Annotated in this window: 58 protein-coding genes and 1 pseudogene (2 of these 59 cut by a window edge); 29 read left to right on the forward strand and 30 right to left on the reverse strand. The window is 68.3% G+C overall.

Features of this window, described 5'->3' with window-relative positions; all coding sequences use genetic code 11:
* On the reverse strand, positions 1-1,070 hold the 5' portion of the coding sequence (locus tag AC07OA_RS11920; RefSeq protein WP_494664020.1) for a tetratricopeptide repeat protein. Its footprint begins 439 nt before the window's first position; only the first 1,070 of its 1,509 coding nucleotides appear in the window; it begins with the start codon at positions 1,068-1,070; its stop codon lies beyond the left edge, outside the window.
* 220 nt (positions 1,071-1,290) lie between these two features.
* On the opposite strand from AC07OA_RS11920, the gene AC07OA_RS11925 reads away from it, so the two are divergent.
* The gene (locus tag AC07OA_RS11925) at positions 1,291-3,060 is read left to right on the forward strand and encodes a vWA domain-containing protein (RefSeq protein WP_494664021.1); all 1,770 of its coding nucleotides are present in this window, start codon (positions 1,291-1,293) and stop codon (positions 3,058-3,060) included.
* Positions 3,061-3,063: 3 nt separating this feature from the next.
* Here the strand turns inward: AC07OA_RS11925 and AC07OA_RS11930 are convergent, their stop codons facing one another.
* The 3 genes from AC07OA_RS11930 to AC07OA_RS11940 form a co-directional block, all read right to left on the reverse strand.
* The gene (locus tag AC07OA_RS11930) at positions 3,064-4,773 is read right to left on the reverse strand and encodes a phospholipase D-like domain-containing protein (protein ID WP_494664022.1); all 1,710 of its coding nucleotides are present in this window, start codon (positions 4,771-4,773) and stop codon (positions 3,064-3,066) included.
* A gap of 80 nt (positions 4,774-4,853) precedes the next feature.
* Positions 4,854-6,077: an acyl-CoA dehydrogenase family protein gene (locus tag AC07OA_RS11935; RefSeq protein WP_494664023.1), complete on the reverse strand. Its 1,224-nt coding sequence runs from the start codon at positions 6,075-6,077 to the stop codon at positions 4,854-4,856.
* 21 nt (positions 6,078-6,098) lie between these two features.
* On the reverse strand, positions 6,099-7,232 hold the full coding sequence (locus AC07OA_RS11940; protein ID WP_494664024.1) for an acyl-CoA dehydrogenase family protein: 1,134 nt from the start codon (positions 7,230-7,232) through the stop codon (positions 6,099-6,101).
* Positions 7,233-7,368: 136 nt separating this feature from the next.
* On the opposite strand from AC07OA_RS11940, the gene AC07OA_RS11945 reads away from it, so the two are divergent.
* Positions 7,369-7,935 carry a hypothetical protein gene (locus AC07OA_RS11945; protein ID WP_494664025.1) on the forward strand — a complete coding sequence of 189 codons (567 nt, stop codon included), beginning with the start codon at positions 7,369-7,371 and terminating at the stop codon, positions 7,933-7,935.
* Here the strand turns inward: AC07OA_RS11945 and AC07OA_RS11950 are convergent.
* The 3 genes from AC07OA_RS11950 to AC07OA_RS11960 form a co-directional block, all read right to left on the reverse strand.
* Complete coding sequence (locus AC07OA_RS11950) at positions 7,932-8,861, reverse strand: CPBP family intramembrane glutamic endopeptidase (RefSeq protein WP_494664026.1); 930 nt, start codon at positions 8,859-8,861, stop codon at positions 7,932-7,934. The two genes, AC07OA_RS11945 and AC07OA_RS11950, sit on opposite strands and share 4 nt — an antisense overlap.
* Before the next feature lie 69 nt (positions 8,862-8,930).
* Positions 8,931-9,446: a YkgJ family cysteine cluster protein gene (locus tag AC07OA_RS11955; RefSeq protein ID WP_494664027.1), complete on the reverse strand. Its 516-nt coding sequence runs from the start codon at positions 9,444-9,446 to the stop codon at positions 8,931-8,933.
* A gap of 51 nt (positions 9,447-9,497) precedes the next feature.
* The gene (locus AC07OA_RS11960; protein WP_494664028.1) at positions 9,498-10,148 is read right to left on the reverse strand and encodes an OmpW/AlkL family protein; all 651 of its coding nucleotides are present in this window, start codon (positions 10,146-10,148) and stop codon (positions 9,498-9,500) included.
* A gap of 180 nt (positions 10,149-10,328) precedes the next feature.
* On the opposite strand from AC07OA_RS11960, the gene pepN reads away from it, so the two are divergent.
* The 3 genes from pepN to AC07OA_RS11975 all read left to right on the forward strand — a co-directional run bounded on the left by pepN (position 10,329) and on the right by AC07OA_RS11975 (position 15,969).
* Positions 10,329-12,932, forward strand: a complete 2,604-nt coding sequence (pepN, locus tag AC07OA_RS11965) for an aminopeptidase N (protein WP_494664029.1) — start codon at positions 10,329-10,331, stop codon at positions 12,930-12,932.
* 173 nt (positions 12,933-13,105) lie between these two features.
* On the forward strand, positions 13,106-15,640 hold the full coding sequence (gene pleC / locus AC07OA_RS11970; RefSeq protein WP_494664030.1) for a cell cycle histidine kinase PleC: 2,535 nt from the start codon (positions 13,106-13,108) through the stop codon (positions 15,638-15,640).
* 8 nt (positions 15,641-15,648) lie between these two features.
* Complete coding sequence (locus AC07OA_RS11975) at positions 15,649-15,969, forward strand: low molecular weight protein tyrosine phosphatase family protein (RefSeq protein ID WP_494664031.1); 321 nt, start codon at positions 15,649-15,651, stop codon at positions 15,967-15,969.
* 9 nt (positions 15,970-15,978) lie between these two features.
* Here the strand turns inward: AC07OA_RS11975 and AC07OA_RS11980 are convergent, their stop codons facing one another.
* A complete protein-coding gene (locus tag AC07OA_RS11980; RefSeq protein ID WP_494664032.1) occupies positions 15,979-16,494 on the reverse strand; it encodes a hypothetical protein in 516 nt (171 codons plus the stop codon).
* 135 nt (positions 16,495-16,629) lie between these two features.
* Between AC07OA_RS11980 and pelA the strand changes: the two genes are divergently transcribed.
* The gene (gene pelA, locus AC07OA_RS11985; RefSeq protein ID WP_494664033.1) at positions 16,630-17,940 is read left to right on the forward strand and encodes a pectate lyase; all 1,311 of its coding nucleotides are present in this window, start codon (positions 16,630-16,632) and stop codon (positions 17,938-17,940) included.
* Positions 17,941-17,986: 46 nt separating this feature from the next.
* Positions 17,987-18,640 (forward strand): glutathione S-transferase family protein, encoded by a 654-nt coding sequence (locus AC07OA_RS11990; RefSeq protein ID WP_494664034.1) that lies wholly within the window; start codon positions 17,987-17,989, stop codon positions 18,638-18,640.
* Here AC07OA_RS11990 and AC07OA_RS11995 read toward each other — a convergent pair.
* On the reverse strand, positions 18,637-20,040 hold the full coding sequence (locus AC07OA_RS11995) for a methyl-accepting chemotaxis protein (RefSeq protein WP_494664035.1): 1,404 nt from the start codon (positions 20,038-20,040) through the stop codon (positions 18,637-18,639). The genes AC07OA_RS11990 and AC07OA_RS11995 overlap by 4 nt on opposite strands.
* 231 nt (positions 20,041-20,271) lie before the next feature.
* Between AC07OA_RS11995 and AC07OA_RS12000 the strand changes: the two genes are divergently transcribed.
* The gene (locus AC07OA_RS12000) at positions 20,272-20,691 is read left to right on the forward strand and encodes a PAS domain-containing protein (protein ID WP_494664036.1); all 420 of its coding nucleotides are present in this window, start codon (positions 20,272-20,274) and stop codon (positions 20,689-20,691) included.
* 2 nt (positions 20,692-20,693) lie between these two features.
* Here the strand turns inward: AC07OA_RS12000 and AC07OA_RS12005 are convergent, their stop codons facing one another.
* Positions 20,694-21,314, reverse strand: a complete 621-nt coding sequence (locus AC07OA_RS12005) for a glutathione S-transferase family protein (RefSeq protein WP_494664037.1) — start codon at positions 21,312-21,314, stop codon at positions 20,694-20,696.
* A 72-nt stretch (positions 21,315-21,386) separates the two neighbouring features.
* A complete protein-coding gene (locus AC07OA_RS12010) occupies positions 21,387-21,572 on the reverse strand; it encodes a hypothetical protein (protein WP_494664038.1) in 186 nt (61 codons plus the stop codon).
* A 217-nt stretch (positions 21,573-21,789) separates the two neighbouring features.
* On the opposite strand from AC07OA_RS12010, the gene AC07OA_RS12015 reads away from it, so the two are divergent.
* Positions 21,790-23,295, forward strand: coding sequence for a spinster family MFS transporter (locus tag AC07OA_RS12015; RefSeq protein WP_494664039.1), 1,506 nt, complete (start codon positions 21,790-21,792; stop codon positions 23,293-23,295).
* Between the two features lie 715 nt (positions 23,296-24,010).
* On the opposite strand, the gene AC07OA_RS12020 is transcribed toward AC07OA_RS12015, so the two are convergent.
* Positions 24,011-24,481, reverse strand: a complete 471-nt coding sequence (locus AC07OA_RS12020; RefSeq protein WP_494664040.1) for a VOC family protein — start codon at positions 24,479-24,481, stop codon at positions 24,011-24,013.
* A 157-nt stretch (positions 24,482-24,638) separates the two neighbouring features.
* On the opposite strand from AC07OA_RS12020, the gene purB reads away from it, so the two are divergent.
* The 3 genes from purB (at position 24,639) to AC07OA_RS12035 (ending at position 28,551) form a co-directional block, all read left to right on the forward strand.
* Complete coding sequence (gene purB / locus AC07OA_RS12025; RefSeq protein WP_494664041.1) at positions 24,639-25,949, forward strand: adenylosuccinate lyase; 1,311 nt, start codon at positions 24,639-24,641, stop codon at positions 25,947-25,949.
* 4 nt (positions 25,950-25,953) lie between these two features.
* The gene (locus AC07OA_RS12030) at positions 25,954-26,439 is read left to right on the forward strand and encodes a DNA-deoxyinosine glycosylase (protein WP_494664042.1); all 486 of its coding nucleotides are present in this window, start codon (positions 25,954-25,956) and stop codon (positions 26,437-26,439) included.
* 108 nt (positions 26,440-26,547) lie between these two features.
* Positions 26,548-28,551, forward strand: a complete 2,004-nt coding sequence (locus AC07OA_RS12035; protein WP_494664043.1) for a M13 family metallopeptidase — start codon at positions 26,548-26,550, stop codon at positions 28,549-28,551.
* A gap of 82 nt (positions 28,552-28,633) precedes the next feature.
* Here AC07OA_RS12035 and AC07OA_RS12040 read toward each other — a convergent pair whose 3' ends face one another.
* Positions 28,634-28,951: a DUF1476 domain-containing protein gene (locus AC07OA_RS12040; protein WP_494664044.1), complete on the reverse strand. Its 318-nt coding sequence runs from the start codon at positions 28,949-28,951 to the stop codon at positions 28,634-28,636.
* Between the two features lie 294 nt (positions 28,952-29,245).
* On the opposite strand from AC07OA_RS12040, the gene purC reads away from it, so the two are divergent.
* The 6 genes from purC (at position 29,246) to AC07OA_RS12070 (ending at position 35,022) form a co-directional block, all read left to right on the forward strand.
* Positions 29,246-30,004: a phosphoribosylaminoimidazolesuccinocarboxamide synthase gene (purC, locus tag AC07OA_RS12045; protein ID WP_494664045.1), complete on the forward strand. Its 759-nt coding sequence runs from the start codon at positions 29,246-29,248 to the stop codon at positions 30,002-30,004.
* Between the two features lie 11 nt (positions 30,005-30,015).
* Positions 30,016-30,255, forward strand: coding sequence for a phosphoribosylformylglycinamidine synthase subunit PurS (gene purS, locus AC07OA_RS12050; protein ID WP_494664046.1), 240 nt, complete (start codon positions 30,016-30,018; stop codon positions 30,253-30,255).
* A gap of 143 nt (positions 30,256-30,398) precedes the next feature.
* On the forward strand, positions 30,399-30,884 hold the full coding sequence (locus AC07OA_RS12055; RefSeq protein ID WP_494664047.1) for a DUF3291 domain-containing protein: 486 nt from the start codon (positions 30,399-30,401) through the stop codon (positions 30,882-30,884).
* A gap of 59 nt (positions 30,885-30,943) precedes the next feature.
* Positions 30,944-32,278: an aminotransferase class V-fold PLP-dependent enzyme gene (locus AC07OA_RS12060; protein WP_494664048.1), complete on the forward strand. Its 1,335-nt coding sequence runs from the start codon at positions 30,944-30,946 to the stop codon at positions 32,276-32,278.
* Positions 32,279-32,345: 67 nt separating this feature from the next.
* Positions 32,346-33,008 carry a phosphoribosylformylglycinamidine synthase subunit PurQ gene (gene purQ / locus AC07OA_RS12065; protein WP_494664049.1) on the forward strand — a complete coding sequence of 221 codons (663 nt, stop codon included), beginning with the start codon at positions 32,346-32,348 and terminating at the stop codon, positions 33,006-33,008.
* 100 nt (positions 33,009-33,108) lie between these two features.
* On the forward strand, positions 33,109-35,022 hold the full coding sequence (locus tag AC07OA_RS12070; protein ID WP_494664050.1) for a CocE/NonD family hydrolase: 1,914 nt from the start codon (positions 33,109-33,111) through the stop codon (positions 35,020-35,022).
* Positions 35,023-35,153: 131 nt separating this feature from the next.
* On the opposite strand, the gene AC07OA_RS12075 is transcribed toward AC07OA_RS12070, so the two are convergent.
* The 5 genes from AC07OA_RS12075 to AC07OA_RS12095 form a co-directional block, all read right to left on the reverse strand.
* Entirely contained in the window at positions 35,154-35,750 is a 597-nt protein-coding gene (locus tag AC07OA_RS12075; protein ID WP_494664051.1) for a histidine phosphatase family protein, read from the reverse strand.
* Between the two features lie 109 nt (positions 35,751-35,859).
* Positions 35,860-36,024: a hypothetical protein gene (locus AC07OA_RS12080; protein ID WP_494664052.1), complete on the reverse strand. Its 165-nt coding sequence runs from the start codon at positions 36,022-36,024 to the stop codon at positions 35,860-35,862.
* 85 nt (positions 36,025-36,109) lie between these two features.
* Positions 36,110-36,706 carry a peptidylprolyl isomerase gene (locus AC07OA_RS12085; RefSeq protein ID WP_494664053.1) on the reverse strand — a complete coding sequence of 199 codons (597 nt, stop codon included), beginning with the start codon at positions 36,704-36,706 and terminating at the stop codon, positions 36,110-36,112.
* The gene (locus tag AC07OA_RS12090; protein WP_494664054.1) at positions 36,703-37,098 is read right to left on the reverse strand and encodes a type II toxin-antitoxin system VapC family toxin; all 396 of its coding nucleotides are present in this window, start codon (positions 37,096-37,098) and stop codon (positions 36,703-36,705) included. The genes AC07OA_RS12085 and AC07OA_RS12090 overlap by 4 nt, the downstream gene beginning before the upstream one ends.
* Complete coding sequence (locus AC07OA_RS12095) at positions 37,095-37,460, reverse strand: type II toxin-antitoxin system VapB family antitoxin (RefSeq protein WP_494664055.1); 366 nt, start codon at positions 37,458-37,460, stop codon at positions 37,095-37,097. Before AC07OA_RS12095 ends, AC07OA_RS12090 begins: the two co-directional genes overlap by 4 nt.
* On the opposite strand from AC07OA_RS12095, the gene purL reads away from it, so the two are divergent.
* Entirely contained in the window at positions 37,429-39,639 is a 2,211-nt protein-coding gene (gene purL, locus AC07OA_RS12100; protein WP_494664056.1) for a phosphoribosylformylglycinamidine synthase subunit PurL, read from the forward strand. The two genes, AC07OA_RS12095 and purL, sit on opposite strands and share 32 nt — an antisense overlap.
* Before the next feature lie 93 nt (positions 39,640-39,732).
* Entirely contained in the window at positions 39,733-40,089 is a 357-nt protein-coding gene (locus AC07OA_RS12105) for a hypothetical protein (protein ID WP_494664057.1), read from the forward strand.
* On the opposite strand, the gene AC07OA_RS12110 is transcribed toward AC07OA_RS12105, so the two are convergent.
* Positions 40,086-40,970: an AraC family transcriptional regulator gene (locus tag AC07OA_RS12110; RefSeq protein ID WP_494664058.1), complete on the reverse strand. Its 885-nt coding sequence runs from the start codon at positions 40,968-40,970 to the stop codon at positions 40,086-40,088. The two genes, AC07OA_RS12105 and AC07OA_RS12110, sit on opposite strands and share 4 nt — an antisense overlap.
* Before the next feature lie 142 nt (positions 40,971-41,112).
* On the opposite strand from AC07OA_RS12110, the gene AC07OA_RS12115 reads away from it, so the two are divergent.
* Positions 41,113-41,988, forward strand: coding sequence for an oxidoreductase (locus tag AC07OA_RS12115; protein WP_494664059.1), 876 nt, complete (start codon positions 41,113-41,115; stop codon positions 41,986-41,988).
* Between the two features lie 271 nt (positions 41,989-42,259).
* Here the strand turns inward: AC07OA_RS12115 and AC07OA_RS12120 are convergent, their stop codons facing one another.
* Positions 42,260-42,757, reverse strand: coding sequence for a winged helix-turn-helix transcriptional regulator (locus AC07OA_RS12120; RefSeq protein WP_494664060.1), 498 nt, complete (start codon positions 42,755-42,757; stop codon positions 42,260-42,262).
* 118 nt (positions 42,758-42,875) lie between these two features.
* Between AC07OA_RS12120 and AC07OA_RS12125 the strand changes: the two genes are divergently transcribed.
* From AC07OA_RS12125 to AC07OA_RS12135, 3 genes and pseudogenes are all read left to right on the forward strand, one after another.
* Positions 42,876-43,685: an SDR family NAD(P)-dependent oxidoreductase gene (locus tag AC07OA_RS12125; RefSeq protein WP_494664061.1), complete on the forward strand. Its 810-nt coding sequence runs from the start codon at positions 42,876-42,878 to the stop codon at positions 43,683-43,685.
* Positions 43,686-43,815: 130 nt separating this feature from the next.
* A complete protein-coding gene (locus AC07OA_RS12130; RefSeq protein ID WP_494664062.1) occupies positions 43,816-44,010 on the forward strand; it encodes a hypothetical protein in 195 nt (64 codons plus the stop codon).
* Positions 44,007-44,087 (forward strand): annotated as a pseudogene (locus AC07OA_RS12135) (hypothetical protein); the annotation flags it as partial. The gene AC07OA_RS12130 and the pseudogene AC07OA_RS12135, both read left to right, overlap by 4 nt.
* Before the next feature lie 76 nt (positions 44,088-44,163).
* Here AC07OA_RS12135 and AC07OA_RS12140 read toward each other — a convergent pair.
* Positions 44,164-45,105 (reverse strand): M20/M25/M40 family metallo-hydrolase, encoded by a 942-nt coding sequence (locus tag AC07OA_RS12140; protein WP_494664063.1) that lies wholly within the window; start codon positions 45,103-45,105, stop codon positions 44,164-44,166.
* 125 nt (positions 45,106-45,230) lie between these two features.
* Between AC07OA_RS12140 and AC07OA_RS12145 the strand changes: the two genes are divergently transcribed.
* From AC07OA_RS12145 to AC07OA_RS12160, 4 genes are all read left to right on the forward strand, one after another.
* Positions 45,231-45,467, forward strand: coding sequence for a BolA/IbaG family iron-sulfur metabolism protein (locus AC07OA_RS12145; protein WP_477034703.1), 237 nt, complete (start codon positions 45,231-45,233; stop codon positions 45,465-45,467).
* Between the two features lie 4 nt (positions 45,468-45,471).
* Positions 45,472-46,371, forward strand: a complete 900-nt coding sequence (locus tag AC07OA_RS12150) for an aldo/keto reductase (RefSeq protein WP_494664064.1) — start codon at positions 45,472-45,474, stop codon at positions 46,369-46,371.
* Between the two features lie 70 nt (positions 46,372-46,441).
* Positions 46,442-46,783: a Grx4 family monothiol glutaredoxin gene (gene grxD / locus AC07OA_RS12155; RefSeq protein WP_494664065.1), complete on the forward strand. Its 342-nt coding sequence runs from the start codon at positions 46,442-46,444 to the stop codon at positions 46,781-46,783.
* On the forward strand, positions 46,780-47,199 hold the full coding sequence (locus AC07OA_RS12160; protein WP_494664066.1) for an acyl-CoA thioesterase: 420 nt from the start codon (positions 46,780-46,782) through the stop codon (positions 47,197-47,199). The genes grxD and AC07OA_RS12160 overlap by 4 nt, the downstream gene beginning before the upstream one ends.
* A gap of 4 nt (positions 47,200-47,203) precedes the next feature.
* Here the strand turns inward: AC07OA_RS12160 and AC07OA_RS12165 are convergent, their stop codons facing one another.
* Positions 47,204-47,560, reverse strand: a complete 357-nt coding sequence (locus AC07OA_RS12165) for a hypothetical protein (protein ID WP_494664067.1) — start codon at positions 47,558-47,560, stop codon at positions 47,204-47,206.
* A 98-nt stretch (positions 47,561-47,658) separates the two neighbouring features.
* On the opposite strand from AC07OA_RS12165, the gene AC07OA_RS12170 reads away from it, so the two are divergent.
* Positions 47,659-48,807, forward strand: coding sequence for a serine hydrolase domain-containing protein (locus tag AC07OA_RS12170; protein WP_494664068.1), 1,149 nt, complete (start codon positions 47,659-47,661; stop codon positions 48,805-48,807).
* Here the strand turns inward: AC07OA_RS12170 and AC07OA_RS12175 are convergent.
* The 8 genes from AC07OA_RS12175 to AC07OA_RS12210 form a co-directional block, all read right to left on the reverse strand.
* The gene (locus tag AC07OA_RS12175; RefSeq protein WP_494664069.1) at positions 48,804-49,142 is read right to left on the reverse strand and encodes a DUF8776 family protein; all 339 of its coding nucleotides are present in this window, start codon (positions 49,140-49,142) and stop codon (positions 48,804-48,806) included. The two genes, AC07OA_RS12170 and AC07OA_RS12175, sit on opposite strands and share 4 nt — an antisense overlap.
* 98 nt (positions 49,143-49,240) lie before the next feature.
* Entirely contained in the window at positions 49,241-50,170 is a 930-nt protein-coding gene (gene htpX / locus AC07OA_RS12180; protein WP_494664070.1) for a zinc metalloprotease HtpX, read from the reverse strand.
* Positions 50,171-50,190: 20 nt separating this feature from the next.
* On the reverse strand, positions 50,191-50,496 hold the full coding sequence (locus tag AC07OA_RS12185; RefSeq protein ID WP_494664071.1) for a TFIIB-type zinc ribbon-containing protein: 306 nt from the start codon (positions 50,494-50,496) through the stop codon (positions 50,191-50,193).
* Positions 50,497-50,764: 268 nt separating this feature from the next.
* Positions 50,765-51,382: a 30S ribosomal protein S4 gene (gene rpsD, locus AC07OA_RS12190; RefSeq protein ID WP_494664072.1), complete on the reverse strand. Its 618-nt coding sequence runs from the start codon at positions 51,380-51,382 to the stop codon at positions 50,765-50,767.
* Positions 51,383-51,530: 148 nt separating this feature from the next.
* On the reverse strand, positions 51,531-51,986 hold the full coding sequence (locus AC07OA_RS12195; RefSeq protein WP_494664073.1) for a hypothetical protein: 456 nt from the start codon (positions 51,984-51,986) through the stop codon (positions 51,531-51,533).
* Complete coding sequence (locus tag AC07OA_RS12200) at positions 51,979-52,212, reverse strand: hypothetical protein (RefSeq protein WP_494664074.1); 234 nt, start codon at positions 52,210-52,212, stop codon at positions 51,979-51,981. Before AC07OA_RS12200 ends, AC07OA_RS12195 begins: the two co-directional genes overlap by 8 nt.
* A 92-nt stretch (positions 52,213-52,304) precedes the next feature.
* A complete protein-coding gene (gene fghA / locus AC07OA_RS12205) occupies positions 52,305-53,138 on the reverse strand; it encodes an S-formylglutathione hydrolase (protein WP_494664075.1) in 834 nt (277 codons plus the stop codon).
* A 4-nt stretch (positions 53,139-53,142) separates the two neighbouring features.
* On the reverse strand, positions 53,143-53,754 hold the 3' portion of the coding sequence (locus AC07OA_RS12210) for an S-(hydroxymethyl)glutathione dehydrogenase/class III alcohol dehydrogenase (protein WP_494664076.1). Its footprint extends 498 nt past the window's final position; only the last 612 of its 1,110 coding nucleotides appear in the window; the start codon falls outside the window, past its right edge; it ends in the stop codon at positions 53,143-53,145.

A 53,754-nucleotide genomic window follows, 5' to 3' on the forward strand; every position in this document is an offset into this window, starting at 1 on the left:
AGCATCTTCTCGTCCAGCACCGGCGACGGGATCACCCGCAGATAGGCCAAGGCCTCGCCGATGTGCACGAAGGGCAGTTCGGGCAGGCGCGCCAGCGCCGCCTCCTTGGCGTCGCCCGACGGATCGCTCTCGTCGGAGTGCGGCACGCCGCTGTCCGGCGAATCGGGCGGATAGAACTCGTAGGGCGGGATCCAGCGCTTGGCCTTGGTCTCGACGAAGCCGCCATACGAGGCGCGCTGGGGCGAGGAGCGTTCGAAGTCCTTGAGCATGACGTAGGCCGACACGTCGCCGGTCTGCACCGCCAGATAGTTGTAGAGATAGGCGTCCACGTCGTTGCGACGGAACAGGTCCAGCGCCGCCGGGGCGCCGGAGCGCTTGGGCGTGCCGTAGGCCTCGATGGCCTGCAGGTTATCGGACGGCTCGCCGAACGGGCCGAAGAAGCCGTCGTGCATGCGCGCCAGCACCCGGTAGCCGTCGGCCCCCTGGGTGGACAGGATGTAGATCACGCGGTTGCGGACCTTTTCGCGCTCCTCGGTCGACATCCGCGACAGCAGGCGGTCCAGGGCGCCGTAGGCGGCGTGGCGCTCGAAGGCGCGGCAGTCGTCGAACCGCGACAGCGGCCCGCTGTCCTTGCCGCCCCGGCGCTCATAGGCCGCGATGGGCGAATAGCCGCCGGCGTTGGCCAGGGCCATGGCGTACCAGACGGCCGCCTCGACCGGATCCTCGAGGTTCTTGTCGACCGCGCGCTGGCCTTCATAGCGGCGCGCCAGTTCCAGTTGGGCGAAGAAGTCGCCGCGGAAGCCGCCCTGGCGCAGCTGACGGATTTCCTGCTGCTGTTGATTGAACTGGCCGGAGACCCCCTGGGCGCCTTGCGGACGCGGACAGGCGCTGGCGCGCTTCTGGAGCCAGAAGTTGGGACCCGTGTCGCAGCCGACGAGCGGAATCACCACCGCGGCGACCACCGCGGTGACGGGCAGCCGCCGAATCAGCGTGGCCCGATTATCGACGAGATACGCCAGCCCCCGTTTGAGGGCGTCGAGATGAGAAACAGCATCGCTGGTCTCGTGCATCGCTCCCCCTCAGCACGCCGTTAACCATATTCCAACAAGTCACTCATGTGCTCCGGGGCAAACGCTGTCAAGCTCGCGGAACGACGTTCGGGAGTGCATTGCGGATCTGCTCACAGAAGGATTCTCGCCTCAGGGGAATCCTTGAGTTTTCAAGCACGGCCCAGCTTTCGCCACAGGCCGCGCGCCAGCATCGTCCGCAACCTTGGGAGGTCTTACGGTGATGGCGTCACGCAATCTTCGCATCCTGTGTTCCACGGCCCTGTCGCTGCTGATCGCCGGTTCCGGCACGGCGCCCGCCTTGGCCCTTCCATCCCCTGGCGACGGGGTTGTGACACCGGAGGCCTGCGCTGCCCTGGGCTTCGCCGCGCCGTCCCGTGACGCCGAGGATCGCATCGTCGTCACGGCCACCAAACGCGGCGTCGCGCAGGAGAGCCGGGCCCGGCCGCCCGCCCTGGTCGCCCCGCCGCCGCCTCTCGCTCCGCCACCGCCACCGCCACCACCGCCGCCGCCGCCGCCGCCCGCGGTCATGTCGTACAGCATGGCGCCGCCGCCCCTGCCGATCCCGCCGGTGCGCGACACCGAGAAGTATCCCGGCGCGGCGGCCAATCCGGTCAAGCGCGTGGCCGACGATCCGGTCTCGACCTTCTCCATCGACGTCGACACGGCCGCCTACGCCAATGTCCGCCGCTTCCTGAACGAAGGCGCCGCCCCGCCCCGCGACACGGTGCGGGTGGAGGAGCTGGTCAACTATTTCGACTACGGTTACGACCGCCCCAGCAATCCCGAGCTGCCGTTCAAGTCGACGGTGACCGTGGTCCCCTCCCCCTGGTCCAAGGACCGCCAGCTGCTGCACATCGGCGTGCAGGGCTACGCCACGCCCAAGGCCGGCCAGCCGCCGCTGAACCTGGTGTTCCTGATCGATACTTCCGGCTCGATGTCCGGCCCCGACCGCCTGCCCCTGGCCCAGAAGGCGCTGAACGTGCTGATCGACCAGCTGCGGCCGCAGGACCGGGTGTCGATGGTGGCCTATGCCGGCTCGGCCGGGGCCGTGCTGGCCCCCACCGACGGTCGTTCCAAGCTGAAGATGCGCTGTGCGCTCGGGGCCTTGCATTCGGGCGGCTCGACGGCCGGCGGCAAGGGGCTGGAGCTGGCCTACGCCCTGGCCAAGCAGAACCTCGATCCCCAGGCGGTCAACCGCGTGATCCTGATGACCGACGGCGACTTCAACGTCGGCATCGCCGATCCCTCGCGCCTGAAGGACTTCGTCGCCGACCAGCGCAAGAGCGGCGTGTACCTGTCGGTCTACGGCTTTGGCCGAGGCAACTACAACGACACGATGATGCAGGCCCTGGCCCAGAACGGCAACGGGACGGCGGCCTATGTCGACAGCCTGCAGGAGGCCCGCAAGCTGCTGCGCGACGACTTCGACAGCGCCTTGTTCCCCATCGCCGACGACGTGAAGATCCAGGTCGAGTTCAATCCGGCCAAGGTCAGCGAGTACCGGCTGATCGGCTACGAGACGCGGCTGCTGAACCGCGAGGACTTCAACAACGACCAGGTCGACGCCGGCGAGGTGGGCTCGGGCGCGGCGGTGACGGCGATCTACGAGATCACCCCCGTCGGCGCGAAGCCGTCGTCCGACCCGCTGCGCTACGGCGCCGAGCCCAAACCGGCCAAGGGCGGCGACGAGCTGGCTTTCCTGAAGATCCGCTACAAGCCGCCGGGCGGTTCGGCCTCGCGGCTGATCGAACGGCCGATCGGTCCTGGCGACGTGCGCGCCAGCCTGGCCGCCGCGCCCGAGGCCACCCGCTTCGCCGTCGCCGTGGCCGCCTACGGCCAGAAGCTGCGCGGCGATCCGTGGGTCGACGCCGACTTCGACTGGAGCGCGGTCACGGCCCTGGCCCAGGGCGCGCGCGGCGACGACCCCTACGGCCTGCGCGCCGAGTTCGTGCAGTTGACCCGCGCGGCCAAGGACGTGAAGGGCAGCTAGCGCCTAGGTGATCAGCCCCAGGAACGCCAGGCGGTCGCGCTGGTCGCGCGTTCCTGGGGTGAAGTACTTTTCCGACCAGGCGTCGGTGTCCTTCAGGGCGAAGACCTGGTTGGCCTCGGCCTTCTCGTCCTTGCGCGAGCGGAACCAGTAGTGCTCGAACATCCGCATGAAGTCGGCGACATAGACGTCGGCCACGGCGGTGTCGCCCCGGAAGACCAGCACGTTGGAATCGTTGGCCACCGTCGAGTTGGTCGAGAAGTTGGCCGAGCCGGTGACAAGGATCGGGTCGGGCCCGAACGGGTCGGCCAGGATGATCTTGGAGTGGATGTGGATGCCGGCGTGGTGGAAGCTCTCGTCCACCATCAGCCGGTCACGGTCCAGCTTGCGCTTCTGGAAGTCGGCCAGCTTGGTGCCTTCATAGGGCTTGGCCACGGCGGCCATGTTGCCGAGGTCGGCGTTCAGCTTGTCGATATTGCCCTTCTCGCCGTACGAGCCCTCCTTGTCGGCCAGCAGGAAGCGCATGGCGCCGTCGGTGGGCGACTGCAGCACGTCGCGGATCTTCTGGTGCAGGGCGAAGGGCGCGCTGACCATCAGCACCTTGGCCGTCTTGCAGATGTCGGCATAGAGGTCGAGCATCGACAGGCCGTTCTGCGGCGAGAACAGCGGCGTCGCCCCGTGCTGGAGCGCCGCGCGGTTGGCCGGCACCGGAGTGATGACGTCGTTCTGGGCCTGGGTGTCGTCGATGCTCAGGTCCTGGGCCAGCACCTGGAAGCCGGCCTCGTAGCGCGCCGCCACGACTGGGTCGTAGACCGCGTGGCCGACGTTCAGCTGGCCGTAGATGCCGCCCTCGGTCCAGTTGGTGCCACCGGTCCACACCGCGATCGGCTGCAGGACGCCCGCCGCGTCCTTGCGCAGCAGCACCAGGTACTTGTTGTGCATGATCGCCGAACCCTTGGTCCGGGGCGTAGTCTGGAAAGTGACGCCTTCGCTGGCGATGGCGTGCTGGTTCTCCGCCGTCGTGTTGCCCCCCTTGCGGGCGTGATAGACGATGTGGACCTCGGCCCCGCGCGCCTGGGCCTGCTTCAACGCCTGGATCGGCGTGGGCTTCTCGAATTCGTAGATGCAGCCGTGCAGGGCGTAGTCGGAACTGTCGGCCCTGGCGATGAAGGCCACCAGCCCCTCCTCCAGGCCACGCGACAGCCAGTAGAGGGCCTCGGGAATGTCGTCGGGATCGTTGTCGCCGAACTTGTTGACATAGGCCTGGCTGGCGGCGGCCCCGCGATTGAAGAAGATCGAGGTGGCCTCGTTGCGGCAGTCCTCGGTGCGCAGCTCCAGCGTCACCCCGCCGGGGATGGTGTCGAAGCCGCCCGGCCGCTCGGCCAGCAGGCCCTGGGCGATGATCTCGGCCGGCGTGCCGTAGCGGGCGACGACCCGGTAGCGGTAGAGCCGCCCGGGCTCGGTGGTGTAGTCGCCCCAGCGGAACTTCTGCAGCGGCGCCCGGGCCGTGGTCACCTGCTCGCGTCGCGGGTCGCTGAGGAAGCGCAGCGAATTGGGCAGCCAGCGCCGGTCGCCGGTGCCGACATCCGTGCGCTCGATCGAAAAACCCAGGCACCCCGGGCGTTTCTCGTCCGCCAGGTCGAACGCCAGCAGCGCCGCGTGCGTGCCGGCGATCACCCGCACCGTCAGACCGTCCTTCGAAGCTCTCGCCCGCATGGTTCGCCCCTTCCCGTTTCTTTGAACGGGAGAATGAACGAGGCACACTTCAAAGGCGAGTCACGTTCGACGAACGCTGATCATCGTCCGGTGGGCATGTCCTTGAAGGCCACGTCCTTGTCGACCCGCACGTCGCCTGGCAGGCCCAGCACCCGTTCGGCGATGATGTTCTTGAGGATCTCGTCGGTGCCGCCGGCGATCCGCAGGCCCGGGGCCCACATCAGGCTGTTCTGGAACGCCGCCTCCATCGGGGCCAGGGACGGGTCGGTCAGGATCCCGTACTCGCCCTGCGCCTCGACCGCCGTATTGGCCAGGTCCTGCAGTTGGTTGGCCGAGATGATCTTGCCGATCGAGCTTTCCGGCCCCGGCGTCTGGCCCCGCGACAGGGCCGTCATGGTGCGGAAGCGGGTGAACTTCAGCCCCTGGGAATTGACGTACCAGTCGGCCAGTTTCTCGCGGAACGCCTGGTCCTTCAGGGCCGGGCCGTTGGCGCCCGACAGGCCGCGCGCCAGCTCCATCACCTGGCGATAGTCCGGACCGGCCGAGCCGCCGACGGCCAGGCGCTCGTTCATCAGGGTGACCAGGGCCACCTGCCAGCCCTGCCCCACCTCGCCCAGGCGCTGGCTGTCCTTGACCCGCAGGTCGGTGAAATAGACCTCGTTGAACTCTCGCCCGCCCGACATCTGGTGGATCGGTCGGCACTCGACGGCCGGATCGTGCATGTCGATCCAGAACATGGTCAGGCCCTTGTGCTTGGGCACGTCGGGATCGGTGCGGACCAGCAGGATGCCGTAGTCGCAATAGTGGGCGCCGGTGGTCCAGACCTTCTGGCCGTTGATGATCCAGTCGTCGCCGTCGCGCACCGCGCGGGTGCGTAGCGCCGCCACGTCGGAGCCGCCGGCGGGTTCGGAGAACAGCTGGCACCAGATCTCCTCGCCCTTCACGGCGGGCGAGACGAACCGCTTCTTGGTGTCGTCGTTGGCGAAGGCCATCACCGTGGGCACGCACATGCCGAGGCCAATGGTGAAATAGCCGTAGTAGACGCCGGCCTTGCCCTCTTCCTGGCCGAAGATCACCGACTGGATCGGCGTGCCGCCGCCCCCGCCGATGGCCGCGGGCCAGGTGATGCAGGCATAGCCGGCGGCGGCCTTGCGGGCCTGCCAGGCCTTGCCGGCCGCCATGTGCTCGGGCGTGGTCGGCTTGGGATCGCCATGCTCGGCGCGGTGCGCGGCGGCGGCCTCGACCAGCCAGGCGCGGGCCTTCTCGCGATAGGCGGCTTCCTCGGGGGAGTCGTTGAAATCCATGATCGTGTTCTCCCTGGGCCCTTACGCCGCGTTCTTCTTCTCGAGCTCGCTCACCAGCCGCTCCTTCCAGAGCTTGGGCGAACCGGCCACCAGGCTCAGTTGCCGCGAGCGGCGGTAGTAGAGGTGGCAGTCGACGTCCCAGGTGAAGCCCATGCCGCCGTGCACCTGGACGCTTTCCTTGCTGGCGAACCAGAAGGCGTCGGAGGCGGCGATGCGGGCGGCGGCGGCGGCGGTCGGCAGCTCCGGCGCCCCATTTTCTTTGAGGGTGGAGGCGTTCAGGGCCCAGGCGCCGTAATAGGCGTTGGAGCGGGCGACCTCGTTCTTGACGTACATGTCGGCCAGCTTGTGCTTGACCGCCTGGTAGCCGGCGATCACCCGGCCGAACGCATAGCGGCCCAGGGCGTATTCCTTGGCCATCTCCAGGCAGCGGTCCGCGCCGCCCAGCTGTTCGAAGGCCAGCAGCACGGCGGCGCGGTCCAGGATCGCCTGCACCAGTTCGAAGCCCTGCCCCGCCTCGCCCAGCCGGTCGGCGGCGACGCCGTCGAAGGTCAGACGGGCCACGCCGCGCGTCGGGTCCAGGCTCTCCAGGGTCTCGACCTTCACGCCGCCGCCGGTCAGGTCGACCAGGAACAGGCCGGGACGCCCACCCTCGTTGGCCAGCACCAGGGCCAGGCCGGCCGCGTCGCCGTCGGTGACCGGGATCTTCACGCCGGAAAGTTTTCCCCCTTCGACCTTGGCCTGCAAGGCTGAGGGGGTGATCACGCCGGGACCTTCCGAGGTCGCCAGGCAGCCGATCAGCTCTCCGGCGGCGATGCGGGGCAGGATGGCGGCCTTCTGGGCGTCGGAGCCGTGGGCCATGACGGCCTCGGCCAGGACATAGACGGTGGAGGCGAAGGGGATCGGCGCCACGGCCCGGCCCAGCTCCTCGGCGATGGCGCACAGCTCCACCCGGCCCAGGCCCAGCCCGCCGTGCTCCTCGGGAATGGCCGCGCCCAGCCAGCCCTGCTCGGCGACAGCGGCCCACAGGCCCGCGTCATAGCTCTTGGCCGGATCGTCCAGCACGCCACGCACGACCGTGGTCGGACAGCGGGCGGCCAGGAACTTGCGCGCCTCGTCCTTGAGGAACTTCTGGTCGTCGGAATAGTCGAAATCCACCTGGACTTCCTCCTTGGGTCGCTCTGGCGGCGACGTCGGAGGCACGATGAACGATCGTTCGTCCGCTGGAAAGATTGACCTCGCGTCAAGGATTTAAGGTTCTTATGGCGGTCTCTGAATCAACGAGAACGCGTGCGTGGCCAAGACCGTCTTCCAGCGGAACCAGAAGGTGTGGGTCGAAAGCGTCGGCGCCTGGGCGACGATCGAGAAGATCGTGCCGATCTGGGCCAAGGGCTTCGACGAGCCCGTGCGCGTCACCTACGACGTGGGCCTGGGCCGCGAATTCCAGGCCCATGAGCTGAAGCCCGAGGACCGCGTCGACGAGGACGGCGGCGCGGCGGTCGCCAACTGGCGCATCCTGCGGGCTCGCAACAAGTGGCAGCAGGAGAGCGACTGCCTGCACCACCCCTATCCCGGCACCTATCCGGTGGTGGTCACCGACCCCAACGACTGGGGCGGCTGGCGCACGCCTGGGGCCGAGTATGACCGCGACCCGCGCAAGATCGAATTCCAGGCCCGGCTGATCGCCGCCGCGCCGCAGCTGCACGCCTTGGCCCGCCAGTTGATCGAGCTGGCCGCCGACCATCCGGAAGACGCGCCGCCGGCCCTCGTGGCCCTGGCCCAGCGCGCCTCGGCCATCGAGCGCGCCCTGCACGAGGTGCCCGCCGCCGCCGAGGCGCCGGGCATCGTCGAGGCCGGCTAGGAGAACACCTCGGCGACCGGCGCCGGAGCGTCGCTCCGCGCCTTGAAGTTCCCCTTCTTCCAGGCCCAGTACAGCACCACGATCGCCACGCCGGTGCCGACGACCATGGCGGGAACCGAAGCCTCGGGACCAAAGGCTCCTCCGCTCAGCCAGTCCGGAGCGCCGGCCTTGGGGGCGCTGAGATAGAGGCTTTCCTTGACCTCGATGCCCGACACCCGCGCGCCCCAGATCCAGCCCTGGGCGAAGTTCCAGGCCGCGTGGACGCCCACCGACATCCAGAGACGCCCTGTCAGCATGTAGAAGGCCGCCAGCATCAGGCCGGCCTCGATGGCGATGGCGATGGCCGCCGTTGGGGTAGCGTTCGGGTTTGAAAGATGCAGGGCCCCGAACAGCGCCGCCGAAAGCGCCAGAGCCGGCCAGGCGCCGAACGCCCGCATCAGCAGGCGCAGGACGATGGCGCGGAAGATCAGTTCCTCCATGAAACCCGAGACGATGCCGATGCTGACCATGCTCCAGGGCGAGGACGCGCGCGGGCCGCTCACCTCGTAGAGACCCGACACCGCGAGCAGCGCCACCACCAGGCTCAACATGGCCGCCCCGATCACGAGACCGATCGTCAGTTCCACGACGGCCGGACGCAGCGCCAGTTCGGACGGCCATCGCGCTTCGGCCAGACGGACCAGCCCCGCGTAAAGCCCGAAGCCCGCAAGGCAGATGGCCAGGGTCGCCAAGGCGTTCAGCGCTCCCTGTCCCGCGAACAGCTTCTCCGGCAGGATCGAGCCGGCCGCGTCGACCAGGCCGAAGATGAAGAACAGCAGCACGGCCCATCCCAGGCAGCGCAGCCATCGCAACATGCCGGGATGAAGAAACCGGCGCGAACCGATGTCCAGGCCCGTGGCCGATGGCGAAACGTCAGTGGACGACATGGACTCAGATCCCCCGAAAGCTGGATCGAGCTTTGGCGGGATCGGGACGGCGTTCAAGTGAAGAACAGTTCAGGTAGGAGCGGCGTCCTCGCGAGGCGGCCAGTCGCGCCCCGAGCCCGGCCGGCGCAAGCGGCTGTGCGAGGCGAATTCGACCGGCGGACGCACCACGCCAAGGTCGATCTCGCCGCCGTTCGGCGCCAGGCGCCAGCAGCGGCGGCCGACCCAGATCAGCACCTCCAGCCCGTCGGCCGCCCCCGCGCTGGCCCAGCCGCGCAGGGTGGCCTCGAACGGCGCCCGTCGCCAGGCCGTGGGCTGGGTCGGGTCCAGCTCGACATTGATGATCCGACCGCCCTCGCCCGCGTGCAGCACGAAGCCGCTGCGGTCGGGCCGCCAAGCCTCGTCCAGCCGGTCGTCCAGCAGCCAGTCGCAGGCGAAGTCGGCGCAGCCCTGGGGGCGGACCTCGTAGATCCCGCAGCCCTTGTCGCGCTTGTAGTAGCGGCACCAGACGTGCGGAGCCTTCTCCAGCTCGCGCACGCCGATCAGCTTGCAGCACTGGCCGCACGCACCGCATTCCCGATTGGACATCGCCGCCCCGCCTCCGGTCCGGCCCTGTCTAGTCGTTGGCGGAGCGCTCGCCTAGAAGCGATAGCCCACGCCCGCCGACACCACCCACGGGTCCAGGTTCACCTTCGACTTCAGCGCCCCGTCGTTGATGCTGGCGTCGGTCTCGAACCACACCTTCTTGACGTCGACATTGAGGCTGTAGCGGCCGGTCAGGGCGTAGTCGGCGCCGGCCTGCAGGGCGTAGCCGAAGCCGTCGTCCAGCTTGACCTTGAAACCGTTCAAGTCCTTGTCGCCGTAGAAGATCATGTAGTTCACGCCCGCCCCGACATAGGGGCTGAACCGGGCGGCCGGAAAGGGGTGGTACTGTACCGAGACCACCGGCGGCAGCACCCAGGTCTTGTGGACGTCGACATCGGTTCCCGGCCCCACGGCGCTGACCGTGTGGCGGGTCGTGCCGGCGATCACCTCGACGGCGATCTTGTCGGTAAGGAAGTAGCTTAGGCCGATGGTCGGCATGACGTCATCCGACACCTTGGCCTCCAGGCCCGAGGCCGCGCCGGCGGCGGTCAGGATCGGGTCGCCGGCGTCGGGGCTGACGTCGGTGGCGCGCACGTTCAGCATCCAGGTTCCCTTGGCCTTGGGCACGAAGGCCTCCTGGGCCTGGGCGGCGGAAGCGGTCAGCAGGCCGGCGGCCACGATCAAGGCGCAGCGGGTGACGGTCATCGGATATCCCTCGTCTCGGGGCGCCGCGTCGGGCGGCGTCTTCGCGACAGGGGATGCGACCGGATCGACCGCGCCACTTTGATCCGGAACAAAGTCCATACCGAAAGCAGGGTCATTGCGGTCACTACTTATCTCGCGTGACCTCTCGCCGCCGGAGCGTCCTCCGCCTACATTGACCCCATGCGCACCGACACGCCCCAGCCCGTCCGGCTCTCGGACTATCGCCCGTTCCCGTTCGCCATCGAGACCACCGAACTGGACTTCCAGCTGGACCCCAGCGCCACGCGGGTGAAGGCGACGCTGACAATCAAACGGACCGGCGAGCCGGGCGAGCCGCTGTTCCTCAACGGCGAGCGGCTGAAGCTGATCTCGGCGGCGATCGACGGCCAGGCGTTGAGCGCCAACCAGTACAGCCTCGACGGCGAAGGCCTGACGATCCATCAGGTCCCGGACAGCTTCGTCCTGACCACCGAGGTCGAGATCGATCCGTCGTCCAACAAGGCGCTGATGGGCCTGTACATGTCAGGCGGCCGCTTCTGCACCCAGTGCGAGGCGGAAGGTTTCCGGACCATCACCTTCTTCCCAGACCGGCCCGACGTGCTGAGCCGCTACACCGTGCGGATCGAGGCCGACGCGGCGTTCCCCTGGCTGCTGAGCAACGGCAATCTGTGGGAAGGCGGCGAGGTCGACTCCACCCAGCCGGAGGGCCGCCACTACGCCGTCTGGAACGACCCCTTCCCCAAGCCGGCCTATCTGTTCGCCCTGGTGGCGGGCGAGCTGGACGTGCTGGAGGACAGCTTCGTCACCATGAGCGGCCGCACCGTGGCCCTGAAGGTGTTCGTCGATCCCGGCATGGCGTCCCGCGGCGCCTACGCCATGGACAGCCTCAAGCGCTCGATGAAGTGGGACGAGGAAGCGTTCGGCCGCGAATACGACCTGGACCTGTTCATGATCGTCGCCGTGCGCGACTTCAACTTCGGGGCCATGGAGAACAAGGGGCTGAACATCTTCAACAGCTCCCTGCTGCTGGCCGCGCCCGAGACGGCGACCGACCTCGACTATGAGCGCATCGAGAGCGTCGTCGCCCACGAATACTTCCACAACTGGACCGGCAACCGCATCACCTGCCGCGACTGGTTCCAGCTGTGCCTGAAGGAAGGCCTGACCGTCTTCCGCGACCAGAGCTTCAGCGCCGACATGCGCGGCGAGGCCGTCCAGCGGATCAAGGACGTGAAAGCCCTGCGCGCCCGTCAGTTCGCCGAGGACGCCGGTCCCCTGGCCCACCCGGTGCGCCCCAACAGCTATCTGAAGATCGACAACTTCTACACGGCCACGATCTACGAGAAGGGCTCCGAACTGATCCGGATGCTCAAGACGATCCTGGGCGCGGAAACCTTCCGCAAGAGCCTGGATCTCTACTTCGAGCGCCATGACGGCGAAGCCACCACGGTCGAGGCCTTCATCGCCTGCTTCGCCGACGCCTCGGGCCGAGACATGAGCGACTTCTTCGCCTGGTACGAACAGGCCGGCACCCCGGCGGTGTCGCTGACCCACGCCTATGACGAGGCCGCGGGGGCGCTGGAGATCACCCTGACCCAGGCCACCGCCCCCACCAACGGCCAGCCGATCAAGCATCCCCTGCCCGTGCCGGTGACCATCGGCCTGCTGGCCGGCGACGGCGAGGTGCTGCGGGACAGCGAGGTCGTGCTGCTTGATACGCCGACCAAGACCCTGCGCTGGGAAGGCGTCGACCAGGCCCCGGTGATCTCGGCCCTGCGCGGCTTCTCCGCGCCGGTGAACCTGACCACCGACACCCGGCCGGTCGACCGCTACGTTCAGTTCGCCGCCGACCCGGACCTCTTCAACCGCTGGGAAGCCGGCCAGACCCTGGCCCGCGAGCTGATCCTGGGCCGTGCGGCCGGACGGCCCGACGAGGTCGGCGAGGAGCGCTATGCCGACGCCCTGGGCCGCGCGCTGGTCGACGACGCCTCCGACCCGGCCTTCAAGGCCCTGCTGCTGGCCCTGCCCACCGAGGGCGACCTCAGCCTGGCCGTCGAGCCGGTCGATCCGGCCGCGATCCACGCCGCGCGCGACCATCTGAAGACCGTCATGGCCGTCCACCTGGGCGACCTGCTGCGCCGCCTGCACGGCGACCTGCAGAGCGGCGGCGAGTTCTCGGCCGACGCCCGCGCGGCCGGCAAGCGCGCCCTGCGCAACGGCTGCTGCGACCTGCTGGCGGCCGACCCGCACGCGGTCAATGTCGAGCGGATCGTCGGTCACTTCGACAGCGCCGCCAACATGACCGACGCCATGGGCGCCCTGTCGGCCCTGGTGACCATCGGCGGCGAGCCCGCCGAAAAGGCCCTGGCCGCCTTCCATGCCCAATGGCGCGAGGAGCCGCTGGTGCTGGACAAGTGGTTCGCCGTCCAGTCACGCGACCCGGGCGACGGCGCCATCGGCCGCATCCTGGCCCTGACCGCCCATCCCGACTTCGACGCCGGCAATCCCAACCGCCTGCGGGCCCTGGTCCAGGGCTTCGCCAGCGGCAATCCGGCCCGGTTCCACGACCCCAGCGGCGCCGGCTACGAATTCCTGGCCGACCAGATCCTGGGCGTCGACGGCTTCAACCCGATGACCGCCGCCCGACTGGTCGAACCGCTGGGCGCTTGGCGTCGCTACGTGCCGGAACTGGGCGCCCTGATGCGCGGCCAGCTGGAACGCATCCGCGACCACGCCGGCCTGTCGAAGAACGTGCTGGAACTGGTGTCGCGGGCGCTGGACTGACGTTTGGCCGCGCGAAGGCGGTGAGCGTGGTGTGATTCCTCGGTATCGGGGTTGCGACTAAAGGGCTCATCCCCTGTCGAAACCTCGGTTCTGCGGTGACGCGGGCCTTCCGGCTGCGGTAGATTCACCATGTCGGCGAAGTGACTCGCTGAAGCTTGCGGGAGCATCGAGCGTTGGAGCGTGGCGGGGCGAGAACCGGGAGGCTGGCGGGAGCCGGCTTTTCGGCGGCGGGCGCGACCCGCTCGCGCGCCGCGCAGTCGCCGTCCCAGGCCTATGTGCGCCTGGCGATCCTGGCCGCCCTGCTGCTGCTGGCCGTCTATACCGCCTTCGGCGTCAACCGCCTCAAGGAAGAGGCCAGCATCCCGCCCGGCGGCGCGCCGCTCGCGGCCCAGGCCAAGCTGGTGGCCGCCGCGGCCGAGACCAATCTGGCTGCCCAGCGCGCCGGCCTTTCGGCCGCCTCCGACCTTCTGCAGCGCGATCCCGGCGCGCCCATCGACGCGGCCGAGACCGCCCTGCGCGCGGCCGGCGGCGAGGCCATGGCCGTCGCCGTGATCGGCCCCTCCGACGTGCTGGCCGTCGCCGGCCGCGACCCGGCCGCCGACTGGAAATCCGCGGCCCGCGCCGCCGGCGCCTCGGGCCGCAGCCAGTGGATCGGCGGCGGAACCACCGGCCGCCTCTATGTCGCCGTCGCCGTGCCCGTTTCAGGCGGACGCGGCTTCGTCATCGCCTCCAGCGACCCCGCCCGCCTGATCGCCCAGCCGGCCAAGGGCGCCGTCGGCGCGCTGATGACGGCCGACGGCCAGATCCTGGCCGCCGCCGGCCGCCCGATCCAGGGCGCGACCACCCTGAAGGAAGCCTTCGCCGTCTCGGTCGAGGACCTGGGCGACGGCGCCGCGGCCCTGCGCGGCCAGTCGCTGGACGGCCAGGCCCTCGATCTCGCCGTCCAGCCCCTGGCCCAGGGCGCCCTGCTGGCCGCCGCCGGCGCCCGCTCGCGCACCGTGGCCAACGCCGACCAGGCCCTGATGGAAGGCGCCTTCTCGCTGCTGGCCCCGCTGGCCGTCGGCATCGCCCTGGCCCTGATGCTGATGGTGCAGAGCCGCCGGGTCGAGCGCGCCCAGCGCGAATTCGTCGACAGCGAACAGCGCTTCCGCCTGGCCGTCGAGGCCGCCCGCTGCGGCATCTGGGAATGGGAGCTGGGCGCCGACCAGGTGTTCATGTCCGACGTCACCGGCGCGATGTTCGGCTGGGGCGGCGGCGGCGTGGTGGGCGGCCAGGAGCTACTGGACCGCGTGTCGGTCGACCATCGCGACAAGGTCCGCCAAGCCTTGGCCAACGCGGCCACCTACGGCGCGTTCGACGTGTCGTTCCGCGTGCCGTCGCGCGACGGCGGCCGCGCCATCTGGATCGACGCCCGCGGCCAGGGGTTCGGCAAGCCCGGCGAGGACGGCTATTCGCGGATCATCGGCGTGGCGCTGGACGTCACCGAGGAGCGCCTGGCCCAAGCCCGCGCCCAGGCCGCCGAGAACCGCCTGCGCGACGCCATCGAGAGCGTGTCGGAAGCCTTCGTGCTCTGGGATCGCCAGGGCCGGCTGCTGATGTGCAACCGCAACTACCGCAACGTCTTCAACCTCGAGCCCAAGCTGCTCAAGCCGGGCGCGCCGCGCAACGAGGTCAACCGCTTCGCGGCCCTGGCCATCAAGCACGACCAGCCCGCCCCAGACGGCGCCAAGGGCGTGCGCGAGGCCGAGCTGAACGACGGCCGCTGGATCCAGATCAGCGAGCGCCGCACGGCCGAAGGCGGCCTGGTGATGACCGCCGCCGACATCACCGCGATCAAGAACCAGGAAGAGGCCCGCCGCCTCAACGAGGAGCAGCTGCAGTACGCCGTCACGGGCCTGGAACGTAGCCAGGAACAGCTGGCCGAACTGGCCCGCAAGTACGAGATGGAGAAGGTCAAGGCCGAGGGCGCCAACAAGGCCAAGAGCGAGTTCCTGGCCAACATGTCCCACGAGCTGCGCACGCCGCTGAACGCCATCAACGGCTTCTCCGAGATCATGATGAACGAGATGTTCGGCCCGTTGGGCGACCAGCGCTATAAGGGCTACAGCCTCGACATCCACAACTCCGGCCAGCACCTGCTGGCCCTGATCAACGACATCCTGGACATGTCGAAGATCGAGGCCGGCAAGATGAACCTGAAGTTCGAGCCCCTGCACCTGGAAGACGTCACCGAGGACGCCGTGCGGCTGGTGCGCAATCGCGCCGAGGCCGCCGGGCTGAAGCTGGAGATCGACTTCCCTACCCTGCCCGAGGTCGAGGCCGACTATCGCGCGGTCAAGCAGGTGCTGCTGAACCTGCTGTCGAACGCCATCAAGTTCACCCCCCGCGCCGGCCGCGTGACCGTGCGGGCCGAGGTGCGCCGCGATCCGCTGGGCGAGCGGGTCCGCGTCTCGGTCACCGACACCGGCATCGGCATCGCCGCCGAGGACCTGGCCCGCCTGGCCAAGCCGTTCGAGCAGGTCGAGAGCCAGCACGCCAAGACCACCCAGGGCACGGGCCTGGGCCTGGCCCTGACCAAGTCGCTGGTCGAGATGCACGACGGCGCGCTGGAAATGACCTCCACCCCCGGCGAAGGCACCACGGTCAGCTTCGTCCTGCCGATCAGCCAGAGCGGCCTGTCCATGCACCGCGACTTCGCGGCGGCTTAAGGTCCCCGTTGAAGAAGGTCCTGTTCGTCTGCAGCCAGAACAAGCTGCGCAGCCCGACCGCCGAGCAGGTATTCGCGACCCGCACGGATCTCGAAGTCGACTCCGCTGGGACCAATCAGGACGCCGAGAACCCGCTGACGGGCGAGCTGGTGGCCTGGGCCGACGTGATCTTCGTGATGGAGAAGACCCATCGCGCCAAGCTGTCCAAACGGTTCAAGCGCCATCTGAAGGCGCGGGTGATCTGCCTGGACATCCCCGACGACTACGCCTTCATGGATCCCGACCTGGTGACGCTGCTGCACGCCCGCGTCGGGCCGCACCTGCCCTAGGTCCGCCGCCTACCTTCGCCGCCAGGCCAGCATATGAGGATAGCCCGGGACGCCTGCCGCCTTGGCGCGGTGGGGCTCCAGGGTCAGTCCCCACCAGGCCAATAGTGGCGCTCCGACGTAGCCGCCTTGGCTGAAGCTCTCGGCCAGCGCCGAACCCTCGCCGCGATAGCCGCCCTCGTGGAACGGCACCGAGGCGTCCAGGCCCAGATGGACGGCCGCGGCGTACGACCAGGCCAGGGCGGCCATCTCCTCGCCGGGGTCGTCGGACACACCGTCTTCCAGGCGGGTCGGATCGCCGACCGCGACATGGCCGGCCTCGTGCAGCAGGTCACCCGGCCAGATGAGACGCCCGGGATCGACCCGTAGCCGTCCCTCGACCACCGCCACCCCGGGCAGGAAGGTCTCGCCGTCCAGCGCGGCGACCTCGACGGGAATTCCGATCTCGCGGACGAACGCGACGATGCGGCCGACCAGCGGATCGGCGAACTCCTCGGTCGAAATCTCCGCCGCGCTCGACGCCGCCATGCACCGCTCCCCTTCGCGGCGATCAAAGCCGCTTCGGCGCCGGCCGTAAACCCGCCGGAAAAATGGGGTGCGCGCGACAGGGTTTGGGCGGACGTTCCGCCGACGGCCCAGTTCGGCCGAGACCGGATCGTTTCCATGCCCCTGCGCCCCCTGTCCGCCGCCCTGGTCCTGGCCCTGATGTGCGGCGCCGCCCAGGCCGCCGTCGTCGGAACCAACACCCCGGCCCCGCCGATCACCGCCGCGCGAATTCAGGCGCTGCCGGCCAAGGACCGCGACGTCTGGGCGGCCTATCTGGCGCGCTCGGAGAAGCAGAATCTGGCCGATCGCGCCGCCCTGGCCGCCGAGCTGAAGCCCGGCCAACCCGCGCCGCCGCCGCCCGAAGAGGGTCCGGGCGGCCCCAAGGCCATGCCGCTGGACCGCGACGCGGCCTGGTACGCCACGCCCGAGGCCCGCCACGTGGCCGACGTCATCGTCAGCTTCCAGACCCCGGCCGGCGGCTGGAGCAAGAACCAGCCGCGCACCGGCGCCCTGCGCCAGCCCGGCCAGCCCTACGCCCCCGACAACGTCTCCAAGTACCTGGCCGCCGACGACTTCGACACGCCGCGCGACCCGCACTGGAACTATGTCGGCACGCTGGACAACGACGCCACCATCACCGAGCTGCGGTTCCTGGCCCGCGTCGCCGGCCAGGCCCCAGGCAAGGAGGTCGAGGCCTGGCGGGCCAGCTTCCTGCGCGGCGTCCGCTACCTGCTGGCCGCACAGTTCCCCAACGGCGGCTGGCCCCAGGTCTGGCCGCTGGAGGGCGGCTATCACGACGCCGTTACCTATAACGACGACGCCGTCACCGAGGCCGCCGAGCTGCTGACCGACGTCGCGAACGCGCAAGGTGATTACGCCTTCGCCCCGGCCGACCTGCGCAAGCTGGCCGGCGCCGCCGCCGAGCGCGCCGTGGCCGTCGTCCTGGCCACCCAGGTGGTGGTCGACGGCAAGCGCACCATCTGGGCCCAGCAGCACGACGCCCTGACCCTGAAGCCGGTGGCGGGCCGCAACTTCGAGCCGGCCGAGCTGTCGACCGAAGAGAGCGCCGACCTCCTGGTCTATCTGATGAGCCTGCCCAAGCCCTCGCCCGCCCTGGTCGCGGCGGTGCACGCCGGCGCCGACTACCTGGCCGCCAACGCCATCTACGACCAGGCCTGGACCGGCGGGAAGGACACCGAGGGCGGCCGCCGCCTGGTCGCCAAGCCCGGCGCCGGCCCCATCTGGGCGCGCTACTACGCCGCCGCCGGCAACACCCCGATCTTCGGCGACCGCGACAAGACCATCCACGACGACGTCAACGAACTGACCCTGGAGCGGCGCAACGGCTATTCCTGGTTCAACACCAGCCCGAAGAAGGCGCTGGACGCCTACGCCGTCTGGAAGAAAGATCACCCCGCGCCGGGCTGAGGTCGGAGCGCGCCCCAAGAAGCGCCCCAGAAAGACGAGGCCGCCCATGTCCCTGACGCTGCACATGCATCCGCTGTCGTCCTACTGCTGGAAGGCGCTGATCGCCCTCTATGAGAACGACACGCCGTTCGAGGCGCGGCTGGTCGATCTGAGCGATCCGGCGGTCGTCGCGGCGTTCAAGGCGCTGTGGCCCACGGCCAAGATGCCGCTGCTGGTCGATACGGCCCACGGCCGCACCGTGCCGGAGACCTCGATCCTCATCGAGTACCTGGACGAGACCTATCCCGGCCCCGTGCGGTTCATTCCCGACGATCCGGAAGGCGCGCGCCGCGCTCGGCTGATGGACCGCCTGTTCGACCTCTATGTGATGACGCCGATGCAGGCGATCGTCGCCGACCGCATCCGGCCCGCCGAGGCCCGCGATCCCTACGGCGTGGCCCAGTCTCGCGCCCAGCTGGCCATGGCCTACGACCTGCTGGAGACCGAGCTGGCCGGCCGGACCTGGGCGGCGGGCGAGGCGTTCGGCCTGGCCGACTGCGCGGCCGCCCCGGCCCTGTTCTATGCCGACAAGGTGGCGCCCCTGACGGACGCCCACCCGACGGTGAGGGCCTATTTCAACCGCCTGCTGACCCGGCCTTCATTCCAGCGGGTGCTGAAAGAAGCCGAGCCCTATTTCGCGATGTTCCCCGCCGGGGACTAGGCGGCGCGCGACCGGGCCATCGGGCGGCCGTCCGCCTGGCCCCGGCCGGTGTCGAACCGCGCGACCATCCGGCCCAGCTCGCCGGCCTCGCTGCGCAGGTTCGAGGCGGCGGCGGTGGCCTCCTCGACCATGGCGGCGTTCTGCTGGGTCACCTGGTCCATCTGGTTGATGGCCGAATTGACCTGGGCCAGGCCCGTGGCCTGCTCCTGCGAGGACTGGGCGATCTCGGAGATCAGCACGTCGATTTGCGAGACCTTGCCGGCGATGCCGTTCAGGGCCTGGCCGGTGTCGCCCACCAGCTGGACGCCGCGCGAGACCTGGGCGGTGCTGCTGGCGATCAGGGTCTTGATCTCCTTGGCCGCCTCGGCCGAACGCTGGGCCAGGGCCCGCACTTCTTGCGCCACGACCGCGAAGCCGCGACCGGCCTCGCCGGCGCGAGCCGCCTCGACGCCCGCGTTCAGGGCCAGGAGGTTGGTCTGGAAGGCGATCTCGTCGATGACGCCGATGATCTGGGTGATCTGGCCCGAGCTCTGCTCGATCTCGCCCATGGCGGCGACGGCCTCACGCATGACCACGCCGGACTTGGTGGCCTCCTCGCGGGCGGCGGAAGCGGCGTTGGACGCCTCCCTGGCGCCCGTGGCGCTGCGGCGGACCGTGGCGGTCAGCTCGTCCAGGGCCGCGGCGGTCTCTTCCAGGCTGGCGGCCTGCTGCTCGGTGCGGCGCGACAGGTCGTCCGACGCCGCGGCGATCTCGTCCGAGCCGGCCTGCAGGCCGTCGGTGGCCGAGGCGATGGCCCCCATGGCGCGGCGCAGGCTGTCGATGGTGGTGTTGAAGTCGCTCTTGATCTGCTGGAAGCGGCCTTCGAACGGGGCGTGGATGTCGGCGGTCAGGTCGCCCCGCGCCATGCGGCCCAGGCTTTCGGCCAGGGCCGAGACCACCGCGCCCTGCTCGGCCTCGGCCTGCTGGCGCTGCGCCTCGCCCCGCGTCCGCTCCAGTTCGACCTCGGTGACGTCGGTGGCGAACTTGATGACCTTGTAGGGCTTGCCGGTCTTGTCGAGCACGGGGTTGTAGGAGGCCTGGATCCAGATCTCCTTGCCGCCCTTGCCGATCCGCAGGAACTTGGCCGCGACGAACTCGCCGCGATTGAGCGTGGCCCAGAAGTCCCGGTACTCGGCGCTCTGGGCGACGCCCGGCGGCACGAACAGGCTGTGGTGGCGTCCCTCGATCTCGCTGGCCGTATAGCCCAGCGCGCCCAGGAAGTTGGCGTTCGCCCCCAGGATCGTGCCGTCCAGCGTGAACTCGATCACCGCCTGCGAGCGATCCATAGCCGCGACCTGGGCCTCCAGGTCCTGGACGCGTCGCGCGTCGGCCTGCCGCGCCTTGCCATGACCTGAAAACATCGTCGCCGTCCCGAGATAGGTGCAGTTGATGCGAGCTTTAGGCCTGACGAAGGTTAACGGCGCCCTAATTAAAAAACAACGTGTTGCCACAACTCATGGAGGAAACAAGAACCCTTTAAATGTAAAGGCTTGTCACAATTCAAATAATTAATGACAGATTAATTTAGATTTTATGGCGCTTCAAAACTCAATCGGTGTATGGTTACGCACGGCTAAGCCTCGGAATACAGTATGCCTTTGCGTCAGCTCATCGCGGCCCTGGCCGATAACTTGGATATCGGGGTCGTGCTGACCGATGGATTGCTGGCGCCGCCGGGTCCCCACATCCTGTATGTGAACACAACGTTTGAGCGCATGACCGGCTTCGATCGGGCCGAAATCCTGGGAAAAAATCCTCGCATTTTTCAGGGTCCCGGCACGAGTTTGGCCGCGCGCAAGCGTTTGGCGCGGGCTTTGCGCAACGGCGAGCGCCATTCCACCACCCTGGTGAACTACCGAAAGTCCGGCGAAGCCTATCTCTGCGCCATCGACGTCTTCCCGATCGTCACCCCGCAGGGCGAGCTGATCAACGCCGTGGCCCTGGAACGCGAGGTCGAGCGGCGGCCGGGCCGGCACCCGACCTTCCGCCCGGCGGCCGGGCCGGCCGAATAGGTTTAGGTGTCGGCTTCCCAGGCCAGGAATTCCGGCGTCTCCAGCAGGCGCTCGCAATAGGCGCCGGCGGCTCCGGTGTCGCCGTAGTCCGACAGGTGGATCCCGTAGGTGCGGAAACGGGTCGCGACCGGGGTGTAGAAGGCGTCGGCGATCGACCACTCGCCCAGCAGGAACGGCCCGCCCGAGCGCTTGAGCAGCTGGTTCCAGCGCTCGACGATCTTGCGCACGTCCTTCTGGGTGGCCTCGGAGATCGCCACGTGGCGCGGGGTCTCCTCCAGGGCCATCGGACACTCGCCGCGCAGGGACGAAAAGCCCGAATGCATCTCGGCCGCGGCGGCGCGGGCCAAGGCTCGCAGGGCGGGATCGGCCGGCCACAGGCCCGCGTCCGGGAACCTGTCGGCCAGATATTCGCAGATCGCCAGCGAGTCCCAGATCGCCAGGTCGCCGTCCTTCAGCACCGGCACCAGGCGGCTGGGCGAGTGCTTGGCGATCTCGGCGTCCGAGGCCTCGCCCTGGCGCAGTTCGACCACGGTCTCCTTGAAGGGCTGGCCCGTACGCTTGAGCGCCAGCCACGGACGCAGCGACCAGCTGGACCACTTCTTGGTGCCGACGACGATTTCCATGGCGGTCTCCCTGGGCGAACAACGGACGCCTGGGCTTAGCGCGCCCGCCCGCCGGGAACAACGCCCGCCGGGCTACCGATTTTCGCTTTCGTCGACCAAGGGTCGCGGAAAGGCATAGGCCCAGGGATGGACCTCGGCCGGCGCGCCCGGATCGCGGGCCAGGGCGCGCAGCGACCGCGCCCGATTGAGCTCGGCGAAGCTGACGATCTGGGCCGAGCGTCCGACGGGCTCGGGGCGGGTAAGGGACAGGGCCTGCATGAGCGACCTCCCATGTTGGGTTTGGCATAACGACCGTCTGGCGCGGCCATGACGCCATTGAAGGCCCCTCCGCCTGAACGGGCATGAGCGCTGTCGTTGTCTGGCGTTCATCTGGCGGTCTGGAAACGGCCTCGATTTCCCCTCTGGCGCTGCCGCTTCCCTTACGTCTATGGTCGGCCCAACGATTAGAACAAATGTTTGAAGGGAGAGGCCCGGGATGGCGCAGGCGAAGACGGCCGGCGGCGCAACGCCGCTGTACTCGAACGGCTACAAGGCCACGGTGCTGGGGCTTCTGCTCGCCACCTACACCTTCAACTTCATCGACCGCACGATCATCGCCACCATCGGCCAGGCCATCAAGGTTGACCTCAAACTCACCGACACCCAGCTGGGCCTGCTGGGCGGGCTCTATTTCGCCCTGCTCTACACGATCCTGGGCATCCCCATCGCCCGCATGGCCGAGCGCTGGAACCGGGTGACGATCATCTCGGTGTCGCTGGTGATCTGGTCGGGCTTCACGGCCCTGTGCGGCAGCGCCGCCAGCTTCGCCCAACTGGCCCTCTACCGCTTCGGGGTGGGCGTGGGCGAGGCCGGCTGCTCGCCGCCGTCCCACTCGCTGATCAGCGACTATTACGAGCCCAAGAAGCGCGCCTCGGCCCTGTCGATCTATTCGTTCGGCATCCCGCTGGGCACGATGTTCGGGGCGGTGGCCGGGGGCTGGCTGGCCCAGGAGTTCAGCTGGCGCGTGGCCTTCGTGATCGTGGGCCTGCCGGGCATCCTGCTGGCCCTGATCGTCAAGCTGGTGGTCAAGGAGCCGCCGCGCGGACACTCGGAAATCAAGGAGCGCCCCCTCGAAGCCGAGGACGTGGTGGTGGAGCCCGCCAAGCCGGCCTTCTCCCTGGCCAACGAATTCGCCGAGATCTGGGCCGTGCTGAAGGTGCTGTTCGGCAAGTGGCCCGTCCTGCACATGATGCTGGGCGTGACCATCGCCTCGTTCGGCTCTTACGGGGCCAATGCGTTCGTGCCGCCCTACTTCATCCGCAACTTTGGTCTGGGCCTGGCCCAGGTCGGGTTGATCGTCGGCCTGGTGGGCGGCTTCTCGGCCGGGGTCGGCACCCTGGTCGGCGGCTTCCTGACCGACTGGTCGGGCAAGCGCAGCGCCAAATGGTACGCCCTGGTGCCGGCCATCGGCCTGGCGGTCTGCACCCCGATCTACATCGCCGCCTATCTGCAGACCAATTGGCAGACCACCGCCCTGATCCTGCTGATCCCGGGCATCTTCCACTACACCTACCTGGCCCCGACCTTCGGCGTCGTCCAGAACTCGGTGGAGCCGCGCCGCCGGGCCACGGCCACGGCCCTGCTGTTCTTCTTCCTGAACCTGATCGCCCTGGGCGGCGGGCCGGTGTTCACCGGCTGGCTGATCGACCACCTGGCGCGGTTCCACTTCAACCATCCGGGGGTGAGTTCGATCTTCCAGGCCCTGGGCGGTTCCTTCACCGACCCCGGCGCGGCCAGCTTCACCGCCCAGTGCCCCGGCGGCCTGGCCCCCAAGGGCTCGCCCGCCGACCTGGCCAAGGCCTGCCACGGCGCCATGGCCCGGGCCACCCAGCAAGGCGTCATCATCACCCTGTGCTTCTACGGCTGGGCCGCCCTGCACTACGCCCTGGCGGCGATCGGCATGGTCAAGCACATGCGGGAACGAGCGGGGGTGCAGGGGTAAGGTCCTTTCTCGTTCGGCGACCACTTGCCCCCTTCGAGCCTTCGGCCCTCCTTCCCCCGGAGGGGGAAGAGGACACGGAGGTGCGTGAACGCGACGTCCTCCGCCCCCTACGGGGCGGACAGACCGCGAAGCGGTCAGGTGGGGGCAAGTGGGTGTGCTCTCACGCCAATCTGGCCATGAGCTGGTTGGGAAGGGTGCGAAGCGCCCGGGCCTCGCCCGGAGGATTTGCAGTATGTGTACCGTTTCGACGAAGTCCGTGCGCTTCGCGTGGAACCGTTATCCGCAAGGCCGGGGCGCGCGGGCCTTTTCCGCCCTTCACCCCACCCGGTGTTTCCTCCTGGATCTGTGCACCGCTTGAGTTCAGAGGCGGGAGTGAGCCTAACGAGGACCGGAGCGAACCCCACGACGGGCGGAGCCTTCCAGCGAAGACCCTGATGGGCGAGCTTACGTCCCTCGCCCTCTTTTTCAGTCTCCCTCCGGCCGAAGCCGAAGAGGACCCCGCGCGTCCACCCCTGAAAGCCGCTTCGGTCGCTGGCCTCGCGCCCTTCCCGTGCCTTCAGGTGACATCAGGATACGGCAGGCCCAAGCGAGGGGGATAAGTTAGGTCGAAAAAGTTCAAGCGATTGAAATCGCTGAGCTCTGATCGCTATCCGCTAGGGATAGAGCCCTTTCCTCCTCATCCGCACAGCGGGTGAGGAGAAAGCATAGGCCGCCCCTAACCCCGCGCCGCGGCTTCCAGCGGCGCGATGTCCAGCTTGACCATCTTCAGCATCTGCTCCGTCACCCGCCGCACGACGGCCGGGTCGGGGTCTTCCATCAGCTCGCGCAGCCGTGTCGGGGCGATTTGCCAGGACAGACCCCAGCGGTCCTTCAGCCAGCCGCACTCCTCCACCGAGCCGCCGTCCTTGAGCGCGTCCCACAGCCGGTCGAGTTCACCTTGCGTGTCGCACTCGACCATGATCGAGAAGCTGTGGTTGAACGGGTCCAGCGGCCCGGCCTCGATGGCCATGTAGTTCTGGCCGCCCAGGGTGAAGCTGGCGATCCGCACGCTGCCGGCCGGGCCGGACGGGTTGTCGCCCATCACCGCCGAGAGGCCCTCGAGCGTCGAGCCCGGGATCAGGTCGACATAGAAGCGGACCGCCGCCTCCATGTCCTTTTCGAACCACAGGTGCTGGGTGACCTTCATAGCCTCGTCCTTTCCTCGCCTAGGGTATGGGAGCGGCCCGGCGGACCCGCCCGTTCCATATCGAGGACGAACCGCGCCCGAACGGGCCGACATTCCGGGCCAAGTAATAATCCCCTTCCCTTGACTCCCCCCTCGGACGGGACCAAACGCCCGGCCCATGATCACGCGCTATTCCCGCCCCGAAGCCGCCGCCATCTGGTCCAGCCAGACCAAGTACAAGATCTGGTTCGAGATCGAGGCCCACGCCGCCGACGCCATGGCCGAGCTGGGGGTGATCCCCAAGCTGGCCGCCCAGACGATCTGGGAAAAGGGCCGCGACGCGGTCTGGGACAGCGACCGCATCGACGAGATCGAGCGGGTCACCAAGCATGACGTCATCGCCTTCCTGACCCACGTGTCGGAAATCGTCGGCCCCGAAGCGCGCTTCCTGCACCAAGGCATGACCAGCAGCGACGTGCTGGACACCTGCTTCGCCGTGCAGCTGTCGCGCGCCACCGACCTGCTGCTGGAAGACGTCGACCTGGTCCTGGCCGCGCTGAAGCGCCGGGCCCTCGAGCACAAGATGACCGTCTGCGTGGGCCGCAGCCACGGCATCCACGCCGAACCGATCACCTTCGGCCTGAAGCTGGCGGGCTATTACGCCGAGTTCCAGCGCGCCAAGGAGCGCCTGGCCATGGCCAAGTTCGAGATCGCCACCTGCGCGATCTCGGGCGCGGTGGGCACCTTCGCCAATGTCGATCCGCGCGTCGAACAGCACGTGGCCGACAAGATGGGCCTGGCCGTCGAGCCGGTCTCGACCCAGGTGATCCCGCGCGACCGCCACGCGGCCTATTTCGCCGCCCTGGGCGTGGTCGCCTCGTCGATCGAGCGCCTGGCCACCGAGATCCGCCACCTGCAGCGCACCGAAGTCCTCGAAGCCGAAGAACCCTTCGATCCGGGCCAGAAGGGCTCGTCCGCGATGCCCCACAAGCGCAACCCGATCCTGACCGAGAACCTGACGGGCCTGGCGCGCCTGGTCCGTTCGGCCGTGGTGCCGGCCATGGAGAACGTCGCCCTCTGGCACGAGCGCGACATCAGCCACTCGTCGGTCGAGCGCGGCATCGGGCCGGACGCCACCATCCACCTCGACTTCGCCCTGCGCCGCCTGGCGGGCGTGATCGAGCGCTTCAACATCTATCCCGACAACATGGCCAAGAACCTGGACAAGCTGGGCGGCCTGGTCTTCTCGCAGCGCGTGATGCTGGCCCTGACCCACAAGGACGTCAGCCGCGAGGACGCCTATGCGGCGGTCCAGGGCAACGCCATGAAGGTGTGGCGCGGCGAGGGCCGGTTCATCGACTTCCTGAAGGCCGATCCGATCGTGTCGAAGGCCCTGACGGACGCCGAGCTCGAGGAGCTGTTCGACTTCGGCTACCACACCAAGAACGTCGACGTGATCTTCAAGCGGGTCTTCGGCGAACAGGCCTGAGCCCTTGCGTAAGGCAGGCTTCCCGGCGGTGACGGACGCGGCCACCCGCGTCCTGATCCTGGGCAGCCTGCCGGGCGAGGCCTCGCTGGCGCTCGCCCAGTACTACGGCAATCCGCGCAACGCCTTCTGGCGGCTGATGGAGGGCGTGCTCGACACGCCTCTGGTCCCTCTCGCCTACGAAGATCGCCTCGCCGCCCTGCTGGCCCGGGGCGTGGGCCTGTGGGACGTGATCGGCGAGGCCGAGCGGCCCGGCAGCCTGGACGCGGCCATCCGCGATCCCGCCGCCAACGACCTGCTGGCCCTGATCGAGACCCTTCCCGCCCTGCGCGGCGTGGCCTTCAACGGCGGGACGGCCGCGAAGCTGGGCGCGCGTTTGGTCGGCGACCGCATTCCGACCCTGGCCCTGCCCTCCTCCAGCCCCGCCCACGCCGCGTGGTCGTTCGAGCGGAAGGCGCAGGCCTGGAATCGACTGCTCGACTGGCTGGCCTGAGCTCGTCGGAGGCGGTCGACCGCCTTTTGCGAACATTACGGCATTTTCATCTGCGCGGCCGGGCCAACTGAGGCAGCATCGCCCCTCCTGTGGGGAGACCATTTCCGTATGCGCATCGTTCTGCTGGCCGCCGTCTCGGCGCTCGCCTTTTCCAGCACCGGCTTCGCGGCCGAGCCCGCCAAGCCGGTCTACGGCGCCTGGGGCGTCGACCTGACCAACGGCGACACCGCGATCAAGCCCGGCAATGACTTCGACCGCTACGTCAACGGCGCCTGGGAGGCCAAGACCCAGATCCCGCCCGACCAGGCCTCGGCCGGCGTGACCACAGACATCTACAACCTCTCGCAGGTGCAGCTGCGCGACCTGATCGAGACCGCCCCGGCCGCCAGCCAGATCGGCGCCCTCTACAAGAGCTTCATGGACGAGGCCAAGGTGGAGGCGGTCGGCGACAAGCCGCTGAAGGCTGACCTGGCCAAGCTGAACGCGATCAAGACCAAGGCTGCCTTCGTCAAGGCCATGGGCGCCTCGCGGGGCGGGCTGGGCAGCCTGCTGGTCGACATCGACGTCAGCGCCGACGCCAAGAACCCCGACATCAACGTCCTCTACCTGACCCAGGGCGGCGGCCTGACCCTGCCCGACCGCGAATACTATCTGAACGACAGCTTCAAGAAGCAGCTGGACGCCTACCGGGCCTTCGCCGAGCGCGCCCTGAAGATGAGCGGCCACCCCGATCCGGCCGCCGGCGCGGACGCCGTCATCGCCTTCGAGACCCGCATCGCCAAGGCCAACTGGCCCCGGGCCGAGCGCCGCGACATCGACAAGACCTACAACCCCATGACCATGGCCGAGCTGCAGGCCTTCGCGCCGCAGGTCGCCTGGGCGGACTATCTGAAGGCGGCGGGCGTGCCGGCCGTCTCCAAGGTGATCGTCGGCGAGAAGTCGGCGGTGAAGGACACCGTCACGATCCTGGACGAGACCCCGCTGGAGACCCTCAAGGCCTGGCAGACGGTCCACATCCTGATGGAGGTCTCGCCCTATCTCTCCAAGCGCTATGTCGACAGCCGCTTCGAGTATGTCACCGCCCTGAGCGGCCAGACCGTGCTGCGCCCGCGATGGAAGCGCGGCGTGGTGCTGGTCGACGGCAGCCTGGGCGAGCTGGTCGGCAAGGCCTATGTGCAAAAGCACTTCCCGGCCGACTCCAAGGCCCAGATGCTGGTGCTGATCGGCAATCTGAAGACCGCCATGGCCAGTCGCATCCAGCAGTCGCCGTGGATGAGCGCCTCGACCAAGACCGAAGCCCTGGCCAAGCTGTCGAAGATGCAGGTGATGGTCGGCTATCCGGACAAGTGGCGCGACTATTCGCGCCTGAAGCTGAGCGCCGGCGACCTCTACGGCAACGTCAAGCGCAGCCGGGCCTTCGAGTGGGCCTACCAGTTGGCCGATCTGGGCAAGCCGGTCGACCGCGAGAAGTGGTCGATGACCCCGCAGACCGTGAACGCCTACAACAGCGGCCTGCAGAACAAGATCGTCTTCCCGGCCGCCTATCTGCAGGCGCCCAACTTCGACCCCGCCGCCGATCCGGCGGTGAACTATGGGGCGATCGGCGCCACCATCGGCCATGAGATCAGCCACGGCTTCGACGACCAGGGCCGCAAGATCGACGCTGGCGGCGCGCTGCGCGACTGGTGGACGGCCGAGGACGCCAAGCGCTTCAACGCCGAGGCCGACGTCCTGGGCAAGCAGTTCGACGGCTACGAGGCCCTGCCGGGCACGTTCGTCAACGGCAAGCTGACCATGGGCGAGAACATCGCCGACCTGGCCGGCCTGCGCATCGCCCTGGACGCCTACCACGCCTCGCTGGGCGGCAAGCCGGCGCCGGTGATCGACGGCCTGACCGGCGACCAGCGGTTCTTCCTGGGCTATGGCCAGTCCTGGCGGGACAGGGTGCGCGACGAGGCGCTGAAGTCGCAGATCGCGTCGGACCCGCACGCGCCCTCGTCGTTCCGCCTGATCGGCTCGACCCGCAACATCGACGCCTGGTACGACGCCTTCGACGTCAAGGCCGGCGAGACCTACTACCTCAAGCCGGAAGACCGCTCGCGGGTCTGGTAGCCCACAAAAGCAAAAGGGCCGCCCCGAGGGGCGGCCCTTTCAGCATCCGAAGCTCGGAAGCCTTATTCGCCGGCGGCGAACTTTATTCGCCAGCGGCGATTTGGCCGCGGGCCAGGGCCAGCAGTTCGTCCATCTTGCGACGGACTTCGCCCTCGCCGACATTGACGCCCGAGCTCTTCAGGTCGCCGGCGACCTTGCGCAGCACGTCCTCGTCGCCCGGCTGCTCGAAATCGGACTTCACGACGGCGCGGGCGTACTCGTCGACGGTCGCCAGCCCCATCAGTTCGGCCGCCCATTCGCCCAGCAGGCGATTGCGACGGGCGGTCGCCTTGAACTCCTGTTCCTGCTCCAGCGCGAACTTGCGTTCGAAACCCTGTTCGCGTTCGTCGAAGGTGGTCATGAAAGCCCCAATAGTCTTTGAGCCGGCTGCATATCCCGTGGCGAGCCGCCCGGCAATCAGAAGCAACGCCGCAGCACCCCCGATCCGGTCACAATCCCGCGGACGAGGCTAGGGCTGTTTGCGCCAGAGGCCGCGTTCGGCTAGTTTCGGCGGGACATTTTTCGTGAGCGGCCTTGAGTCGAACGTCGCGCGCAGCTATCGGCCGCGCGCGCTTTTCGTTTCTCCGGAGTTTTCCCGGGGACCTGTGTTCAGGTAAGGGGCGCGCCCGCAGCCAGAAGGGCCTCGACGAGAGCCATGACCACCCGCCGCAAGAAGATCTACGAAGGCAAGGCCAAGATCCTGTACGAGGGTCCCGAACCGGGCACCCTGATCCAGTACTTCAAGGACGACGCCACCGCTTTCAACGCCCAGAAGAAGGCGATCCTCGAAGGCAAGGGCGTGATCAACAATCGCATCAGCGAATATATGATGACGCGCCTGAACGGCATCGGCGTCCAGAACCACTTCATCCGCCGCATCGGCCTGCGCGAACAGCTGATCAAGGAAGTCGAGATCATCCCGCTCGAGGTGGTGGTGCGCAACATCGCCGCCGGCTCGATCGCCACGCGCCTGGGCCTGGCCGAGGGCACGCCCCTGCCCCGCTCGATCATCGAATTCTACTACAAGGACGACAAGCTGGGCGACCCGATGGTCTCCGAGGAGCACATCACCGCGTTCAACTGGGCCGCCACCCAGGAGATCGACGACATGATGGCCATGGCCCTGCGCGTGAACGACTACATGAGCGGCCTGTTCAGCGCCGTCGGCATCACCCTGGTGGACTTCAAGGTCGAGTTCGGCCGCATCTACGAAGGCGACTTCAGCCGCGTGATCCTGGCCGACGAGATCAGCCCCGACAGCTGCCGCCTGTGGGACTCGGCCACCAACGAGAAGATGGACAAGGACCGGTTCCGCCGCGACCTGGGCAATGTCATCGAAAGCTACACCGAGGTGGCCCGCCGCCTCGGCATCATGAAGGAAATGCCCACCGTCATCCAAGGCGGCGTGCACTAGAGCGAGTGACCATGAAAGCCAAGGTTCAAGTGTTCCTCAAGCCCGGCGTCCTGGACGTGCAGGGCAAGGCCGTCGAAGCCGCCCTGCACGGGCTGGGCTGGGCCGACGTCTCGGGCGTGCGGGTGGGCCGCACCATCGAGTTCGACCTCACCGAGACCGACGCCGACAAGGCCCAGGCCGAGGTCAAGGCCATGTGCGACAAGCTGCTGGCCAACACGGTCATCGAAAGCTACCGCGTCGAGATCGCCTAGCGACACCGATTGGGGACACACGCATGCGTGTGTCCCCAGCCGCGAGCAGAGCGCCCTTCCCTGGAAGCGGCGCTTTTTCTTTGCCCGCATCTTCCGCCGTAGCTTCGCCGCCCCATGTTCGATGAAACGGGCGGAGGCGATCCATGAGCGCGAAATACGAACTGGCCCAGGTCAATTTCGGCCGCCTGCGCGCGCCCGTCGACCATCCGATGATCAAGGACTTCGTCGACAACCTGGCGCCCATCAACGCCCTGGCCGAGGCCTCGCCCGGCTTCGTCTGGCGGCTGACCGGCGAAGGCGGCGACGCCACGGACCTCAAGCCCTTCGAAGACCCGTTGATGGCGATCAACATGTCGGTCTGGACCGACATCCCCTCGCTGGGCGCCTACGTCTATCGCAGCGACCACGTGCGCATCATGCGCCGCCGCCGCGAGTGGTTCGAGCACATGGATCTCTACATGGTGCTGTGGTGGGTCCCGGCCGGCCACCGCCCCACCATCGACGAAGCCAAGGCCAGGCTGGCCCTGCTGGAGGCCAACGGCCCCGCGCCCGACGCCTTCACCTTCAAGGTCCCCTTCCCCGCGCCCGACATGGACAGCGTCGAGCCCGTGCTGGACGAGTGCGCCTAGCCGCGATCTGAACGCATCCCCTCGGCCCCGCGTTGTCTCCACAAGGCTGGGACAAGACGATGGGCATCGGGCGCAGGGATTTTCTGCTCGGCAGCGGCCTGGCGATGGCCGCCAGCCCCGCGCTGGCCCAGACCCTGCCGGCCGCGCCGGTCCCCTATCAGTCGTCGCCGGACGCGCCTCCACCGCCGCCGCCCGACTGGACCGCCGTGAAGGCTCAGTTCCAGACCGCGCCGGACGAGATCAACATGAGCGCCATGCTGATCGCCACCCACCCGCTGCCGGTGCGCCGGGCGATCGATCAGTTCCGCCGTGAGCTGGACTGGCGGCCGGTGACCTATCTGGAGGACAACAACCGCCGCCTGCAGGGCTACAGCCGCGCCGCCGCCGGCCGCTATCTGGGCCTGCCGGGCGACCAGGTGGCCCTGACCGACAGCACCACCCTGGGCGCGGCCCTGGTCTATGGCGGGCTGAAGCTGAGCTATGGCGACGAGATCGTCACCACCAACCAGGACTACTACGTCACCCACGAATCCTTGCGCCGCGCCGCCCTGCGCAACGGCTCGACGGTAAAGCGCATCGACCTCTTCGACCGCATCGAGACCGTGTCGGAAGCCGACATGGTCGCCCGCCTGATGGCGGCGGTCACACCCAAGACCCGGGTCTTCGCCCTGACCTGGGTGCATTCCAGCACTGGCCTGAAGCTGCCCCTTCCCGCCATCTCGGCCGCCCTGGCCCAGGTCAACGCCACGCGCCAGGAGCCCGAGCGGATCATCCTGGCCGTCGACGGCGTGCACGGCTTCGGCAACCAGGACGCCACCCTGGCCAGCCTTGGCTGCGACATCTTCATGGCCGGCTGCCACAAGTGGCTGTTCGGGCCGCGCGGCACCGGGATCATCGCCGCCAACGCCCAGGGCTGGGCCCGCCTGCGTCCCTCGGTGCCCAGCTATGTCGACAGCGCCGCCTGGACCGCCTGGATCAACAATGCGCCCCTTCTGGAGAACACCGACGGTCCGCTGATGTCGCCCGGCGGCTTCAAGGCCTTCGAGCACCTCTGGTCGATCCCGGCCGCCGTCGACTTCCACGAGCAGATCGGCAAGGCCCGGGTCGCGGCCCGCACCACCGAGCTGGCCGACCAACTGAAGGCCGGCCTGGCCCTCATGCCGCATGTACGCCTGGTCACGCCGCGCGACCCGCGCCTGTCGGCGGGCATCGTCTCGTTCGACGTCCAGGGCCTGTCGACCGACGCCGCGGTAGCCCGCCTGCGCCGCCGCCGGATCATCGCCTCGGCCGCGCCCTATGCGATCCAGCACGTGCGCCTCACGCCCAGCATCATGAACTCGCCCGCCGAGGTGGACCTGGCGCTGGCGGAGGTGCGTGGCCTGGCGTCCGCATAGCCCCGCCCCTCAAGTAAGGGGTTTCATACGCTGACAACCCCCACGAACGGTGCTAGAGGCCCGCGCTATGAAAGCCGCCGTCGTCGTCTTCCCCGGTTCCAATTGCGATCGTGACTGCAAGGTCGCCATCGAGCGCTCCGCCGGAGCCCGCGTCGAGATGGTCTGGCACCAGGAGACGGCCCTGCCGGACGACCTGGACCTGATCGTCCTGCCCGGCGGCTTCTCCTACGGCGACTACCTGCGCTGCGGGGCCATGGCGGCCCAGAGCCCGGTCATGCGCGAAGTGATCAAGGCCGCCGACGACGGCGTCGCCGTGGTCGGCATCTGCAACGGCTTCCAGGTGCTGTGCGAGGCGGGGCTGCTGCCCGGCGCCCTGCTGCGCAACGAGAAGCTGAAGTACATCTGCAAGCCCGTCGCCCTGGACGTGGTCAACAGCCAGACCCGCTTCACCGCCGGCTTCGGCGAGCAGCGCTCGGCCGTGATGACCGTGGGCAACGGCGAGGGCAACTTCTTCGCCGACGAAGAGACGCTGAACCGCATCGAAGGCGAAGGCCAGGTGGTGTTCCGCTACCAGGACAATCCCAACGGCTCGGCCCGCGACATCGCCGGCATCATGAACGCCAAGGGCAACGTCCTGGGCCTGATGCCCCACCCCGACCGCTCGTTCGATCCGGACCTCGGCTCGGAAGACGGCGCCCTTCTGTTCCGCAGCATCTTCGCCAGCGCCTAGGCGTCGCGCCGCCCGCGCGAATGCGGGCTGGAACGGTGTTATATTATAGCAAGCTCGAATAACCGCTCCTAAGGTGCCCGCACCATTGGGGAGCTTTTCCATGAGTCTCGCATCCACCCTGCGCGCGGGCCTGCTGGCCGCCGCCGCCCTCGCCGCCTTCGCCGGCGCCTCCCATGCCCAAACCCCGGCCCTGACCCCGGACATCGACGGCAAGTACGTCGCGCCCAAGGTCGGCTACGACTACGACAAGCGCGTGGTCATGGTGCCGATGCGCGACGGGACCAAGCTCTACACCGTGATCGTGGTGCCCAAGGGCGCCAAGAACGCCCCGATCCTGCTGACCCGCACGCCCTACAACGCCGCCAAGCGCACGGCGCGCAACGACAGCGCCTCGATGCTGGCCACCCTGGCTGAGGGCGACAGCGTCTTCGTCACGGACGGCTACATCCGCGTGATCCAGGACATCCGAGGCAAGTACGGCTCGGAAGGCGACTACGTCATGACCCGCCCGCTGAAGGGGCCGCTGAACAACAGCGAGGTCGACCACGCCACCGACGCCTACGACACCATCGAGTGGCTGACCAAGAACGTGCCCGAGAGCAACGGCAAGGTCGGCATGCTGGGCAGCTCGTACGAGGGCTTCACCGTGGTGATGGCCCTGGTCAATCCGCACCCGGCCCTGAAGGTGGCCGCGCCGATGAGCCCGATGGTCGACGGCTGGATGGGCGACGACTGGTTCCACTACGGCGCGTTCCGGCAGGTGAACTTCGACTACTTCACCGGCCAGACCACCGTGCGCGGCGCGGGCGAAGGCATCCAGCGCGCCGGCCCCGACGACTACGAGAACTTCCGTCGCGCCGGCTCGGCCGGCGACTACGCCAAGGCCCATGGCGTCGATGTGCTGCCGTGGTGGAAGAAGACCACCGAGAACGCCGCCTACACGCCGTTCTGGAGCCAGCAGGCGCTGGACAAGACCATGGCCGAGCAACCACTGAAGGTGCCGACCATGTGGATCCAGGGCCTGTGGGACCAGGAGGACATGTGGGGCGCGGTCCACGCCTACGCCGCCACCGAGCCCAAGGACACGGCCAACGACAAGAGCTACCTGGTGCTGGGCCCCTGGCGTCACAGCCAGGTCAATTATGACGGCTCAAGCCTGGGCGCCTTCAAGTGGGACGGCGACACCGCCCTGCAGTTCCGCCGCGATGTGCTGCTGCCCTTCTTCAACCAGTATCTGAAGGACGGCGCGCCCAAGGCCGACACCCCGCCGGTGCTGATCTACGATCCGGGCGAGAACCGCTGGGATCGCTACAAGTCCTGGCCTCAGGGCGGCAGCAAGCCCTTGTACCTGACCAACAAGGGCGGCCTGTCGTTCAGCGCCCCGGCGGCGGCCAAGGGCCCGGCGGCCTATGACGAATACGTCTCCGATCCGGCCAAGCCCGTGCCCTACATCCCGCGTCCGATGAAGTTCGGCGATCGTGATAAATGGACGCCCTGGCTGCTGACTGACCAGCGCGCGGTGGCCGACCGCACCGATGTGCTGTCTTACGTCTCCGAACCCCTGACCGCGCCGCTGAAGATCGCCGGCGTGCCCAAGGTCAACCTTGTGGCTTCCACCAGCGGCAGCGACAGCGACTGGGTGGTCAAGCTGATCGACGTCTATCCCGACGAGGTCCCCAGCCAGCCCGAGCTGGGCGGCTACCAGCTGGCTGTGGGCATGGACATCTTCCGTGGCCGCTATCGCGAGAGCTTCAGCGATCCCAAGGCGCTCAAGCCCAATGCGCCGCTGAAGTACCAGTTCATTCTGCCGACCGCGAACTACACCTTCCAGCCGGGGCACCGGATCATGGTGCAGGTGCAGTCCAGCTGGTTCCCGCTCTACGACCGCAACCCGCAGACCTTCGTGCCCAACATCTTCTTCGCCAAGCCGGCGGACTATGTGAAGGCGACCCAGCGGGTCTATCACGCGGGGGATACGGCCAGCTTCATCGAGCTGCCGGTGGTGGGGCAGTAGCACTCACCACTTGCCCCCTTCGGGCCTTCGGCCCTCCTTCCCCCATAGGGGAAGAGGACTGGAGCGCGCGTCCTCCGCCCCCTATGGGGGCGGACAGACCGCGTAGCGGTCAGGTGGGGGCAAGTGTCAGCCTACGCAGCCTCGACCGGCGCGCAGTCGAACCGGTCCACCTGCCCGCCCATCAGCCGGAAGACCGCGTCCTGCGGCACGTCCTGGGCCAGGACCTCGGCCCGCGACAGGCCCGCATAGGCGCCGCGCAGCAGCCGTCCGGCGATCCCGTGGCTGACCACGATCAGCCGGCGCTGGTCCTCCGGCGCTTGGTCGGCCAGCCAGCTCGAAACGCGATCCATGATCGCCTCGTAGCTCTCCCCGCCCGGCGCGGCGAAGGGCCATTCGGGGCTCTTGAACAGCTCGGGGTTCTCGCGCGCCACGTCGTCGCGCAGCCGGTGCGACCAGTCGCCGACATCGATCTCGACCAGCCGCTCGTCATACGCGACCGGCACGCCCAGGCGAGCCTGGATCGCGGCGGCGGTCTCACGCGTGCGCTTGAGGGGGCTGGCCACGATCCGCCAGTCCGGCGACGGGTCGCGGGCGACGAGATCCGCCAGCAGATCGGCCATGGCGGCGGCCTGGCGGCGGCCCAGGGCGTTGAGCTCGGTGTCGGTCCGGCCCTGCAGACGGCGCTCGCGGTTGTAGGCGGTCTCGCCGTGGCGACACAGGTAGATCATGCAAGGGCTCCCGACCGACGAAGGCCTCCGCATAATCCGGAACGCAGCCGTGAAAAAGGGCCGGAAGCGTTCGCCGCCGGCCCTCCTTCACATCACGGAGCGGAATTCGTCAGCGGTCGCGCCGCTGCTGGTCTCCCTGGTCGGCCTGGCCGCCCGGATTGCGGCCCTGCTCGTTCTGCCTGTCGCGGTCGCCCTGCTGCTGCTGCTGGCCCGGGGACTGTCGCTGCGGGTCGTTCTGCTGCTGTTGCGGGCCGCGGGTCTTTTGGTCACCCATGAGCTTACTCCTTTGCACAGCGCGCCGATCGCGCACGAGCAAGGAAACGGCCCGGGACTCGCCCCGTTCCTTCGGCCCAGCTGCCTTAGTTGCGGCTTAGCTTTTGAATCTTCACCGGATTTTCGATGATCTGGCCCTTCATGTAGGGATCGTTGGCCTTGGTGACCGTGGGGGCGTCGTGGATCTTGCGGACCACGTCCATGCCCTCGACCACCCGCCCGAACGCCGCGAAGCCTTGGCCGTCCTTGTTGCGGGCGCCGCCGAAATCCAGGGCGTGGTTGTCGCCGATGCAGATGAAGAACTCCGACCCCGCCGTGCCCGGCGCCCCCCGCGCCATCGAGATCACCCCGTCGGTGTGCAGGATGCCCGTGACCTTGGTGGTCTCGTGAGCGATGGCCGGCAGCGGGCTGTCGTCGCGGTTCAGCCCGCCCTGGATGACGCTGATCGTGGCGGGATTGTTGTCGTTCTTCGGCGAGACCGTCCGATAGAAGGCGGCGCCGTCCATCAAGTGCTTGTCCGCATAGGCCAGGAAATTGGCCACGGTGATCGGCGCCTTCTCGGGATAGAGCTCGATGACGATGGGCCCGAGATCCGTGACCATCCGTACCCGGACAGGCGCGGCGCCGGCAGCGGTCAGCGGCACAACGGCGGCAAGCGCCAGCAGGCGGCGGCGGGAGATCATGGAGCGGCTCGCTTGACGTCGGTGTGGATAAAGTCGTTTCCCTTGAAGAGCAGCGGCTCGTCCAGGGATTTGGCCAGGGCGTAACTGAAGCTGTCGCCATAGTTCAGATCGGCATCGTGGCGGGTTTTGCCATAAAACCGGCGAGCCTCCGCTGCGACGTACGCCTGCTCGGCCGTAAGCGCGACGATCTCGATCCGCAGCCGCGCGATGTCTCGGTTGAGCAAGGCGATGCCGGTCGCCGCATTCCAACGCCGCATATAGACTTCCGCCGCCTCCACATAGGATCCGGCCGACATCAGGCGACGCTTGGCGCGTAGCAAGAGAGCATAAAAGGCGTCCGCCTCGGGCTCGCGCAACGAAATCGCCATCAAGGCCGAGGTGTCGATGATCATCCGATCGGCTGGCCATGCTCGTCGTAGAGCTCGGCCTCGATCTCGCGCCAGTCGCGGGCGTCGAACACCGGGCGAGCGTCGAGTTCCGCGAAGAACGCCTGCTTGGCGGCCTCCTCGGCCTCGCTCAGGGCGTAGGGATCGGACAATCTCGCGACCTTTTCGACCAAGGCCTGGTGGATCGCTTCGGTCAAACTTTCCCCCGTCGCGTCCGCGACCTGTCGCGCCAAGGCCTCTGTCTCGGCCCGCTTGATGCTGATGCCCATTCTAGAACCGCCTTTGATGTTTCTAGAATATAGCGGAATCCCCCGGGCCACGCTAGAAGGCCCGCCCATGAGCACCTCGACCTCTCCCGCGAAGTCCATGGCCGAAACGGCCGCTGAATTCGGCCTCAAGCCGGAGGAATACGCCGTCGTCCTCGACCGCCTGGGCCGCGAGCCCAACCTGGTCGAGTTGGGCGTGTTCTCGGTGATGTGGTCCGAGCACTGCTCGTACAAGTCGTCCAAGAACCAGCTGAAGAAGTTCCCGATCACCGGCCCGCGCGTGATCTGCGGCCCCGGCGAGAACGCCGGCGTGATCGACATCGACGACGGCGACGCCATCATCTTCAAGATGGAGAGCCACAACCACCCGTCCTACATCGAGCCCTACCAGGGCGCGGCGACGGGCGTGGGCGGTATCATGCGCGACGTCTTCACCATGGGCGCGCGCCCCATCGCCCTGCTCAACGCCCTGCGCTTCGGCGAGCCGGACCATCCCAAGACCAAGCGCCTCGTGGACGGCGTCGTCGCGGGCATCGCCGGTTACGGCAACTGCGTGGGCGTGCCCACGGTCGCCGGCGAGACCAATTTCCACAAGGGCTACAACGGCAACATCCTGGTCAACGCCATGTGCGTGGGCCTGGCCGACGCCGACAAGATCTTCTACTCGGCCGCGCCGGGCGCGGGCCTGGCCGTGGTCTATTTCGGCTCCAAGACCGGCCGCGACGGCATCCACGGCGCGACCATGTCCTCGGCCGAGTTCTCGGAAGACTCCGAGGAAAAGCGTCCCACCGTGCAAGTCGGCGACCCCTTCGCCGAGAAGCTGCTGATCGAGGCCACCCTGGAACTGATGGCCACCGGCGCCGTCGCCGCCATCCAGGACATGGGCGCGGCGGGCCTGACCTCCTCGTCGGTTGAGATGGCCGGTAAGGGCGGGGTCGGCATCGAGCTGAACATGGACATGGTGCCCCAGCGCGAAACCGGCATGAGCGCCTACGAGATGATGCTCTCGGAAAGCCAGGAGCGCATGCTGGCGGTGCTGAAGCCCGGCCGCGAGCAGGAAGGCCACGCCATCTTCGAGAAGTGGGGCCTGGACGCCGCCGTCATCGGCCACACCACCGACACCGGCCGCTTGGTGCTCAAGCACCACGGCGAGACGGTCTGCGACGTGCCCCTGGCCCCGCTGTTCGACGACGCGCCGCTGTACGACCGTCCCTGGGTCCAGCCGACCCTGCATCCGCACCTGGACCCGGGCAAGATCGCCGCCCCGGCCGACTGGAACGCAGCCGTGCTGAAGGTGGTCGGCAGCCCCGATATGGCCTCCAAGCGTTGGCTGTGGGAGCAGTACGACCGCCACGTGATGGCCGACACGCTTGAAGACAGCGCCACCGGCTGCGACGCCGGCATCGTGCGCATCCACGGCAAGGGCAAGGCCATCGCCGTGACCAGCGACGTCACCCCGCGCTACGTCTTCAACGACCCCTACGAGGGCGGCAAGCAGGCCGTGGCCGAGGCCTGGCGCAACCTGACGGCCGCCGGCTCGCTGCCGATCGCCATCACCGACAACCTGAACTTCGGCAGCCCCGAAAAGCCCGAGACCATGGGCCAGATCGTCCGCGCCACCGACGGCATGGCCGAGGCCTGCCGGGCGCTGGACTTCCCGGTCGTGAGCGGCAACGTCAGCCTCTACAACGAGACCAACGGCGTCGCCATTCCGCCGACCCCCACCGTCGGGGCGGTGGGCCTGCTGAGCGACTACGACCTGCGCATGGGCTTCGGCAACGTGGCCGAGGGCGACACCCTGGTGCTGATCGGCGAGACCCACGGCGAATTGGGCGCCTCGATCTATCTGCGCGAAATCCTGGGCCGCGAGGACGGCGCCCCGCCGCCGGTCGACCTGGCCTTAGAGAAGAAGAACGGCGACTTCGTGCGCGGCCTGATCCCGACCGGTCTCGTCGCGGGCCTGCACGATCTGTCGGACGGCGGCCTGCTGATCGCCGCAGCCGACATCGCCCTGGCCAGCAAGGTCGGCGTCACCCTGAACGCCACCAGCCACGCCCACGCCCACCCCTACCTGTTCGGCGAGGACCAGGCCCGCTACCTGGTCGCCACCCCCGATCCCGAAGCAGTGCTGGCGGCGGCCAAGGAAGCCGGCGTGCACGCCAACCTGGCCGGCGTGGCGGGCGGCGAAGCCTTCGCCTCGACGGGCCTGTTCAGCATCCCGCTGGAAACCCTGCGCACGGCTCACGAGGCCTGGCTGCCGGGCTTCATGGGCGCGGCCTAGTCGTCATCACGCGGACATAGACGCACCGCACAGACCGGAACAAAGGAGTCGCCTCGCACGATGCGACTCCATCCCGCCCTCTCGGAGTTTGGCATGCGTAAGTTCTCGATCCTGGCCACCGCTGCTCTGACCCTGTCGCTGCTGGCCGCTTGCGCGCCGTCCGCCCAGACGCCGGCCCCGACGGCCCAGAGCGCCGACGCCTCGTGCGCCGCGCGCGGCGGCTCGATGCAGCCGGTCGGCCGCCTGCAACGCTCCACCTGCGTGGTGCCCTTCAGCGACGCCGGCAAGACCTGCTCGGACAAGGCCGACTGCCAGGGCGCCTGCATCGCCGAGGGCAATGCGGAATCGCAGGACGCGACCACCGGCCAGTGCCAGAAGACCAACGTCCAGTTCGGCTGCTACGCCAAGATCGTCGGCGGCAAGTCGACCGGCACGATCTGCGTCGACTAGGCCACCGCGAACGCCGACTGCGGCGTCGCCCTTAGCCGGGCGGCGTCCCGTCCTGGCGGCGCGCCGAACAGGCGGGCGTATTCACGGCTGAACTGGCTGGCGCTGTCGTAGCCGACGCTGAAGCCCGCGCCGGCCACGTCGCCCGGCTGGCTCAGCAGCAGGGTGCGCGCCGCCTGCAGGCGCAGCTGTTTCTGATACTGCAGCGGGCTCATGGCCGTGACGGCCTTGAAGTGGCGGTGGAACGAGGCCGGGCTCATGCCCGCCAGCCGCGCCAGATCCTCCACCTGCATGGGCGCGGCGAAGTGGGCCTGCAGCCATTGGATCGCGCGGTTGATCTGCGACAGGCGGCTTTCGGCCAGGCCGATCTGCCGGACCATAGGGCCGGCGGGGCCTTGCAGCAGCCGCCACAGCACCTCGCGCTCCAGCATCGGCCCCAGCACCGGAATGTCGCCGGGCCGGTCCAGCAGGCGCACCAGCCGCAGGATCGCGTCCAGCAGGTCCGGCCCGGCCGCGTTGACGGCGAGACCGGTCGACGACCCCATCGTCGCAAAGGCGGGCGATTCCAGGATCAGGGCGGCGATCTTGGCCGGGTCCAGGGCGATGGCGAGGGCCAGGTACGGCGCCTCGACGACCTGGCCGCTGACCGGCAGCTCGACCGACACGGTCAGGAACTGGCCCGGGTCGTAGCGGAAGAACCGGTCGCCCAGGGTGGTATTCTTCGCACCGGCGACGATCAGGCACAGCAGGGGCTGGTAGACGATCGGCATGACCTCGGTCGTCCGGCTGGCCACGAACAGGGTCAGGCCTGGAACGGCGGTCTCCAGGCTGCCCTCGCAGCCGTGGCGGTCGATCAGGGCGCGGATTTCGGTCAGCTGGTCCATGGCTTTTTCATGCGCGCGAAGGCGCCGGGTCGGCAAGCGTCCGGCGTCGTGGTTGATCGGATCGTGCAAGAGGACGCGAGCATCGCCCTACCCGCTCGACGGTCTCCGGGCCTTCAATAGCGCCATGGACAAGGAGATTTCCATGAGCAAGATCTGGTTCGTCACCGGCGCGGCCCGCGGCCTCGGCGCCGAAATTGCCAAGGCGGCCTTGGCCGCCGGCGACCGCGTGGTGGTCACCGGCCGCCGCCGCGAAGCCCTGGAGGCCGCCTTCGGCCCCGACAGCGACAGCGTGCTGTCCCTGCCCCTGGACGTCACCCGCGAGGCCGACGCCCGGGCCGCCGTCGAGGCGACCCTGGCGCGCTTCGGCCGCATCGACGTGCTGGTCAACAACGCCGGCTACGGCAATCTGGGCCTGTTCGAGGAAACCACCGACGCCGAGGCACGCGCGCAATACGACACCAATGTCTTCGGTCTCTACAACGTCACCCGCGCCGTCCTGCCCGCCATGCGCGGCCAGCGGTCCGGCCGGGTGTTCAACATCTCGTCGGTGGGCGGGCTGGTGGGCGGCGAAGGCGGGTCGCTCTACTGCGCCGCCAAGTTCGCCGTCGAGGGCTTCTCGGAGTCGCTGGCCGCCGAGGTCGCGCCGTTCGGCATCCACGTGACCATCGTCGAGCCGGGCTTCTTCCGCACCGACTTCCTGGACCAGACCTCGGTCCAGTACGGCTCGGTCCATATCGACGACTACGCCGAGATCTCGGCCCAGATGAAGGCGTTCTGGGACAGCCGCAACCACACCCAGGCCGGCGATCCGGCCAAGCTGGGACGCGTGCTGGTCGACCTGGCCGAACGGGCCGATCCGCCGCTGCGCTTCGCCGCCGGCTCGGACGCCGTGGCCATGATCGGCGGCAAGATCGACAGCCTGCGCGCCGAACTGGACGCCTGGAGCCGGCTTTCGGTCACCACCGACGGCGACAACGTCCCCGCCCCGTCGGAGGCGTCGGCCGGAACCTGGCGCTGATTTAAGAATGGGTCCCGGTCACTTCGCGGGCTGGGGCCCGTCGTCTTCCAGGTTGCGTTTGGGAGCTTCCAGGGCCGGCGCCGGATGGGCGTCCAGCCACAGATTGCGCAGCCACTTCCAAAGCAGCGTCAGGATCATCGCTCCCTCCCAGGGCGGTCTTCGCCTCTCTGGGTCGCGCCAGACCTTGTCCCGGACCGAGCGCGGCCGCGCCGAACCTACACCCGAAGGCTGAAAAGCCGCCACCGCAATCGCAGATCGGCACCGGCCGGGGTCACGCCCCGCGCCGGCGCGCGACCTGGGCCACCCGCTCCAGCACGAACGGGCCCGCCGCCGGCCCCGCTGCATAGACGAAGTCGGGGCTGTCCATCGGCTTGCCGGTCCGGCGGTCGACCAGCACGGGCTCGGCCGGCAGGCCCGAGGCGGCCTCGACCATCTGGCTGGCGATCCCTTCGACCGCGTAGTGCCGGTTGCCGAAGGCCATCAGGGCGGTCATCACCGGCGCGAAGTCGCGCCCCAGATCGGTCAGCACATATTCGTGGCGCACCGGCCGCTCCTGATAGGGCCGCCGCTCCAGGAAGCCGGCCTCGACCAGGGCCGCCAGCCTCTGGGTCAGGACGTTGGGCGCCACGCCCAGGCTCTTCTCGAATTGGTCGAATTTCGACAAGCCCTGGAAGGCGTCGCGCAGGATCATCAGGCTCCAGGTGTCGCCCACACGCTCCAGCGTGCGGCCCACGGGGCATTGTCCAGGATCGAAGGCGCGTCGGGTCATGAGCGCAATATAGGGGTCCGGCTAGCAAATCGAAAGTTAGTCACTTGCAATTAGAAAGTGACATACCATTTCAGCCTCACGACGGACCAAGGGGCCCGCCAGCAAGGACGAAAAGACCATGAGCAAGTTCGACATTCCCGGCGCGGCCCTGATCACCGGCGCCTCCACCGGCATCGGCGCCACCTATGCCGACCGCCTGGCGCGCCTCGGCCACGACCTGATCCTTGTGGCCCGCGACACCGGCCGCCTGGGCGCCCTGGCCGCCCGCCTGCGCGCCGACACCGGCGTGAAGGTCGACATCATCACCGCCGACCTGACCAACAAGGCCGACCTGGCCGTGGTCGAGGCGCGCCTGGCGCAAGACGCCTCCATCGACATTCTGATCAACAACGCCGGCGTCGCCCTGGCCGGCCCGTTTGTCCAGCAGGACGTCGACAAGGTCGAGCAGATGATCCAGCTGAACGTGGTCTCGGTGACCCGCCTGGCCCACGCCGCCGCCAAGGCCTTCGCCGTCCGCGACCGCGGCGCGATCGTCAACATCTCGTCGGTGGTGGGCCTGGCCCCCGAGCTGCAGTCGGCCGTCTACGGCGCGACCAAGGCCTATGTGACCTACTTCACCCAGACCCTGCGCCTGCAACTGAGCCCCAATGTCCGCCTGCAGGCCGTGCTGCCGGGCGCGACCCGCACCGAGATCTGGGACCGCTCGGGCAGCGGCGGCGCCGACGCCCTGGACCCGAACATGCTGATGGAGGTCGACGACCTGGTCGACTCGGCCCTGGCCGGCTTCTTCCAGGGCGAGCTGATCACCATCCCGTCCCTGCCCGACGCGGCCGACTTCGCCGCCTATGACGCCGCGCGCCAGAAGCTGCTGCCCAACCTGTCGCGCAACCGCTCGGCCGACCGCTACAAGACCGCCGAGCCGGCCTAGCCGCATCGCCGCGCGACAGGGTCGTCATGATCCTGGCGCGCGGCGAGACTATCTGTCGGTTCGGGTCTAAAGGCTGAGGCTGGAACCAAGCCGTTCCCCAGCCGCTTGCCCGGCAACCGAGGAGCACACCATGGCCGTCACCCCGAACCTGGACGAGTTCATCCTGGAAGAGACGCCGGACGGCATCTTCCTGACCGTCACCGGCGACGACGAGCAGACCCTGAAGCTGCGGGTCACGCTCGACGACCTGGAGGAGATCGTCGAGGTCATCGACGAGGTGTTCGGGCTTGAGGAAGACGACGGGGAAGAAGAAGAAGGGGACTGAAGTTCAGCGCCGGACGCCCCCTCCGTCACGATGCGTATCCGCATCGCGCCACCTCCCCCGTTTCACGGGTGAGGAGGATGCCGCGTTGATCTTCTCCTCCCCCGTGCAACGGGGGAGGTGGCGGGCGTAGCCCGACGGAGGGGGCGTCCCGGACTAGCGCCCCGCCGCCTTGCTGATCCCGTCCAGGTCGTCGTCCAGCGCCCGCGTGGCCTGGACTACGGTGGCGACGGCGCGCTTGAAGAAGTCCTGCGGCACGGTGGCGAAGTCGTCGGTGGGCTTGTGGTATTCGGGGTGGTCCTCGACGCCGAAATAGACCCACGGCACGCCGGCCTGGGCGAACGGCCCCTGGTCGGACTGCATGGTCCAGTTGTTCTCCTTGCCCTCGGCGTCGGTGTCGTGGCCCAGCTTCAGTTTGACCGGCGCGGTCTTGGCCACGCCCGCCAGCACGGGCTTGAGGAACGGCTGCGGCCCCGCCCCGCTGACATAGAGCTCGCCCTTCTTGTTCTTGCTGATCATGTCGAAATTGACGTTCAGCCCGATGGACGCCAGCGGCACGGGCGGGTCGGCGACGAAGGCCCGCGCCCCGCGCAGGCCGCTCTCCTCGCCGTCGAAGGCCACGATCAGAACCGTGTGGCGCGGCGGCCTGGCCTTGAAGGCCTCGGCCACGGCCAGCAGGCCCGCCACGCCCGAGGCGTTGTCGTCGGCGCCGTTATAGACCTCGCCCCGGCGCACCCCGAGATGGTCGTAGTGGGCCGAGACCACCAGCACCTTGTCCGAACTCGACGTGCCCTGGATGCGGGCCACCAGGTTCACGCCCGTCGTGTCCTTGAAGGCGAACTTGGGCCGGAAGGCGAACGGCTGCTCGAAGGTCTTACCTTGGGGCTTGAGCCCGATCTGCTTGAACCGCTTGACGACATAGGCCAGCGCCTTGGCCCCGCCCGGCGTGCCGACGCCCCGGCCCTCCATGTCGTCGGCCGACAGGACGCGGACATCGTCGAGCGCGTGGGCGCCGGGCTTGGACGCGGCGTGGGCGGCGGTGGAGGCCGTGGCCAGAAGAGCGGCCAGGGCGACGGCGTGGAGCGTGGTGCGGATCATGACCTCTTCAATGCGGCGGGTCGGCCTTAAACGCAACGTTCAGCCGAGGCGGGCATTTTTCTCGTATGCCCGTTCTTAAGGTTTACGCGGCATACCCGAGGTCGAGAGATTCGGAGTCTTCGCCCGTGCCCATGTCCTTCCCCGACCTCGAAGCCCGTTTGCACGACGCCTTCCCCGACGCCGAGATCGTGCTGACCGACCTCGCCGGCGACGGCGACCACTACAAGGCGCGCATCGTCTCGCCGGCCTTCCGGGGCCTGAACCGGGTCAAGCAGCACCAGATGGTCAACCGCGCCCTGGCCGACGTGCTGGGCGGGACGCTGCACGCCCTGGCCCTCGAAACCGCGGCGCCCACGGAGTAACGCCATGCGCTATCGCCCCTTCGGCGGTTCGGGCACGGCGGTCTCGGCGATCTCGTTGAGGCTGGAAGACCAGTCGCGCCTGCGGGCCGGCGACTGGCGCAAGCTGATCTATGCGGCGCTGGAAAGCGGCATCAACAGTTTCGAGTTCGACGGCGTGTCGCCGGCCCTGATCGAGGGCGCGGCCGAAGCCTTCTCCACCGTCGAGCGGCGGCTGCTGTTCATCGGCTGGCGGCTGCGCGGCTCCAGCGACCGGGCCCTGAAGGCCCAGGCCATCCACGACATGATCGACCAGGCCCTGGACCGCACGGGTCTTGGCCACCTGGACCTGGCCACCCTGGACGATCCGGACGCCAACGCCTTCCCCACCGAGACCCTGGAACAGCTGAAGGCCCTGCGCAACGCGCGGCTGATCCGCCTGCTGGGCGTGGCCGGGGCCGGCGAGAAGTTCGACGCCTACGCCGCCTCGGGCCAGTTCGAGGCCATGGCCACGCCGTTCAACCTGGCTTCGGGCTGGGTCGAGCGCAACCGCGTGCGCGCCGCCATGGGCCGCGAGATGGCGGTGATCAGCCAGGACTACTGGCCCACCAGCCTGCGCGAGGACCGCAAGGCGGCCTTCCTGCCCAAGCCTTCGCTGTGGCGTCGCCGCACCGACCCGCTCGCCGACGTCGGCGGCTACGACTTCCTGCACAACACGCCCGGCTGGAGCCCCCAGCAGATCTGCCTGGCCTACGCCCTGACCGAGCCCTCGCTGGCCACGGTGCAGATCACCGCCAGCACGCCGGCCGAAGTGGAGGCGCAGGCCGCCATCGCCGAACGCGACCTGCCCACCGGCTGCGCCGCCCAGATCGAGATGGCCCGGTTCTCGGCCCAGGAAGCCGAGAAGCACGCCAAGCGGCGCGCCTGAACGCCCCGCCGCACTTGACCGGAAGGCCCCCGGCGCCTAGCTGAGAGCCTACGCCAAGGATCTTCTCCCCATGACCGACGTCGCCTCCTCCCCCGCCCTCGACTTCATCGCCAAGACCGTGGCCGAAAACCCCGTGGTCCTGTTCATGAAGGGCGTGCCGGACCAGCCGCGCTGCGGCTTCTCGGCGGTGACCGTCCAGATCCTCGACCACCTGGGCGTCTCGTTCGTAGGCGTCGACGTCCTGCAGGACGACGAACTGCGCCAGGGCGTCAAGACCTTCACCGACTGGCCGACCATTCCCCAACTCTACGTGAAGGGCGAGTTCGTCGGCGGCAGCGACATCGTCCGCGAGATGTTCCAGTCGGGCGAGCTGAAGACCATGCTGGCCGAGCAAGGCCTGCTGGAAGCTTGAGCCGCGTCTTCGTCCCGCCGGGCGACGCCTACAGCCTGACCTTCGTCCCGAAGGCGTCGGACATCGACGCCAACGGCCACGTCAATAACGTGGTCTACTTGGCCTGGGCCCAGGACCTGGCCATTGCGCATTGGGACGCTTGGGCTTCGCCCGAAGAGCGCGCGCCGTGGAGCTGGGTGGCCCGCCGCCACGAGATCGACTACCGCCGCGAGCTGCTGCCGCACGAATCCGCCACCGGCTACACCTGGGTGGGCGAGCTGAAGGGGCCGCGCTTCGAGCGCTACATCCGCATCGACGGTCCGGACGGCGAGATGTGCGCCCAGTGCCGCACCGACTGGGTGCTGATCGACATCGCCGCCAAGCGTCCCGCCCGCGTGCTGCCCTGGATGGTCGAGCGGTTCACGCCCAAGGGGTGAGCGGTCAGCCCGCCTTCACCGCATTCAGCACCCGCACCGATCCCGCCCCCGTCAGCCCCAGTTCCTCGTAGCTGAAGCGCACGTCCTGGACGCGTGGCGCGGCGCGGCAGACGTCCAGGCGCTTGCGGGCGAAGGCCAGGGTCCGCCACCCCCCTTCCTGGCCCACATAGAAGGCCAGATCGGTCTTGGCCGTGCAGCCGGTCGAGACCACCAGGATCACCACGCCCGTCTCGTCGGCCCACACGCCGCGCAGGGTCTCCAGCTCGCCCGCCTCGGGGCCGGGCTTGAGGACCAGCGACACGCCGCCCGGGCCGCGCGTCGCGCACCCGCCCAGGGCCAGGACCAGACCCGCAGCCAGCACTCCGCGTCGATCCGGGCCCATGCACAACCTTGGCAAGAAGGGAAAACTGGGCCCTAGTTTGCCCACGGCTCAGCCGCGCGCAACCGACGAGGACCCGAGTGCTCCGTAAATTCGTTTCATTCGCCGCCCCCGCGTTGCTGGGCGCGGCCCTCCTCGCCTCCCCCGCCCTCGCTGACGACAAGAAACTGGACGCCACCGCCGCCGAACTGATGGCCCGCGGCAAGGTGCCGGGCCTGGCCTTCGCCGTGATCGAGAACGGCAAGGTCGCCCACGTCTCGGCCCAGGGCTGGGCCAATGTCGAGCAGAAGCGCGCCCTGAAACCCGACACGGTGATGTACGCCGCCTCGATCACCAAGGCGACGTTCGGCCAGTACGTGCTGATGCTGGTCGACGACGGCAAGCTGGACCTGGACAGGCCGATCAAGGCCTACCTCCCCAAACCCCTGCCCGAATACGACGTCTACAAGGACCTAGCCGGCGACCCGCGCTGGGAGAAGATCACCCCGCGCATGCTGATGACCCACACGGCGGGCTTTCCCAACTTCCGCTGGCTGAACCCCGACGAGAAGCTGGACATCAAGACCGAGCCCGGCACGCGCTACATCTATTCGGGCGAGGGGCTGAACCTGCTGCAGTTCGTCATCGAGCAGGGCCTGGGCCTGAAGGTCGGCGACGAGATGGACCGGCGGATCTTCCAGCCCCTGGGCATGACCCGCAGCGCCATGAGCTGGCGGCCCGACTTCCGCCCGAACCTGGCCGACGGCTATCACGCCGACGGCAAGTTCGAGGAGCATGACGAGCGCGGCAGCGTGAAAGCCGCCGGCTCGCTGGACACCACCATCGACGACCTGTCGAAGCTGGCGGCGGCCATGGTCACGGGCCAGGGGCTGTCGAAGGCGTCGGCCGCCGAACGGGTCAAGCCCAGCTTCCCGATCGTCAATCCGCACGAGTTTCCGGCGACCCTGACCGAGGTCGAGCCGGCCAATGCGAAGATCGGACTGGCGGCCGGGATCGGGGTGGTGGTGTTCGACGGTCCGCAGGGCCACGCCTTCTTCAAGGGCGGCCACAACGACATCACCGACAACATGCTGGTCTGCGTCGAGCGCGGCCGCCGCTGCATCGTCATGCTGACCAACAGCGGCGCCGGCGCGCGCATCTTCCCGCCGCTGGTCAAGGCCGCGCTGGGCGAGACGGGGATGCCGTGGACCTGGGAATATAACCCGTTGAAGCCGGTGGACGCCCCTTAGGCGGCTTTGGCGGCCAGGGTGTCGCGCAGGCGGGCGGCGACGTCGCCCAGGGTGATGCGCGACAGAGCGCCGTCGACGTCGGGCGTCCCGGCCTCGGCCATCGAATTGGCCAGGCCCGCGGCGAAATCGGTGATGGCGGTGATGTGCTGGGCCAGCATGTCGACCATGTGCAGCTCCTGCATCACCTTCATGCGCGACTCCATCGGCACCTCTTCGAGGATTTGGCCGAGGGCGCTGTCCAGGTGACCGCACGAGACGGCGGCGATCGACATCTCGGCCGACAGGGCTTCGAGCAGGCCGATGATGTTGGTGGTTTTGTCGAGCGTCGTGGTCATGGCTTTCCCCCAGGCATTCAAACAGATAACGCCGTGCGCCTTGTCGCATGGTTAAGGCCGGAGGAAAGACGGACGGGGGCGACAGATTGTCGCGCCGGTCAGCCCCAGGGGCCGGCCCGACGCCCCTCGCCCGTCGGCACGGCCGTGGCCGCACGCCCCCGCACGCCCTGGCTGACGCCCAGCCGCAGCAGGGCCTCGACCCGATTGTGCGTCGCCGGGTGGGTCGAGAACAGGTTGTCCGCGCCCCGGCCGGCCAGGGGATTGATAATGAACAGGTGCGCGGTGGCCGGGTTGCGCTCCGCCTCGTGGTTCACGACCCCGCCCCGGGCGTAGGCCTCGATCTTCTCCAGCGCGCGGGCCAGAGCCCGGCCGTCGCCGGCGATCTCCGCGCCCACCCGGTCGGCCTCGTATTCGCGCGAGCGGCTGATGGCCATCTGCACCAGCATGGCGGCGATGGGCGCCAGTATGGCCAGGGCGATGGCGCCGATGATCCCACCCGGCCGCTCGTCGTCCTCGCGCGAGCCGCCGAAGAAGAAGGCGAAGTTGGCCAGGGCCGAGATCGCGCCGGCTATGGTGGCCGTCACGGTCATGGTCAGGGTGTCGCGGTTCTTCACGTGGGCCAGCTCGTGGGCCATGACGCCGCGAATCTCGTCGCGGTCCAGCAGGCTAAGCAGGCCCGTCGAGGCGGCCACGGCGGCATGGGCAGGGTCGCGGCCGGTGGCGAAGGCGTTGGGCTGCTCGCTCTCGATCACCGTGATGCGCGGACGCGGCAGGCCGGCGCGGCGGGCCAGGTCCTCGATGTCGGCGACATAGGCGCGGATCAGCGGCTCGGGGTGGCTGGCGTCCACCTCGATCGCGCCATAGGTCCGCAGCACGATCTTGTCGGCGTTCCAGTAGCTGAACAGGTTCATGCCCAGGGCCAGCACCAGGGCGATCAGCATGCCCGTGGGGCCGCCGATCATGTAGCCGGCGCCGACGAACAGCGCGGTCAGGCCGGCCAGCAGGGCGAAGGTCTTGAAGTGGTTCATGGCTCTAACGGACTAGGGGATCAGTCGAAGATGTCGAACAGGTCGAAGCGCTTCTTCTTGCCGTAATGGCCCTGGCCGTGATGGCGGCGCTCGTCGTCATGACGATAGTCGCCCCGATGATGGTCGGACCGTTCGCGGGGGCGCTCGTAGTCGGGCAGGCGCGGCGTCGAGGGCTGGGCCTCGCCCCGCTCCATCGCCATCAGCTTTTCCAGCTCGCCCCTGTCCAGCCACACGCCCCGGCATTGGGGGCACATGTCGAACTCCACGGTGGCGCGTTGCACGGCCTGCATGGAGGAGTCGCAGTTGGGGCACATCAGAAGCGGCATCGGGCGGTCCCTGTCCAGTGAGATGGAACGGGTGCTCTCGATGCGGATCCGGAACGAGGGAGGGGGAAAACCGGACCCATTAAGCATCGAGAACACCCGATGCGGTCCGACATCACGAGTGCTTGCATCACTCGCCAGAGGGGCCCGGCCCGCTCATGAGAGCTAGGTAGCGCCCTTGGCGGCTTCAAGGCCCCGCTCGAAAAAATTCCAAAGAAAAAGGCCCCGGGTTTCCCCGGGGCCTTTCCGTTCGTCTTCGAGGGTTCGACGCTTAAGAAGCGTAGAATTCGACGACGAGGTTCGGTTCCATCTTCACCGGGTACGGCACTTCCGACAGTTCCGGAGCGCGCACGAAGGTGGCCGACAGGCTCTTGGCGTCGACGGTGACGTATTCGCAGAAGTCACGCTCCGACGAAGCGACGGCTTCCAGGACCAGGGCCATGTTGCGCGACTTTTCGCGGACGGCGATCACGTCGCCGATCTTGCAGCGGTAGCTGGCGATGTTCACGCGCTTGCCGTTCACGGTCACGTGGCCGTGGTTCACGAACTGGCGGGCGGCGAACACGGTCGGCACGAACTTGGCGCGATAGACGATGGCGTCCAGGCGCGATTCCAGCAGGCCCACCAGGTTTTCGGCCGTGTTGCCCTTGCGGCGAGCGGCTTCTTCGTAGGTGCGCGAGAATTGCTTCTCGGTCAGGTTGCCGTAGTAGCCCTTCAGCTTTTGCTTGGCGCGCAGCTGCAGACCGAAGTCCGAAACCTTCTGCTTGCGGCGCTGGCCGTGCTGGCCGGGGCCGTAGGACCGCTGGTTCACCGGCGACTTCGGCCGGCCCCAGAGGTTTTCGCCCATACGGCGGTCGATCTTGTACTTGGCGCTATGGCGCTTGGACATAAGTCACTCTTTTATTCGATCCGGGCCGGCGCCCTCGAAAGGGTGCGATCTCAACGGCGGCGTCGGGTCATTCCGTCATGCGTTTTTCGCGCCGTCCGGCAAGCCGGCGGCGAGAAGGGGCGGTTTATGTAGGCAACCGGCCCAGGAGTCAATCAGCGTGCGAGATCTCGACTTCGCCCGTGGGGCCGACGTAGCGCATCGTGTAGGGCCGCAGGAAGGTACGCCCCAGCAACGCCTGATGCCACTGACCGCCGGACTCGAGTTCGACGCCCGCAAAAGGCTGAAACAGCAGTTGCTTCAACGACGGTATGTAGAGTCTTGCCATGTGAATGTTCACGCGGGTCGCACCGCCAATTCCACTGGCTATGCGCTGATCGATCACGGGCAGACGAGCCAGACCCGCGATCCCACTATCGATGCAATTGTCCCCCGCACCGGTGTCAACGAGAGCCCTCAAGCCCTTGAACTGAAGCTCCGGTCCATTTGGACCATGCGATTGCGGCTTGAGACCGATATCTACCAGCAGGGTGGGGCCAAGTTTGACCAGCAGATCGGGAGCTGTCTCGTCTCTGCCGTCTTTGAAGCCCGCCTGAGTGCTAGCCATGAGCTGGCCGGTACATGACCGACGCCGGCAGGTTAACCGCTGATGCTCCGACCTGCCGTATCAGATAGGGGCCATTCTCGAACCGTTCCAAAGCCTCTGAAGCGGCTGCTTCGAAGCTGCTGCTGAACAGCACGAGATGACCCGCATGGAAGACGACCCATTCACCGAAATGCTCGGCTTCCAAGTCGGCCTTCATGACGTCGAATGCGGCGATGTCGTTCTTCAAAGACATATCGGCCTGTGTGGCTAACGAGGCTTCCGTGTCGAGTTAACGCCGAGTCTCGAATTTCGGCGACACTGCACTTGGACTGAACCGGTCTAAAGTCGCCCCGCGTGCCAAGCCACGTGATCGCCGACGAAGGTGGCGATGAAGAAGTAGCTGTGGTCGTAGCCCTCCTGCCGGCGCACCGTGACCTTGCGGCCGGCCTTTTCGGCGGCGGCTTCGATCAGTTCGGGCTTGAGCTGGTTTTCCAGGAAGCTGTCGGCCAGGCCCTGGTCGATCAAGATGTCGTCGAAGGCCACGCCCGCTCCGTCCTCGATCAGGGCGCAGGCGTCGTGGGCGCGCCAAGTCGCACGGTCCTCGCCCAGATAGGCGGTCATCGCCTTGTCGCCCCACGGGCAGTTCAGTGGCGAGACGATCGGCGAGAAGGCGCTGACCGACTTGAAAAGGTCCGGATTGCGCAGGGCGATGGTCAGGGCGCCGTGGCCGCCCATCGAATGGCCGAAGATTCCGCGCCGGGCCGGGTCCAGCGGGAAGGCGCCGTCGACGGCCTCCAGCAGGTCCTTGGTGATGTACGAGTACATCTTAAAGTGCGGCGCCCACGGCTGTTCGGTGGCGTCGACATAAAAGCCCGCCCCCTGCCCCAGGTCGTAGGCCGGATCGTCGGCCACGCCTTCACCACGCGGACTGGTGTCGGGCGCGACGATGGCCACGCCGTGCCGGGCCGCCCAGGCATAGGCGCCGGCCTTGGTGGTGAAATTGTCCTCGGTGCAGGTCAGGCCCGACAGCCAGACGAGATAGGGGAACGGCCCCTCCCCGTCGGGCGTCCAGACGCTGAACTTCATCGGCGTGCCGGTGCTGGCGCTGTCGTGCCGGCAGTAGCGCAGGGTCCCGCCCTGGGTGCGGTGGGTGGCGAGGGTTTCGATGGTCATCGAACTAGAACGTCACCACCGTGCGGATGCTCTCGCCCGCGTGCATCAGGTCGAAGGCCTTGTTGATGTCCTCCAGCGGCAGGACGTGGGTGATCATCGGGTCGATCTGGATCTTCCCGTCCATGTACCAGTCGACGATCTTGGGCGTGTCGGTGCGGCCGCGCGCGCCGCCGAAGGCCGTGCCCTTCCAGACCCTGCCGGTGACCAGCTGGAACGGCCGCGTGGCGATCTCCTTGCCGGCCTCGGCCACGCCGATGATGATGCTTTCGCCCCAGCCACGATGGCAGGCTTCCAGAGCGGTGCGCATCACACCGGTGTTGCCGGTGGCGTCGAAGGTGTAGTCGGCGCCGCCGTCGGTCAGGGCCACCAGATGGGCGACGAGATCGCCCGAGACGTCCTTGGGATTGACGAAGTGGGTCATGCCGAACTTGCGGCCCCATTCCTCGCGGTCGGGGTTGATGTCGACGCCGACGATCATGTTGGCGCCCACCAGCTTCAGGCCCTGGATGACGTTCAGGCCGATGCCGCCCAGGCCGAAGACGATGGCGTTGGCGCCCGGCTCGACCTTGGCGGTGTTGGTCACCGCGCCCACACCCGTGGTCACGCCGCAGCCGCA

Source organism: Caulobacter sp. GW821-FHT09B08 (assembly GCF_059418225.1).

Bases quoted from the DNA above. Each gene is read 5' to 3' on its own strand.
- rpsD (WP_494664072.1), bottom strand. From the start codon at position 51,382: ATGTCCAAGCGCCATAGCGCCAAGTACAAGATCGACCGCCGTATGGGC.
- AC07OA_RS12070 (WP_494664050.1), top strand. From the start codon at position 33,109: ATGAGTCTCGCATCCACCCTGCGCGCGGGCCTGCTGGCCGCCGCCGCC.
- AC07OA_RS12085 (WP_494664053.1), bottom strand. From the start codon at position 36,706: ATGATCTCCCGCCGCCGCCTGCTGGCGCTTGCCGCCGTTGTGCCGCTG.
- purL (WP_494664056.1), top strand. From the start codon at position 37,429: ATGAGCACCTCGACCTCTCCCGCGAAGTCCATGGCCGAAACGGCCGCT.
- AC07OA_RS11950 (WP_494664026.1), bottom strand. From the start codon at position 8,861: ATGTCGTCCACTGACGTTTCGCCATCGGCCACGGGCCTGGACATCGGT.
- AC07OA_RS12000 (WP_494664036.1), top strand. From the start codon at position 20,272: ATGCCTTTGCGTCAGCTCATCGCGGCCCTGGCCGATAACTTGGATATC.
- AC07OA_RS12035 (WP_494664043.1), top strand. From the start codon at position 26,548: ATGCGCATCGTTCTGCTGGCCGCCGTCTCGGCGCTCGCCTTTTCCAGC.
- AC07OA_RS11935 (WP_494664023.1), bottom strand. From the start codon at position 6,077: ATGGATTTCAACGACTCCCCCGAGGAAGCCGCCTATCGCGAGAAGGCC.
- AC07OA_RS12195 (WP_494664073.1), bottom strand. From the start codon at position 51,986: ATGGCTAGCACTCAGGCGGGCTTCAAAGACGGCAGAGACGAGACAGCT.
- purB (WP_494664041.1), top strand. From the start codon at position 24,639: ATGATCACGCGCTATTCCCGCCCCGAAGCCGCCGCCATCTGGTCCAGC.
- AC07OA_RS12140 (WP_494664063.1), bottom strand. From the start codon at position 45,105: ATGATCCGCACCACGCTCCACGCCGTCGCCCTGGCCGCTCTTCTGGCC.
- AC07OA_RS12040 (WP_494664044.1), bottom strand. From the start codon at position 28,951: ATGACCACCTTCGACGAACGCGAACAGGGTTTCGAACGCAAGTTCGCG.
- AC07OA_RS12150 (WP_494664064.1), top strand. From the start codon at position 45,472: ATGCGCTATCGCCCCTTCGGCGGTTCGGGCACGGCGGTCTCGGCGATC.
- AC07OA_RS11930 (WP_494664022.1), bottom strand. From the start codon at position 4,773: ATGCGGGCGAGAGCTTCGAAGGACGGTCTGACGGTGCGGGTGATCGCC.
- AC07OA_RS12075 (WP_494664051.1), bottom strand. From the start codon at position 35,750: ATGATCTACCTGTGTCGCCACGGCGAGACCGCCTACAACCGCGAGCGC.
- AC07OA_RS12010 (WP_494664038.1), bottom strand. From the start codon at position 21,572: ATGCAGGCCCTGTCCCTTACCCGCCCCGAGCCCGTCGGACGCTCGGCC.
- htpX (WP_494664070.1), bottom strand. From the start codon at position 50,170: ATGAACCACTTCAAGACCTTCGCCCTGCTGGCCGGCCTGACCGCGCTG.
- AC07OA_RS12055 (WP_494664047.1), top strand. From the start codon at position 30,399: ATGAGCGCGAAATACGAACTGGCCCAGGTCAATTTCGGCCGCCTGCGC.
- grxD (WP_494664065.1), top strand. From the start codon at position 46,442: ATGACCGACGTCGCCTCCTCCCCCGCCCTCGACTTCATCGCCAAGACC.
- AC07OA_RS12110 (WP_494664058.1), bottom strand. From the start codon at position 40,970: ATGGACCAGCTGACCGAAATCCGCGCCCTGATCGACCGCCACGGCTGC.
- AC07OA_RS11960 (WP_494664028.1), bottom strand. From the start codon at position 10,148: ATGACCGTCACCCGCTGCGCCTTGATCGTGGCCGCCGGCCTGCTGACC.
- purQ (WP_494664049.1), top strand. From the start codon at position 32,346: ATGAAAGCCGCCGTCGTCGTCTTCCCCGGTTCCAATTGCGATCGTGAC.
- AC07OA_RS12120 (WP_494664060.1), bottom strand. From the start codon at position 42,757: ATGACCCGACGCGCCTTCGATCCTGGACAATGCCCCGTGGGCCGCACG.
- AC07OA_RS11980 (WP_494664032.1), bottom strand. From the start codon at position 16,494: ATGGCGGCGTCGAGCGCGGCGGAGATTTCGACCGAGGAGTTCGCCGAT.
- AC07OA_RS12090 (WP_494664054.1), bottom strand. From the start codon at position 37,098: ATGATCATCGACACCTCGGCCTTGATGGCGATTTCGTTGCGCGAGCCC.
- AC07OA_RS11995 (WP_494664035.1), bottom strand. From the start codon at position 20,040: ATGTTTTCAGGTCATGGCAAGGCGCGGCAGGCCGACGCGCGACGCGTC.
- AC07OA_RS12125 (WP_494664061.1), top strand. From the start codon at position 42,876: ATGAGCAAGTTCGACATTCCCGGCGCGGCCCTGATCACCGGCGCCTCC.
- AC07OA_RS12060 (WP_494664048.1), top strand. From the start codon at position 30,944: ATGGGCATCGGGCGCAGGGATTTTCTGCTCGGCAGCGGCCTGGCGATG.
- AC07OA_RS12020 (WP_494664040.1), bottom strand. From the start codon at position 24,481: ATGAAGGTCACCCAGCACCTGTGGTTCGAAAAGGACATGGAGGCGGCG.
- pepN (WP_494664029.1), top strand. From the start codon at position 10,329: ATGCGCACCGACACGCCCCAGCCCGTCCGGCTCTCGGACTATCGCCCG.
- AC07OA_RS12185 (WP_494664071.1), bottom strand. From the start codon at position 50,496: ATGCCGCTTCTGATGTGCCCCAACTGCGACTCCTCCATGCAGGCCGTG.
- AC07OA_RS12005 (WP_494664037.1), bottom strand. From the start codon at position 21,314: ATGGAAATCGTCGTCGGCACCAAGAAGTGGTCCAGCTGGTCGCTGCGT.
- pelA (WP_494664033.1), top strand. From the start codon at position 16,630: ATGCCCCTGCGCCCCCTGTCCGCCGCCCTGGTCCTGGCCCTGATGTGC.
- AC07OA_RS11990 (WP_494664034.1), top strand. From the start codon at position 17,987: ATGTCCCTGACGCTGCACATGCATCCGCTGTCGTCCTACTGCTGGAAG.
- AC07OA_RS12175 (WP_494664069.1), bottom strand. From the start codon at position 49,142: ATGACCACGACGCTCGACAAAACCACCAACATCATCGGCCTGCTCGAA.
- AC07OA_RS12080 (WP_494664052.1), bottom strand. From the start codon at position 36,024: ATGGGTGACCAAAAGACCCGCGGCCCGCAACAGCAGCAGAACGACCCG.
- AC07OA_RS12095 (WP_494664055.1), bottom strand. From the start codon at position 37,460: ATGGACTTCGCGGGAGAGGTCGAGGTGCTCATGGGCGGGCCTTCTAGC.
- purC (WP_494664045.1), top strand. From the start codon at position 29,246: ATGACCACCCGCCGCAAGAAGATCTACGAAGGCAAGGCCAAGATCCTG.
- AC07OA_RS11955 (WP_494664027.1), bottom strand. From the start codon at position 9,446: ATGTCCAATCGGGAATGCGGTGCGTGCGGCCAGTGCTGCAAGCTGATC.
- fghA (WP_494664075.1), bottom strand. From the start codon at position 53,138: ATGACCATCGAAACCCTCGCCACCCACCGCACCCAGGGCGGGACCCTG.
- AC07OA_RS12130 (WP_494664062.1), top strand. From the start codon at position 43,816: ATGGCCGTCACCCCGAACCTGGACGAGTTCATCCTGGAAGAGACGCCG.
- purS (WP_494664046.1), top strand. From the start codon at position 30,016: ATGAAAGCCAAGGTTCAAGTGTTCCTCAAGCCCGGCGTCCTGGACGTG.
- AC07OA_RS12015 (WP_494664039.1), top strand. From the start codon at position 21,790: ATGGCGCAGGCGAAGACGGCCGGCGGCGCAACGCCGCTGTACTCGAAC.
- AC07OA_RS11925 (WP_494664021.1), top strand. From the start codon at position 1,291: ATGGCGTCACGCAATCTTCGCATCCTGTGTTCCACGGCCCTGTCGCTG.
- AC07OA_RS12115 (WP_494664059.1), top strand. From the start codon at position 41,113: ATGAGCAAGATCTGGTTCGTCACCGGCGCGGCCCGCGGCCTCGGCGCC.
- AC07OA_RS12105 (WP_494664057.1), top strand. From the start codon at position 39,733: ATGCGTAAGTTCTCGATCCTGGCCACCGCTGCTCTGACCCTGTCGCTG.